General features: G+C 63.8%; 47 protein-coding genes and 2 pseudogenes (1 of these 49 running past the window's edge). 26 read left to right on the top strand and 23 right to left on the bottom strand.

Annotation, left to right across the window (positions count from 1 at the left end; all coding sequences use genetic code 11):
* Positions 1-407: the final stretch of an AMP-binding protein gene (locus MIC97_RS17135; RefSeq protein WP_239801225.1), read on the top strand. 1,405 nt of this gene lie to the left of the window's left edge; 407 of the gene's 1,812 nt are visible here — the last part of the coding sequence; its start codon lies off the left edge, out of view; its stop codon occupies positions 405-407.
* Between the two features lie 94 nt (positions 408-501).
* Positions 502-2,559: a phenylacetic acid degradation bifunctional protein PaaZ gene (gene paaZ, locus MIC97_RS17130; protein WP_239801224.1), complete on the top strand. Its 2,058-nt coding sequence runs from the start codon at positions 502-504 to the stop codon at positions 2,557-2,559.
* A gap of 131 nt (positions 2,560-2,690) precedes the next feature.
* On the opposite strand, the gene MIC97_RS17125 is transcribed toward paaZ, so the two are convergent.
* From MIC97_RS17125 to paaG, 3 genes are all read right to left on the bottom strand, one after another.
* The gene (locus tag MIC97_RS17125; protein ID WP_239800073.1) at positions 2,691-3,650 is read right to left on the bottom strand and encodes an IS481 family transposase; all 960 of its coding nucleotides are present in this window, start codon (positions 3,648-3,650) and stop codon (positions 2,691-2,693) included.
* A 57-nt stretch (positions 3,651-3,707) separates the two neighbouring features.
* Positions 3,708-4,304, bottom strand: coding sequence for a TetR/AcrR family transcriptional regulator (locus MIC97_RS17120; RefSeq protein ID WP_239801223.1), 597 nt, complete (start codon positions 4,302-4,304; stop codon positions 3,708-3,710).
* A gap of 111 nt (positions 4,305-4,415) precedes the next feature.
* Complete coding sequence (gene paaG / locus MIC97_RS17115) at positions 4,416-5,228, bottom strand: 2-(1,2-epoxy-1,2-dihydrophenyl)acetyl-CoA isomerase PaaG (RefSeq protein ID WP_239801222.1); 813 nt, start codon at positions 5,226-5,228, stop codon at positions 4,416-4,418.
* A 577-nt stretch (positions 5,229-5,805) separates the two neighbouring features.
* Here paaG and MIC97_RS17110 point away from each other — a divergent pair.
* The 6 genes from MIC97_RS17110 (at position 5,806) to MIC97_RS17085 (ending at position 10,362) form a co-directional block, all read left to right on the top strand.
* Positions 5,806-6,096 carry a sigma factor-like helix-turn-helix DNA-binding protein gene (locus MIC97_RS17110; protein WP_239801221.1) on the top strand — a complete coding sequence of 97 codons (291 nt, stop codon included), beginning with the start codon at positions 5,806-5,808 and terminating at the stop codon, positions 6,094-6,096.
* Positions 6,097-6,101: 5 nt separating this feature from the next.
* Positions 6,102-6,401, top strand: coding sequence for a FecR/PupR family sigma factor regulator (locus tag MIC97_RS17105; protein ID WP_239801220.1), 300 nt, complete (start codon positions 6,102-6,104; stop codon positions 6,399-6,401).
* Between the two features lie 141 nt (positions 6,402-6,542).
* Positions 6,543-7,241 (top strand): FecR domain-containing protein, encoded by a 699-nt coding sequence (locus MIC97_RS17100; protein ID WP_239801219.1) that lies wholly within the window; start codon positions 6,543-6,545, stop codon positions 7,239-7,241.
* Positions 7,242-7,462: 221 nt separating this feature from the next.
* Positions 7,463-7,990, top strand: coding sequence for an STN domain-containing protein (locus MIC97_RS17095; protein ID WP_239801218.1), 528 nt, complete (start codon positions 7,463-7,465; stop codon positions 7,988-7,990).
* Between the two features lie 21 nt (positions 7,991-8,011).
* A complete protein-coding gene (locus MIC97_RS17090) occupies positions 8,012-9,508 on the top strand; it encodes a TonB-dependent receptor (protein ID WP_239801217.1) in 1,497 nt (498 codons plus the stop codon).
* A complete protein-coding gene (locus MIC97_RS17085; protein ID WP_239801216.1) occupies positions 9,415-10,362 on the top strand; it encodes an outer membrane beta-barrel protein in 948 nt (315 codons plus the stop codon). The genes MIC97_RS17090 and MIC97_RS17085 overlap by 94 nt, the downstream gene beginning before the upstream one ends.
* Before the next feature lie 534 nt (positions 10,363-10,896).
* Here the strand turns inward: MIC97_RS17085 and MIC97_RS17080 are convergent.
* Positions 10,897-12,240: a sigma-54 dependent transcriptional regulator gene (locus MIC97_RS17080; RefSeq protein WP_239801215.1), complete on the bottom strand. Its 1,344-nt coding sequence runs from the start codon at positions 12,238-12,240 to the stop codon at positions 10,897-10,899.
* A complete protein-coding gene (locus MIC97_RS17075) occupies positions 12,237-14,021 on the bottom strand; it encodes an ATP-binding protein (RefSeq protein WP_239801214.1) in 1,785 nt (594 codons plus the stop codon). Before MIC97_RS17075 ends, MIC97_RS17080 begins: the two co-directional genes overlap by 4 nt.
* A gap of 358 nt (positions 14,022-14,379) precedes the next feature.
* Between MIC97_RS17075 and MIC97_RS17070 the strand changes: the two genes are divergently transcribed.
* The 4 genes from MIC97_RS17070 (at position 14,380) to MIC97_RS17055 (ending at position 21,748) form a co-directional block, all read left to right on the top strand.
* Complete coding sequence (locus tag MIC97_RS17070) at positions 14,380-15,735, top strand: MFS transporter (protein ID WP_239801213.1); 1,356 nt, start codon at positions 14,380-14,382, stop codon at positions 15,733-15,735.
* 547 nt (positions 15,736-16,282) lie between these two features.
* Positions 16,283-18,652, top strand: coding sequence for an AGE family epimerase/isomerase (locus tag MIC97_RS17065; RefSeq protein WP_239801212.1), 2,370 nt, complete (start codon positions 16,283-16,285; stop codon positions 18,650-18,652).
* A gap of 112 nt (positions 18,653-18,764) precedes the next feature.
* Positions 18,765-20,588 carry a GNVR domain-containing protein gene (locus MIC97_RS17060; protein WP_239801211.1) on the top strand — a complete coding sequence of 608 codons (1,824 nt, stop codon included), beginning with the start codon at positions 18,765-18,767 and terminating at the stop codon, positions 20,586-20,588.
* On the top strand, positions 20,585-21,748 hold the full coding sequence (locus tag MIC97_RS17055; protein WP_345773561.1) for a glycosyltransferase family 1 protein: 1,164 nt from the start codon (positions 20,585-20,587) through the stop codon (positions 21,746-21,748). Before MIC97_RS17060 ends, MIC97_RS17055 begins: the two co-directional genes overlap by 4 nt.
* Here the strand turns inward: MIC97_RS17055 and MIC97_RS25250 are convergent.
* On the bottom strand, positions 21,646-22,851 hold the full coding sequence (locus MIC97_RS25250) for a glycosyltransferase (RefSeq protein WP_239801210.1): 1,206 nt from the start codon (positions 22,849-22,851) through the stop codon (positions 21,646-21,648). The two genes, MIC97_RS17055 and MIC97_RS25250, sit on opposite strands and share 103 nt — an antisense overlap.
* Before the next feature lie 148 nt (positions 22,852-22,999).
* Here MIC97_RS25250 and MIC97_RS17045 point away from each other — a divergent pair, with 148 nt between their 5' ends.
* Entirely contained in the window at positions 23,000-24,112 is a 1,113-nt protein-coding gene (locus MIC97_RS17045) for a glycosyltransferase family 1 protein (protein ID WP_239801209.1), read from the top strand.
* A 175-nt stretch (positions 24,113-24,287) separates the two neighbouring features.
* Complete coding sequence (locus MIC97_RS17040) at positions 24,288-25,085, top strand: sugar transferase (RefSeq protein ID WP_239801208.1); 798 nt, start codon at positions 24,288-24,290, stop codon at positions 25,083-25,085.
* Here MIC97_RS17040 and MIC97_RS17035 read toward each other — a convergent pair.
* Entirely contained in the window at positions 25,039-25,431 is a 393-nt protein-coding gene (locus tag MIC97_RS17035; RefSeq protein ID WP_239801207.1) for a hypothetical protein, read from the bottom strand. The genes MIC97_RS17040 and MIC97_RS17035 overlap by 47 nt on opposite strands.
* A 173-nt stretch (positions 25,432-25,604) precedes the next feature.
* Here MIC97_RS17035 and MIC97_RS17030 point away from each other — a divergent pair, with 173 nt between their 5' ends.
* Positions 25,605-27,005 carry a hypothetical protein gene (locus MIC97_RS17030; RefSeq protein WP_239801206.1) on the top strand — a complete coding sequence of 467 codons (1,401 nt, stop codon included), beginning with the start codon at positions 25,605-25,607 and terminating at the stop codon, positions 27,003-27,005.
* Between the two features lie 21 nt (positions 27,006-27,026).
* Here the strand turns inward: MIC97_RS17030 and MIC97_RS17025 are convergent, their stop codons facing one another.
* Positions 27,027-28,451 carry a polysaccharide biosynthesis/export family protein gene (locus tag MIC97_RS17025; RefSeq protein WP_239801205.1) on the bottom strand — a complete coding sequence of 475 codons (1,425 nt, stop codon included), beginning with the start codon at positions 28,449-28,451 and terminating at the stop codon, positions 27,027-27,029.
* A 12-nt stretch (positions 28,452-28,463) separates the two neighbouring features.
* A complete protein-coding gene (locus tag MIC97_RS17020) occupies positions 28,464-29,342 on the bottom strand; it encodes a glycosyltransferase (RefSeq protein ID WP_239801204.1) in 879 nt (292 codons plus the stop codon).
* Positions 29,343-29,738: 396 nt separating this feature from the next.
* Here MIC97_RS17020 and MIC97_RS17015 point away from each other — a divergent pair, with 396 nt between their 5' ends.
* Positions 29,739-30,887 carry a glycosyltransferase gene (locus MIC97_RS17015; protein ID WP_239801464.1) on the top strand — a complete coding sequence of 383 codons (1,149 nt, stop codon included), beginning with the start codon at positions 29,739-29,741 and terminating at the stop codon, positions 30,885-30,887.
* Here the strand turns inward: MIC97_RS17015 and MIC97_RS17010 are convergent.
* From MIC97_RS17010 to MIC97_RS16985, 6 genes are all read right to left on the bottom strand, one after another.
* Positions 30,884-32,317 (bottom strand): DUF4214 domain-containing protein, encoded by a 1,434-nt coding sequence (locus MIC97_RS17010; RefSeq protein WP_239801203.1) that lies wholly within the window; start codon positions 32,315-32,317, stop codon positions 30,884-30,886. The genes MIC97_RS17015 and MIC97_RS17010 overlap by 4 nt on opposite strands.
* Positions 32,314-33,756, bottom strand: a complete 1,443-nt coding sequence (locus MIC97_RS17005; RefSeq protein WP_239801202.1) for an aminotransferase class I/II-fold pyridoxal phosphate-dependent enzyme — start codon at positions 33,754-33,756, stop codon at positions 32,314-32,316. The genes MIC97_RS17010 and MIC97_RS17005 overlap by 4 nt, the downstream gene beginning before the upstream one ends.
* Positions 33,753-34,790 carry a hypothetical protein gene (locus MIC97_RS17000; protein ID WP_239801201.1) on the bottom strand — a complete coding sequence of 346 codons (1,038 nt, stop codon included), beginning with the start codon at positions 34,788-34,790 and terminating at the stop codon, positions 33,753-33,755. The genes MIC97_RS17005 and MIC97_RS17000 overlap by 4 nt, the downstream gene beginning before the upstream one ends.
* A gap of 181 nt (positions 34,791-34,971) precedes the next feature.
* Entirely contained in the window at positions 34,972-35,904 is a 933-nt protein-coding gene (locus MIC97_RS16995) for an NAD(P)-dependent oxidoreductase (protein WP_239801200.1), read from the bottom strand.
* A 53-nt stretch (positions 35,905-35,957) separates the two neighbouring features.
* Positions 35,958-37,163, bottom strand: coding sequence for an AGE family epimerase/isomerase (locus tag MIC97_RS16990; protein ID WP_239801199.1), 1,206 nt, complete (start codon positions 37,161-37,163; stop codon positions 35,958-35,960).
* 2 nt (positions 37,164-37,165) lie between these two features.
* Entirely contained in the window at positions 37,166-38,431 is a 1,266-nt protein-coding gene (locus MIC97_RS16985) for an HAD-IIIA family hydrolase (RefSeq protein WP_239801198.1), read from the bottom strand.
* A gap of 262 nt (positions 38,432-38,693) precedes the next feature.
* Here MIC97_RS16985 and MIC97_RS16980 point away from each other — a divergent pair, with 262 nt between their 5' ends.
* Together MIC97_RS16980 and MIC97_RS16975 are read left to right on the top strand one after the other, a co-directional pair.
* A complete protein-coding gene (locus tag MIC97_RS16980; protein WP_239801197.1) occupies positions 38,694-40,172 on the top strand; it encodes an oligosaccharide flippase family protein in 1,479 nt (492 codons plus the stop codon).
* 402 nt (positions 40,173-40,574) lie between these two features.
* The gene (locus MIC97_RS16975) at positions 40,575-41,189 is read left to right on the top strand and encodes a response regulator transcription factor (protein ID WP_239801196.1); all 615 of its coding nucleotides are present in this window, start codon (positions 40,575-40,577) and stop codon (positions 41,187-41,189) included.
* A 26-nt stretch (positions 41,190-41,215) separates the two neighbouring features.
* Here MIC97_RS16975 and MIC97_RS16970 read toward each other — a convergent pair whose 3' ends face one another.
* The gene (locus tag MIC97_RS16970; RefSeq protein ID WP_239801195.1) at positions 41,216-41,941 is read right to left on the bottom strand and encodes a Crp/Fnr family transcriptional regulator; all 726 of its coding nucleotides are present in this window, start codon (positions 41,939-41,941) and stop codon (positions 41,216-41,218) included.
* Between the two features lie 586 nt (positions 41,942-42,527).
* On the opposite strand from MIC97_RS16970, the gene MIC97_RS16965 reads away from it, so the two are divergent.
* Complete coding sequence (locus MIC97_RS16965) at positions 42,528-43,346, top strand: response regulator transcription factor (RefSeq protein ID WP_239801194.1); 819 nt, start codon at positions 42,528-42,530, stop codon at positions 43,344-43,346.
* 341 nt (positions 43,347-43,687) lie between these two features.
* Here the strand turns inward: MIC97_RS16965 and MIC97_RS16960 are convergent, their stop codons facing one another.
* From MIC97_RS16960 to MIC97_RS16930, 7 genes are all read right to left on the bottom strand, one after another.
* Positions 43,688-44,182 carry a hypothetical protein gene (locus MIC97_RS16960; protein WP_239801193.1) on the bottom strand — a complete coding sequence of 165 codons (495 nt, stop codon included), beginning with the start codon at positions 44,180-44,182 and terminating at the stop codon, positions 43,688-43,690.
* Between the two features lie 70 nt (positions 44,183-44,252).
* The gene (locus MIC97_RS16955) at positions 44,253-45,593 is read right to left on the bottom strand and encodes an HlyD family type I secretion periplasmic adaptor subunit (protein ID WP_239801192.1); all 1,341 of its coding nucleotides are present in this window, start codon (positions 45,591-45,593) and stop codon (positions 44,253-44,255) included.
* Positions 45,590-47,527: a type I secretion system permease/ATPase gene (locus MIC97_RS16950; RefSeq protein ID WP_345773564.1), complete on the bottom strand. Its 1,938-nt coding sequence runs from the start codon at positions 47,525-47,527 to the stop codon at positions 45,590-45,592. Before MIC97_RS16950 ends, MIC97_RS16955 begins: the two co-directional genes overlap by 4 nt.
* A 323-nt stretch (positions 47,528-47,850) precedes the next feature.
* Positions 47,851-49,065, bottom strand: a complete 1,215-nt coding sequence (locus MIC97_RS16945) for a hypothetical protein (RefSeq protein WP_239801190.1) — start codon at positions 49,063-49,065, stop codon at positions 47,851-47,853.
* Positions 49,029-49,841, bottom strand: a complete 813-nt coding sequence (locus tag MIC97_RS16940; protein ID WP_239801189.1) for a hypothetical protein — start codon at positions 49,839-49,841, stop codon at positions 49,029-49,031. The genes MIC97_RS16945 and MIC97_RS16940 overlap by 37 nt, the downstream gene beginning before the upstream one ends.
* A gap of 244 nt (positions 49,842-50,085) precedes the next feature.
* Positions 50,086-51,843 carry a hypothetical protein gene (locus MIC97_RS16935; protein WP_239801487.1) on the bottom strand — a complete coding sequence of 586 codons (1,758 nt, stop codon included), beginning with the start codon at positions 51,841-51,843 and terminating at the stop codon, positions 50,086-50,088.
* Between the two features lie 489 nt (positions 51,844-52,332).
* Positions 52,333-52,473 (bottom strand): hypothetical protein, encoded by a 141-nt coding sequence (locus tag MIC97_RS16930; protein WP_239801188.1) that lies wholly within the window; start codon positions 52,471-52,473, stop codon positions 52,333-52,335.
* Between the two features lie 352 nt (positions 52,474-52,825).
* Between MIC97_RS16930 and MIC97_RS16925 the strand changes: the two genes are divergently transcribed.
* The 7 genes and pseudogenes from MIC97_RS16925 to MIC97_RS16895 all read left to right on the top strand — a co-directional run.
* Positions 52,826-53,053, top strand: coding sequence for a hypothetical protein (locus tag MIC97_RS16925; RefSeq protein ID WP_239801187.1), 228 nt, complete (start codon positions 52,826-52,828; stop codon positions 53,051-53,053).
* Between the two features lie 67 nt (positions 53,054-53,120).
* Positions 53,121-53,657, top strand: a pseudogene (locus MIC97_RS16920) (iron chelate uptake ABC transporter family permease subunit); the annotation flags it as partial.
* Positions 53,658-53,745: 88 nt separating this feature from the next.
* Entirely contained in the window at positions 53,746-54,198 is a 453-nt protein-coding gene (locus tag MIC97_RS16915; protein WP_239801463.1) for an iron ABC transporter permease, read from the top strand.
* Positions 54,195-55,013, top strand: a complete 819-nt coding sequence (locus MIC97_RS16910) for an ABC transporter ATP-binding protein (protein WP_239801459.1) — start codon at positions 54,195-54,197, stop codon at positions 55,011-55,013. Before MIC97_RS16915 ends, MIC97_RS16910 begins: the two co-directional genes overlap by 4 nt.
* The gene (locus tag MIC97_RS16905) at positions 55,010-55,735 is read left to right on the top strand and encodes a siderophore-interacting protein (RefSeq protein WP_239801186.1); all 726 of its coding nucleotides are present in this window, start codon (positions 55,010-55,012) and stop codon (positions 55,733-55,735) included. Before MIC97_RS16910 ends, MIC97_RS16905 begins: the two co-directional genes overlap by 4 nt.
* The gene (locus MIC97_RS16900; protein WP_239801185.1) at positions 55,686-56,162 is read left to right on the top strand and encodes a siderophore-interacting protein; all 477 of its coding nucleotides are present in this window, start codon (positions 55,686-55,688) and stop codon (positions 56,160-56,162) included. The genes MIC97_RS16905 and MIC97_RS16900 overlap by 50 nt, the downstream gene beginning before the upstream one ends.
* Positions 56,163-56,533: 371 nt before the next feature.
* Positions 56,534-57,671 (top strand): annotated as a pseudogene (locus tag MIC97_RS16895) (RecQ family ATP-dependent DNA helicase); the annotation flags it as partial.

Here is a 57,671-nt window from a genome sequence, read left to right as displayed (position 1 = left end):
TGATCACGGCAGGCGGCAAGAACCTCAGCCCTTCCGAGATCGAGAACACCGTCAAGGGCAGCCCCTACATCAAGGAATGCATCGTCATTGCCGAGGCGCGCAAGTTCGTCTCGGCCCTCATCCAGATCGATTACGAGACGGTAGGCAAATGGGCCGAGGAGGAGCGCATCGCCTACACCAATTTCAGGAATCTTTCGGAAAATCCAGGGGTACGCGAACTGGTGGAAAAGGAGATCGCTATCGCCAACGCCCAGCTTGCGCAGGTGGCTGGCATCAAGCGCTTCCATCTGCTGACCAAGGAACTGGATCATGACGACGACGAGGTAACGGCGACCATGAAGGTCCGCCGCTCCAACATCCAGAAGAAATACACGGCGGAGATCGAGGCGCTCTACGCCAGAGCCTGAGCGCTCATCTCCGCTGCCGCTCACGCTGGCCGCGCACGCTATGTGCGGTCGCGAACGCGTTTTCGCGCATATCAATCAGGTGAAGGATAAAGGCATGGAACTTTCAAGCGGGCAGGCCCGGAAGCTGCAGAGCTACATCGGTGGAAGCTGGCTGGAAGGCGCGGGCGAAGGCGTTGCCCTGCATGACGCCTCGACCGGCGAAGTGGTGGCGCTGGTGGATTCGACGGGTCTCGATTTCCGGGCGGTGCTCGATTACGGGCGCCGGCACGGAGAAACGCTGCGGCGCATGTCGTTCCATGAGCGGGCCCTCATGCTCAAGTCCCTTGGCCAGATGCTGATGGAGCGCAAGGAGGAATTCTATCCGCTGTCCTTTGCAACGGGTGCGACCCGCAATGACGGCTGGATCGATATCGAAGGCGGAATCGGCACGCTGCTGTCCTATGCCTCAAGGGGACGGCGCGAACTGCCGAACACCCATCTCCTGCTGGATGGTGATCCCGAACCCCTGTCACGCGATTCCAGCTTCAGCGCCCAGCATGTGCTGACGCCGCTAACCGGCGTCGCCATTCACATCAACGCTTTCAACTTCCCCTGCTGGGGAATGCTGGAAAAGCTCGCGCCAACGTTGCTGGCTGGCATGCCGGCCATCGTCAAGCCGGCCAGTCAGACGGCTTTCCTCACGGAGCTGATGGTGCGGCGCATCATCGAAAGCGGCCTTCTGCCGGAAGGTGCATTGCAGCTTATCTGCGGCTCCGTTGGCGATCTCCTCGATCATGTGGATGGTCAGGACGTCGTCACCTTCACTGGTTCTGCGGCGACCGGCCAGACATTGCGCCGGCATCCGGCCATCCTTGCCAATTCAGTGCGCTTCTCCATGGAAGCCGACAGTCTCAATGCCGCCGTGCTGGGGCCCGACGCTGGCCCCGACAGTGAGGAGTTCGACCTCTTCATCAGGGAAGTGGTGCGCGAGATGACGGTCAAGGCCGGGCAGAAATGCACGGCCATCCGCAGGGTCATGGCACCGCGCGCGCAATGTCCGGCGCTGATCGATGAGTTGCGTGAGCGCCTTGGGAAGACGACGCTGGGCAATCCGGCGGATGAGGGCGTGCGCATGGGGCCGCTGGCAAGCCTTGCGCAGCGCGAGGAGGTGCGGGAGCGCATCCGCGATCTGTCGCGTGCGGCTGAAGTCGTGTTCGGTGATCCGGATAATCCCCGGCTCGTCAGTGGCAATCCGCAGGCCGGAGCCTTCCTCAACCCTGTCCTGCTTTATTGCGATGCACCGCTTGCCGCTGATGTCGTGCATGATGTCGAGGCGTTCGGGCCGGTTGCCACCGTCATGCCCTATGACAGCGCTGCCGAAGCCGTGGATCTGGCGCGCCGCGGCAAGGGCAGTCTCGTTGCCTCGGTCTTCACCAATGATGCCAGTTTCGCCCGGGATATGGCACTCGGGCTCGCCCCCTTCCATGGCCGGGTGATGATCGGCAATCGGCTCAGCGCAAAAAGCTCGACCGGACACGGTTCGCCCTTGCCGGCGCTCGTGCATGGCGGTCCGGGCCGGGCCGGCGGTGGCGAAGAGCTGGGTGGCATGCGTTCGGTAAAACACTACATGCAGCGCACCGCCATTCAGGGTGCTCCCAGTCTGATCAGTGCCATCACCGGCAGGTGGCAGGAGGGAGCTGCTGCGGCCCATGGCGAGGAACACCCGTTCCGCAAATCGCTGGCCGAACTCAGACCTGGCGACCAGCTCATCACAGCAGCCCGCCAGATCACGCTGGAGGACATCGAGCACTTCGCGGCCTTCACCGGCGATACGTTCTATGCCCATATGGATGAGGACGCGGCGAAGGCAAACCCCTTCTTTGAAGGACGCGTGGCGCATGGCTACATGGTTGCGTCCTTCGCAGCAGGGCTGTTCGTCGATCCTGCTCCGGGTCCGGTTCTGGCCAATTACGGTCTCGACAATCTCCGCTTTCTGACGCCGGTCTATCCGGGCGATACCTTGCAGGTTCGCCTGACATGCAAGGACGTCAATCCTCGCGCCACCACGGATTACGGCGAGGTGCGCTGGGATTGTCAGGTCACCAACCAGAACGGCGCTGTCGTTGCCAGCTATGATGTGCTGACCATGGTGGCGAGAACCCGTTCGCAGTGATGATCAGGGGAGCGGGTGGCTCTGATCGGCCCACTCGCTCCCGGAAGCCCATGCAGAACGCAGCATCGCATAAATGCCGTCAAAACAAAAAGATGAAGCGCTTCGGTGCTTCGGAGAAAAGCAGAAATGATCTAGTTGTTCAGTCCCGGCATCTGGTGGATCGGATTGAGGATGAATCGATCCGGGTCTGATGTCCAGATCTTGCAGATGTATTCGTAGGGCGTGAGACCGCCGAGGGTCTTGAGCCTTCGTGCGAAGTTGTAGGCCGCCATGAAGTCGGCGAGGTGTGTATGCAACTGCTCGTGGCTGTCGTAATGGAAGCGCTTGACGGTGGCCTCCTTGATCGTGCGGTTCATCCGTTCGACTTGGCCATTGGTCCATGGATGGTTGGGTTTGGTCAGCCTGTGCTCGATCCCGTTGGCCTCGCAGATCATGTCAAAGCGCATCGGCCGGGAGTAGATGGTATTCCGGTTCCGAGGCTGCTCTGCGAACTGAATACCGTTGTCGGTGAGAATGGTATGGACCTGGTAGGGCACGGCTTCGAGCATATGCTGAAGGAATTCCCAGGCGGTCTTCCTGTCGGCCTTGTCGACGAGTTGGGTCACGGCGAACTTGCTCGTGCGGTCGATACCGACAAACAAATATAGTTTGCCTTCAGCGGTCTGAACCTCGGCGATGTCGATATGGAAGAACCCTATGGGGTAGCGCTTGAACTTCGACCGCTTAGGTTTGTCGCCCTCCACATCCGGCAAGCGCGAGATGCCATGCCGTTGCAGGCACCGGTGCAGTGCGGATCGTGTCAGGTGCGGGATCGAGGGCTGCAGGGCGTAAAGACAATCATCTAATGGTAGAAGCGTATGGCGCCTGAACGCCACAACCATCGCCTCCTCGGCTTCGGTGAGGACGGTGGACCGCGGCTCTGACGGCCCCGTCTTCATATCCTCTACCGTCGCGCGCTTGCGCCATTTCGCAACGGTCTTGGGGTTGATACCCAACTCCCTGCTCAGTTGCGCGAGCGAAGCTTGCGATCGCTGTATTGCTGCTCGGACAGCGTGCGTGGTCGTGGCGCTGCCGTGACGAATTTGTCCCATAGGGCTTCCCTCCATTCCAGAGAAAGGATCGCACCATTAAACCGTGGGATCAAACACCTAGCGAACGGCTTTGACGCCCTCCAGGATCAGCCGGGTTGCCAGATCCGCATATTCCTCCCGGTTCACCGGACCGCCGGGGCGAAACCACATATAGACCCAGTTCAGCATCCCAAAGAGCGACATGGTAACGGGCATGAGATAGGGCCGGTTCTCATCTATGCCGGGATTGATTTCTTTCAGCAGTCCGGAAAACCGGCGCACGATGCGGCGCTCGATCGCCCTGAGTTCGTTCATCTGCTCCGCCGAGAGCGTATCGGTGCCATTGATCTGCACCTTGTGCTCATGATCTGCGTCCTCGTAATTGTGGAGCGCCGCCCGGATCAGTAGGTTGAGCCTTGTCTCGGGCTGTTCTGCTGGCCGGTCGGCAGTTTCGATGGCTTCATCCAGCTCGGTCAGATGGGTGCGCACGATATCGAAGATCAGCGCATCCTTACCCGAATAATAATGATAGAGCAGCGCCTTTGAAACGCCGCTGTGACTGGCAATCATCGACATGGACGCCTTGTCCATGCCCTGCTTTGCAAAAACGGCGGCGGCACTTTTGAGTATAGCGCGCTGCTTGTCCTCGAAATCAGCCGCCCTTGTGCGTGCCATGATATTTTACTCTTCTTGTCCCCTCCGGCGGGGCGGCGGGTGCCCGGCCGTATTCAGCCGCCTATCCTGCGCCATCACCAAGGTCCGGCGCAAGATGCCACGGCATGAGCGCTATCTGCCTGTAAAGACGGGAGCGCGCTTTGCCAGAAATGCCGATACGCCTTCCGCATAATCGCGGCTGCGGCCTGCCTGCCTTTGTAAATCGCGCTCCACGTCGAGTTGTGCGTCGAGCGTGTTGGCGGAGGCGGCATGGATTGCGTTTTTGATGAGCCCGAGACCGACAGTCGGGCCGGCGGCCAGCCTCATAGCGACCGACCTGCTTTCCTCCGGCAGCCTGTCATCATCAACGACATGCCAGATCAGGCCCCATTGTGCGGCGGTTTCCGCGTCCAGCGGCTCTGCCAGCAGGGCCAGCGCTTTGGCGCGGGCCTCGCCGATGCGGTTCGGCAGCAGCCAGGTTCCCCCGGAGTCCGGAACAAGGCCCAGTCGCGAAAACGCCTGTATGAAGCGCGCGGAGCGCGCAGCTATCGTGATGTCGCAGGCAAGCGCGATATTGGCGCCGGCTCCTGCAGCCACGCCATTGACGGCGCAAACGACGGGCTTTTCCAACGCTCTGATCATCCGTACCAGCGGATTGTAGAAAGTTTCCAGAGAATGGCCGAGATCCGGGGCACCTTTGGTGGGATCGCGGTCGGACAGGTCCTGCCCGGTGCAGAACCCGCGCCCTGTGCCGGTGAGGAGTACAGCGCGTATTTCAGGATCGAGCCGCGCCTTCTCAAACCCTGCCCGCACGGCCAGATGAAGTTCCTCGTTGAATGCGTTCAGCTGTTCCGGCCGATTGAGGGTGAGTGTAAACACACCCTCCGACACATCAGAGAGCAGCACGGCAGCGCCCGCAGGAGTGTTTGCAGAATTATTCCCCATGATCCTACTTTTATATAAACCGGCCGGACAGTCAATAATTTTTGAACTATCTTGCCGCTTTGTCATGATGTCTGGCCCGCTTTGTATGGGTCTGTGCCATCATCATAGCGTTCGAAACATCACGCAGTTACGTGGTGTCGATCTCCGGCTGTCTTGTGTTGATGCGGAAAAAAACAGTGGAACGACTTTTCCGTCACCGGCAGCGGGATGCATCTCCGGATGCTGTATCGCGGCCATTTCTGTCGGCTCCCCGTTGCCGACGCCTCAAGGGTCCTGAGGCGAACTCGCGGTGATGATCCGGGCTTGGTTACGGCAGAGGATGGAGACATTGCCGGTGTCTCGGGGATAGCGGCGTGCCGTCATTGCCCTTCCGCGCGATTTTCATTATTTGATGACATTGGGTAGCCGTAAGCCATCTCCCGCCATCTCAAAGCACACAGTCTTTGAACGATGGGTCAGTATCTCCGGTTAGGGCGATCGTCGGCGACCGTTCGCGTGGCGAGGATGTGGTGCAGGAGGCCTTCCTGCGCTTTCGCTCATCCGCCGGCGAGCGGACGCTCGACGAGCCCCCGGCTATTTGCGCCGCATCGTGCGCAACCTTGCCATCGACTGGACGCGGCGTCTTTCCAGTGAGTGCCGGACCGTCGATGATAAGGCGGAATACGGCTCCATTGCTGCCGACCGGCCGTTGCCGGAAGATGCGCTGGTCTCGCGCGACGAGCTGCGCCTCGTCATGGAAGCCATGGCCGAGTTGCTTGAGCGGAACCGCATTGCCCTGATGATGCACCGCTTCGACGGTTTCAAGCTAAGGGACATAGCAGCGCCTCTCGGTATTTCCGGTCGCACTTGCCCACGCGCTGGTTTATGAGGGGCTTGAACATTGCCGGCGGCGGCTTGTGCGAGGTGGGTGAGTGGCGTCGTCTTCTGGCATTTCTGAAAATAGCCCATGTCATGCGTTCTATAGTTGAAGGCATGGAAACGCGGACAGCCGGCACCAACGTTGCCGCAAAGTCATCCGGAGACGTTGCGATTCACGAAGCCGAAAACCCGAACAGGCCAAAAGACGAAGCGCTGCGCTGGCTGATCGCCTTGCAGGAAGAGCCGGACGACGCGGCCCTTGCCGCGCGCTTCGAGGTCTGGCTGGCGCAGGACGAGGCCAATGCTCGTGCCTAGGCGGAGGCGAGCCATGTCTGGGGCGTGCTCGGCGCGGCGGAGCCTGCTCTCGAGTGCCGCCACGGCTCGCCGGAAGCCGCACGCGCGAAAGGCCGCCGGCCTGCAGTCCGCCGTCGCGGCCGGTTTGCCGCTGCTGCGGCGATGGGCATTGTCGCCCTGTTTGCGCTGGTGCTGCTGCAGCCAGCGCTCACGATCTGGATGATGGCTGATCATGCCACAGGCGTGGCGGGAACCCGCGCGATCCGGCTCGATGATGGCAGCGTGGCCTGGCTCGGCGCCGAAAGCGCCATTCAGGTCCCATTCGACGAGACCACCCGGCGCGTGACAATTCTGTCAGGCGAAGCCTACTTCGAGGTTCAGCGCGACGCCTGCCGTCCGTTCCGCGTCAGTGCCGACGGGGTCACAACCACCGTTCTCGGCACCGCCTTCGATGTGCGCTCCGATCCCGATGCCGTTTCGGTGGCCGTCGGTCATGGCAAGGTGGCGGTGGCATCTGCAAGAGCGCCCGGCATGGCTACGGATCCGCTGGAAGCCGGTGACTGGATCAGCATAGACCAGACCGGCCATGCAGAACGGGGCAGGTCCGATCCGGAACTGGCAGGGGGCCGGCGATCGGGCCTGCTGGTGGTGCAGGACCGGCCGGTGGATGAGATGGTGCGGGTGCTGGGCCGCTATCAGCGCGGGCGCATCATCATCATCGGCTCCGGTCTGGCTGCGCGGCGCGTTACCGGCATCTACGATCTCAGGGCGCCGGACGAGGCCTTGCTGGCTGTGGCCGAAACCCATGGCGCCACCTTACGCCTCATCAGTCCCTGGCTGACCGTGGTGTCAGGCTGGTAGCAGTCGTTGCTCCGGCCCCTATCTCCCTGAAGATCCTGAAATTTTTCTGCGCCAGAAAAAACCCGAGCATTTTTCTCTGAAAAAAAGCCGGGCTGCTTCGTCCTTTCACTGAAAGGGCACGGCTGGGATTTGCGTGTCCGGGAAACAGCAGGGCGATGGGGTGTGGAATGGTCGGGGAAAACTGTCACGGCGGAGCAAGGCGCAGGCTCGGCGCGGCGTTGTTGCTGAGTACGGCGCTGGTTTCGGTGCTGCCCGCCGGTCCGGTTCTGGCGCAGCAGGCCGCGACTGCACAGGAGCAGCGGAATTTCGACATTCCCGCCCAGCAGCTTTCGACCGCCCTTGTGCTTTATGGCCGTCAGGCCGGGTTGCAGGTCTCCGTCGATGCAGCGGCCGTGCGTGGCGTCGCGGCTCCCGAGGTTCGCGGCAGGCTGACATCCGGGGCCGCGCTGGAGCGCCTGCTTGAAGGCAGCGGTCTGGCCTATCGTCTCAATGGCCGGGCGGTGGTGATCGCCGGTCGCGGCACCCTTGCCGCGAACCCCACGGATGGCGCCGGGGCTGTCGTGCTGGAAACAATTGACGTCACTGGCGGAACGGGTGGTGCGGGCCTGCGCGGTTCCGCCTGGCAGCAGTCTCCTGACGAAATCTACGAAACGCCTGCCTCCGTCGCCAATATCGATGCCGGAACGATTACCAGTTACGGTCACAATCTCAACAATGCCGTCCGTTCTGTCGCGGGCGTGTATAGCTGAGAAAATGCAGCCCAGCCGGGCATGGCCGTCAACATTCGCGGGCTGGAAGGCATGGGCCGTGTCATCAGCACTATCTACGGCGTGCGCCAGAACTACCGTTTCATGGTCCATGGACCCGCCGGTTGCACCTATGTGGAGCCGTCGCTCATTTCCGGCATCGACATCACCAAGGGTGCCATCGCCACCGCCGGCGGCGCCGGCACGCTGGCTGGTGCCGTCAACTACCGTACGCTCACCGTCGACGATGTGCTTTTGCCGCATGAGAAGGCGGCCGCGCAGATCACGGCCACTTTCGGCGGCAACAAGAATGACGACATGTCGATCACCAAGGCCGGCGGCGGGCGCTTCGACCTTGCCGGAAACGAGAACAGCGGCGGCGTCTTCGGCGCGGTCAACCTCACCAGCATCGGCAATTACGAGGATGGTGATGGTACGCTGGTCAACAACAGCTGGCGCGACGTGAAGTCGGGCCTTCTGAAAGTTTCCCTCAGCCCGAACGACGAGCATCGCCTCGATCTCGGCGGGGTCTTCTACACCACCGACTTCGTCGCCAACTTCTACGGGCAGACGGTGACCAACAAGACCTTCACCGCCAAATACGCCTACACGCCCGACAGCAATCTCATCGACCTGCGGGTAAACGGCTATCTCAACCGCACGCAGTCCGAGTGGTCAGGTTCGCTGTCCTATGATGGCCGCGTGATGACCACAAACGCGCTCGGCTTCGACGTCACCAACACCTCGCATTGGGATTTCGACGGATACGGGCTCAAGCTCGACTATGGCCTCGAATATTATCGGAACGATTTTTCCGGCAACAGCACGGCCGACGCCAATCCGGACGGAGTGTCCGGCGTGGGCGGCGGGTTTGTGCAGGGGACTTTGTCGGCAGGCATGTTCGAACTCATTCCGGCCTTGCGTTATGACGTCTACACGATGGACAGTTCGGGCACGACAGGCAACGTGCCCGAAAACTACTGGACCATCTACGACAGCGTTCTGGGAACCAGCCGGGACACTGTCACGCGGCCAAGCAACTCATATTGGAACAATCCCGCCCGCTACACCATCACCGAAAGCCCTTTCGATGCACCGTGGCGTGGTGACTTCGATATCGACGAAGCGAAGTTCAAGCTGAGCCCCAAGGTCACGCTGGCCGCAAAGCCGCTCGAATGGCTGCAGGTCTACGGCACCTATGAGGAGAGCTTCCGGGCGCCAACGGTGAATGAAATGTTCTTCGGCGGCTCCCACGGCAGCGGCGTGAACGCCAGTTTCCTGCCCAATCCGGCCCTCAGGCCCGAAGAGGCGAAAGGCTGGGAATTCGGCGCCAATATTCTGCGGAATGGTATTTTCACGCCGGATGATGCGCTGCGCCTCAAGACGGCATGGTATCAGAAGGACATAAAGAACTTCATCATTTCGCATTGTTTCGGCAGCGGCTCGATGCGCTGGTTCGAGAATGCGCCGGGCACCAGCCGTCGGACAGGCTCAACCTCTTCGCCAACGTCACCAACCTGACCGATGTAAACTACATGCCGGCCATGTCGCAGGATGCCGCGCCGGGTCGGCGTATCTTTGGCGGCGCTACGGTGAAGTTTGGCGAAGGCTCTTTGTTCCCGCAGCAGGTATCCGAACTGTTCGGCGCTGTCCTGCCTGCCGGCATTCCTGAAGATCATTCCGTCGACTGGTCCGGTCTGCATCTCGGGCTTGGCGGCGGATATTCGTGGGCGCAGGCGGAGAATGACCGAATTCTGGCTCCAATCACCCGCCTTCCCAGTACCGGTTTGAATATCCCTTATGACACGAGAGGTTACAGCGGCCGGCTGCACACAGGTTACGATCACCAGTTCGACGGTGGACTCGTCCTTGGTGTCGGCGCCGGCGTCAATTTCGGCGACGTGCATCTCAACGATATGCGCGCGTGGTCCGGCAATGTTACCTCATCCGGGATCGACCGCAGATATTTCGTGGAAATCGATTCCCGGCTGAACTGGTCGGCGTCCGTCAATGGAAGAGCCGGATATGCGCTCGGACGCTATCTGCCCTTCGTGACAGCCGGTGTTGCCTGGGGAAGTTACAGCCATTCCATGACCTTCTCCAATGGCGCCAACATCCTCACTCCTCCGGCGCCTTCGGTCAGCCATCAGAATGAAAGTTATCTCGGGTGGACGATCGGCGCAGGTCTGGAACAGGCCATAACGGAAAAGCTGTCTCTGCGGGCCGAATATGCCTTCTCGGATTTCGGCTCCAAGAAGGATTTCACCTGGAAGCAGACCGCCCTGACGCCAGCCGGACCCTACGATGTCGACGGCGAATATGGCATCGACCTCAGGCAGCACGATTTCAAGGTCGGCCTGTCCTACAGGTTCTGATCTGCAGGAAGAAAGCCGTTCCCGTTGCATCCGGGCTTGCGGGGACGGCGGATACCGGACCTTTGAGGATCACCCTGCTTCGACAGATTTCCCGCGGTGATGGCGGATCTGTCAGATTGAGCCGGGGAGTGCAGATGGGAATGCGACCAGCAGCGGAACAGCCCTTTTGCGGTGAGGGAGCGCATCCTGAAGTGTGCCACGGAAGCGTTTCGTCCTAGCTGCCGTGCAGGTCTGCATAGTCTTCACGCTTGCCAGGGTGCTGCTGATGGATGGGGTTGGCATCAATGCCAATGCCGAATTTGTGCATTTCAGGTCTTTCTGAAAGCCGGATTGTCTCCGGTGCAGATCGTATCGCCGCCCCAACCGCGCTGGCAGCAGCATCCGGTCAAGAGGGAGCGGGCATCGGCGCTTGAGCCGTCCTGTAGTCTGCCGGTTGTCGGTGGCAGGAAATATCGAACCCGCTCATCCAGAACCTGGCGGGTAATCGATTGAAGCGCCGTGCCGCGTTATGAATTCGCGCCTGAAATGACGTGGCTATACATTCTGTTTGCGATAGGCGGCGGGGTTGATGCCGTGTCGGTTCAGTCGTGCATAGAGGCTGCGCCGCGGCAGATTCAACGCCACGGCGGCGGCGGACACGTCGCCGCCCAGCCGGGCCAGCGTATCGCGCAGCAGGCCTTCCTCGAACCTGTCCATCTGCGCCGAAAGCGCCATGTCGGCTATGCCGGCCTCCGCGGGCACGCGTCCGTCCTGCCGCAGGCCGAGCGTGAGCTGCACCGCGTAATTTTGCAATTCACGCACGTTTCCCGGCCAGTCGTGCCGCAGCAGCCAGTCCAGAACCGGCGCATCGAGCACCGGACGGGGGCGGTCGTGGAAGGAGGCGGCTTCGTCGAGGAAGATCGACAGCAGCACGCCCAGATCCTCGCGCCTTTCCCTGAGCGGCGGAATGCGCAGCCGCACCGTCTCCAGCCGGTAGAGCAGATCGGCGCGGAAGCGGCCTGTCGCCACCTCGGCACGCAGGTCGGCCTTGGTGGCGGCGATGATGCGCAGGTCCACCTCGCGCGGCGAGACCCCGCCATTGCCGTGCAGGACACGGTCCTGCACCACGCTGAGAAGCCGTGCCTGCAAGGCGGGCGCGAGGCTGTCGATCTCGTCGAGGAAAAGCGTGCCACGGTCGGCTTCGGCGATCTGGCCGCGATGGATGCGCGTGCCGAACAGCACTTCGTCGGCGATCTGTTCCGGCAGGGCGGCGCAATCGACGGTGACCAGCGGACGGTTGCTGCGCATGCTCCAGCGGTGGAGCTGGCGCGCCACAAGCGCCTTGCCGGTGCCGGTTTCGCCCTCGATCAGCACATCCACCTCCACCCGGGCGAGCTGGCGCATGGTGTCGCGCAGGCGCAGCATGGCGGGCGACTCGCCGATCAGCGGAAAGCCTTCGCTGACCTCGGCCACCGCCTGCCGCAGGCGCCGGTTCTCCAGCACCAGCCGCCGCGTTTCCATCGCCCGGCGCACCGAGGCGATGAGGTGATCGGTGGGGAAGGGCTTGGCGATGAAGTCGAACGCGCCCTGCTTCAGCGCCGTCACTGCCATGGCGATGTCGCCATGGCCGGTCATCAGAACCACCGGCAGTTCCGGATCGCGCGAAAGCACCACCCCCAGAAGCGCATGGCCATCGAAGCGCGGCATGCGCAGGTCGGTCACCACGACGGCCGGCAGCTCGTGCGGGGACTGGCCGGAAAACAGGCTTTCCAGCGCCGACTGGCCGTCGCCGAAACTCTCGATCTCCAGCCCGGCTATGGAGAAGCTGTCGGCCAGCGCGGTGCGGAACGGCAGGTCGTCGTCGACGAGAAGGATCCGCATCGCGGCGTCGGTGGTCATGCGCACCTCATGCTGATCACGAAGGCGGCGCCGCCCAGCGGTGACGGTGCGGGCTCCAGTCCGCCGCCCAGTTCGCGCATGATGTCGCGCGCAATGCCGAGCCCGAGCCCCAGCCCGCCGGAGCGTCCGGTCACGAAGGGGTCAAAGATCCGGTCGGCCAGCTCCGCCGCGATGCCGGGACCATTGTCGGCAACCGTCAGATTGAGCCTGTCGCCGTCGCGCGAGACCGTGACCTCGATGCGCGGATCGGGGCCATCGGCCAGCGCATCCAGTGCATTCTGCAGGACATTGACCACAACCTGCTCCAGCCGGATACGGTTGGCCAGCACGGCCGGCTGACCATGTTCGGCCAGAGAGGGGGGCAGCGACAGCTTGACGCCGAGCTTGCGGATGCGGTCGCCGACCAGAAGCTGAGCACCGGCCATCACCTCGTTCAGCGAAACAGACGTCACCTCGCCACCGCCTCCGCGCGCGAACTGGCGCATTTCCTGCGTGATCGCCCCGATGCGCGCCGTCAGCTCCACCGCGGAATCGAGGCCGGCGCCGACCCGGTCGAGCCGCCCGGCCTGAAGATGGTGGCGGGCGTTTTCCGCCAGCGTGCGGATGGTGGCGACCGGCTGGTTGATCTCGTGCACCAGCCCCGCCGTGATCGTTCCGAGCGAGGCGAGGCGATTGGCCTGCGCCAGCTCCTCGCGTGCATCGCGGTAGCGCCGGTCGGCCCGCTCGCGCTCGGCCATCTGCTCTTCCAGCGCCAGCGTGCGCTCGGCGACGGCCTCTTCAAGCGTGCGCCGGTAGGCGGCAGCGCGCGCCGCGCGGGTGAACCACCACCACACGGCCGTGCCCAGCGCCATCAGCCCGGCGAAGGCCGGCAGGGCCAGCACCCACGCCCGCTCGCGCGCGGCGGCAAGCCCCGGCGCGGCATCCAGCATCTGCAACAGCCGCAACCGGGTGCCGGGTATCGGCAGTTCGGCAACGATCAGCCTTTCGCCATCCGGCCCCCGCGCCTCGCCGGTTCCCGGCCAGTCGAGTTCGGCCACCTCCAGCGTCGCATCGGGATAGAGCCGGCTATCCGCGATCCTCGACCTTGCCTCATCCGACAGCGGTGAGAGAACCCGCATGACATCGGCGGCATCGGACGACGCCAGGATGATGCCCTCGGGATCGACCAGCAGCGCCCGCCCCGGATCGTTCGCCCACAATGCGGCCAGCGCCGCGAACTCGAACTTGACCACCACGATCCCCAGCGGGTCGGCAGCGCTTCCGATGCGCCGGGCGAAGAACAGGCCCGGCCGGCCGCTGATCGCGCCGGCGCCGTGATACTCCGCGTTTCCATTGGTCAGCGCGTCGGTGAAATAGGGCCTGAAGCTGAAATTCTCGCCGACGAAACTGTCCGGCTGGTCGTAATTGGAGGCGGAAACGACAAGCGCATCGGAATCGGTCACGTAGATCACCGGCGTGCCGGTCTCCCGCGACAACAGGGCGAGTTTCCTGTCGAGCCGCCGTGCCGCGCCCTGCGCTTCATTGGCGCCGTCTGTCGCCACCCCGGCCGTGAGCGCCTCGGTAACGTCCCCATATTCGCCCAGCGCCACCGGCAGCACGCGGAAGCGGGCGAACTCGCTCTCGAACAGGCGCAGATGCTGCCGGGCGATCCGGGCCGATTCCTCGTTCAATGCCGCAATGGCCTGATTTCGGGCAAGATCCGCCGCTACAGCCCACACGCCGGCGGCCAGCGCGGCGACAACGCCCGCCATGACAAGCCGGCGCCATATGAGCCCGCGCATTTCACTACTTTCCCGCATCAGTGCATAATATTGCACAAATGCCGGAATGGCTATGCAGATTTCTGCAAAAAATCATGCGAATCTGAATCGCTCATCCCCGAAAGCATAGCATTATCATGCGGTTGCCCTTTTCACAGGCTGCCGCTGGCCTCCTTGTGCGGCAAAGTGCATGAAAAGTGGTCATCGGCATGCCGGCCATCAGGCAGGCACGGTCGCAACAGCGCATGACCGGGTCCCGGCCTGTCAGCAGGCGCGCTCCGGCCCAGCGCCAGTACGGGCGCTGTACGGCCGGTTTCCGGCAAGATCCAACCCGCGCAGGCAGCCATGTCCGCCACGCACGGCACAAGGAGGAGAGAGAATGGTTTCATTACCCCATGATAGCACCGTTGCAGGTGTGGTGCCCGAACTGGCAAAGCCCTCGGGACTCGACCGTCGCAGCCGGCTGAAAGCCATCATCGGCGGTTCCACCGGCAATCTGGTCGAGTGGTTCGACTGGTATGTCTATGCCGCGTTCGCTCTATACTTCGCCCCGCATTTCTTCCCGGCCGGAGACCAGACCGCCCAGCTGCTGTCTTCGGCGGCAGTGTTCGCCGTCGGTTTCCTCATGCGCCCGATCGGCGCATGGATCATGGGCATCTACTCCGACCGCAAGGGCCGCAAGGCGGGGCTGGCGCTTTCGGTGACGCTGATGTGCGCGGGCTCGCTCATCATCGCGCTGACGCCGGACTACAACGCCATCGGCATTCTGGCGCCGATCCTTCTGGTGATCGCGCGGCTCATGCAGGGCCTGTCGGTCGGCGGCGAATATGGCGCCTCGGCGACCTACCTGTCGGAAATGGCGGGCAAGAGCCGTCGCGGCTTCTACTCCTCCTTCGCCTATGTCACGCTGATTTCCGGCCAGCTTCTGGCGCTGCTGGTGCTCATCGTGCTTCAGAACACCATGACCGATGAAGCGCTGAATTCCTGGGGCTGGCGCATTCCATTCTTCATCGGCGCCTGTCTTGCCGTGGTGGTGTTCTGGCTGCGCCGCGGCCTCGACGAAACCGAGAGCTTCAAGAACGCGCAGGCTCATATTGCCCAGACAAAGGACGCACCCAAATCCGGCTTCTGGGAACTGATCAGCAAGCACCCGAAGGAAACCGCGCTGGTCATGCTGCTGACCGCCGGCGGCACGCTCGCCTTCTATGCCTATTCGATCTACATGCAGAAGTTCCTCGTCAACACCTCCGGCTTTACCAAGGCCAAGGCGTCCGAAATCAGCGCCATCACGCTGTTCGTGTTCATGTGCCTTCAGCCGGTGGCGGGCGCGCTGTCGGACCGGATCGGACGCAAGCCGCTGATGATCTTCTTCGGCGTGTGCGGGGTGCTCTTCACCTACCCGATCTTCTCCACGCTGGAGGTGACGACCGACGCCTTCACCGCCGGCCTGCTCGCCATGGCCGCTCTGGTGATCGTGACCGGCTACACCTCGATCAACGCGGTGGTGAAGGCCGAGCTGTTCCCGGCCCACATCCGCGCGCTGGGCGTCGCCCTTCCTTATGCGCTGGCCAACACGATCTTCGGCGGCACGGCCGAGTTCGTCGCCCTGCAGTTCAAGAGCTCCGGCTGGGAACAGGGCTTCTACTGGTATGTGACCGCCATGATCGGCGTCTCATTGGTCGTCTATGTGTTCATGAGCGATACGGCCAAGAACAGCGCCATCAAGGAAGACTGACAGGCACAGAACTGAAGGTTTTTCCGCCAGATTCCCATCCGGGCGGAGACGCTGATCAGACACGATATACGCAGCGCAGGTTCTCGATCGTCCAATGAATGCCGGGCCATCTATGCACAGCATTCAAACTGATAGTCTGCGCTGCGGCATCATCACGTGCCCGACTGCTCATGACGGATGCTGCATGACAGCCGCGGCAATGAGTTTGCTCAAATGAAGAGCAGGGTTCCAGCATAACCGTTGGAACACGCACTTCAGTGCCTACACCCTCAGCCTATCTGCTGGCGTCGCCGACCTGATCCCGCCAGCCACTGACCTCTGCCTTACTGTGCGATAAGCCTTCCGTGGGAAGGCTAACACTTATAGCCAGTCGCTAATCCAGGTTAATCGGCTCATCCTCCGACATCGCCTATGGTCCGGCTCCTGGAACCCTGTTGCGCAAATCTGCAGGCAGGGTCGGGGCGGATGCTCGCGGGTGAAACGCGCAGGACGGGCGCGCGTTCACGCAAGCGGGACACAAGGCAGATGGATCACAGGGGAGCTGGCCATGGCCGAGCGCATTTCGTGCTTTGTGATGAGTGGCGGGGTAGGGTCGCGGCTGTGGCCGCTCTCCCGGGAAGACAATCCCAAGCAATTTCACGATCTGTCCGGCGACGGCTCGATGCTGATGAAGACGGTGCGACGGCTGCAGGCGCGCGAGGCAGGGCATACGCCCATCCACGTCATTGCCGCCGAACGCAACGCGGCCCGCATCCGCACCGAGCTTGCCGGCCTCGACTATAGCGGCGGCGGCGCCATCTTCGAGCCTGTCGGTCGCAACACCGCCGCGGCCGTGGCGATCGCGGCGCTGCACACCATCAACAGCCATGGCGACGGCATCGTGCTCATCGTGCCATCGGATCACGCCATTTCCACCGATCTCGATTTCTGGGAGAGCGTCGAAGCCGGCGTTCCGGCGGCTCAGGCGGGGCAGGTGGTGGTGTTTGGGATGAAACCCACACGTCCGGAAACCGGCTACGGCTATATCGAGGCAGGCGAGGTGTTTGCAGGCCAGGACCGGGCCGGAAACGCCTTCGACTGCCCGGGTGTTCGCCGCGTGGTGCGTTTCGTCGAAAAGCCGGATGCGGAAACGGCAGGCCGCTATGTGGCGACATCGGATTTTTTCTGGAACACCGGCATTTTCCTGTTCAGGGCAAGCGTCATCCGCGCCGCGTTCCTCACGCATCATCGTGAGATCTGGCTGCAAGCAGAACACGCGCTCGACATTGCCGCGCGTGATCTGTCGGGAACCTGGCTGCCGCTCGACGCCTATGCGCCCATCCCCTCCATATCGGTCGACTATGCGATCATGGAGCACCTGTGCAACATCGCCATGGTGCCGGCGCGCTTCCGCTGGAGCGATCTGGGTTCGTGGCAGTCGCTGCTGGAGGCCAGCCGCACCGACGAGCATGGCAATGTCGTGATCGGCGACGTCGTCGCCATAGATTGCGAGCGTTCCTATCTGCGCAGCAGTGGCAGGCTGCTGTCGGTCGTGGGGCTGAGGGATGTCGCGGTGGTGTCAACCGACGATGCCACCTTCGTGGCTCCTGTCGCCGAGAGCCAGAACGTCAGGCATGTCGTCGAGCAGCTTGAAAAATGGGGCCGGCTGGAGGTGAAGTTCACGCCCGCCCATGACCGCGTGGTGCTGCCCGGCGCATGGCGTGAGCGCGTCGCGCACTGGCTGTTCGAGGAAACGCTGCCGCGGTGGTCGAAGGCTGGCGTGGATGAACGCCATGGCGGTTTTCACGAGGCTTTCGCCTTCAATGGCACGCCGCTCGGCAAGCCGAAACGCATGCGCACCCTGGCGCGGCAGGTCTATGCCTATTCCGTCGCCAGGTTACGGGGATGGGACGGACCGGCTGACGAACTGATCTCGCATGGTATGGCCTTCATGGAGCGGGGGCGCACCGAACGCGGCGGCTGGGCGCGCACCCTCAATGTCGACGGTTCCATCGCGGATCCTTGCGAGGACGCCTACGACCACGCCTGCGTGCTTCTCGCCTTCGCCTGGGCCCATCGCGCCGGAAACAGGGATGCGCTGGCGCGCGGCGAGGAAGCCATGGCCTTCGTTGAGTCCTATCTGGAGGACGAGCGGCTGACCGGGTTCCTCGAAACCTGCGACGGCACCGACCTGCGGCGCTCCAACCCGCACATGCATATGCTGGAAGCGTTTCTCGCCTGGCACGAGGTCACCGGCGAGCGCAGCTATCTGCGCCGGGCAGCGCGCATCGTCGACCTGTTCCGCACGCATTTCTTCGATGCCGAAAGCTGGACCCTCGGCGAATATTTCGACAATGAATGGAAGCCGGCGCATGGCGGGCAGGGACTGTGGACCGAACCGGGCCACCATTTCGAGTGGGCCTCGCTTCTGGTCGATTTCGCGGCGCGCAGCAAGCAGAGCGACCTCATTCCCTATGCACGCAAGCTCTATGCTTCGGCGGTGGCCAACGGGCTGAACCGCGCCACCGGGCTGGCCTACGGAGCTGTTTCGCGCGAGGGGCTGCCGCTCGACCTGATCTCGCGAAGCTGGCCGCAGACCGAGGCGATCAAGGCGGCCATCGCGCTCGACCGCGCCGATGGGCCTGACCTGAAGCCGGAGATCGAAGCCCGTGTCGGGCGGCTGTTCCGCTGGCACATCGACCCGGCTCCGACCGGCTTCTGGATCGACCGCATAGACGAGCGCGGCAGGGCCGTGGCCAATGAAGTGCCGGCCAGCATCTTCTACCATCTCGTAACGGCGCTGATGCAGTATCTCGACAAGACCGAAGGCGTGCTCGTGCATCCGTTGCCGGTTTCCGGTCAAACCGGGACGACGAAAGCGGCCGACGAGAGCATCCGTGCCGGTTCCCGGGAGCCTGCACTTCGCGAGATTGCCTGATTTGATGTTCGGAAAAGGGTTCCTGCCTACCTCGATTGGCCGTGTTTTCGCAGCCGGGACGCGGCGCTAGGCTTGCAGGCGAAGGGCAGCTGAGATCAGGGGGCGCGGAGCCATGCTGGAGCGGCAATGGGCAGCGGCGACAGCCAGGGACTGGCGGGGCAGCGGCGGTTCCGCCGAGTTCGTCAACCTGTCGGACATCCTGTCTTTTTTCAGCAGGTACACCGTCTCGATCCTGCTGTGCGCACTGGTCGGTGTCGTGGGAGCCAGTCTCTATCTGGCGACGTCCGACCGGATTTTCACCGCCCGCACCCAGATCCTGATCGAGCCGAAACTGCCGCAGTTCATGCAGCAGCAGATGGTCGAGGTGCATTTGTCCCTCGATACGGCCCAGATCGAAAGCCAGCTCGCGCTGCTGCGCTCGCAGAAGATCGCCATGATGGTGATCGATGAACTCGACCTCGCGTACAATCCGGCTTTCGTGGACATGGGCGGGCTGCGTCTGGGGGAGAGGCTGGAAAAACTGCGTTCGCTGATAACCGGAACGCCTTACAGGCCCGATGCGGCAAGGGTCGACGAAGCACAGGATGAGGCTCTGACGCCGCAGCAGAAGGCGGCCGAAGTCTTTGCCGGCAATCTCGACGTGCAGCGGGTAGGCGTCTCCTATGCGATCGATATTCATTTCAAATCGCAGGATCCGGCGCTGGCCGCGCGTATCGCCAATGCCACGGCGGACGCCTTCGTCCGCGAGCAGATGGAGAACCGGGCGGCTTCCGCCCGCGAAGGTGTCGCGTGGCTGGAAAAACGCATCGACGAGGCGGGTGCCCAGATGAACAAGGCGACACAGGTCGCGCAGGAGTTCCGCGCCACCTACGACTATCGCGTGGACCGGCCGGACGAAGCGCCGACCGGCGACGCACGCGCCGATGCACCAACGCTGGAGCAACTTGAGGTCGCGGCCGAAACCTACCGCAAGATGTATGAGAGCCTTCTTGCCGCCTACACCAGCGCGGTGAACCAGCAACCCTTCCTCATCGCCAATTCGCGCGTCATCACCCCGGCGATGCAGCCGATGGTGCAGAGCCATCCACGCAAGCGGCTCACCCTGATCTTCGGGGCCTTTGCCGGCCTCATGTTGGGGGTCGGCGTTGCCTTCGTCCGCCACAGCCTGGACCGCACCCTGCGCACGCCGCGCCAGATCGGCGAAGAACTCGGGCTCGTCTGCACCGGCGAGCTGCCACATTCCGGTTTGCGCAAGGCCGCCGGACTCTGCGAGGAGGTGATACGCCATCCGCATTCCCCCTTCAGCATGGGCCTGAGGGGGGCGAGGGCCGTTATCAGTCTGGCCGATTCCGGCAAGCCGAGGCTCTGCATCGGCGTGACCGCCGCACTGCCCGGCCAGGTGAAAAGTGCTGTGGCCGGCAATCTTGCCGCACTTTACGCGGCATCGGGCGTGCCGACGCTGCTGATCGATCTGGATGCGCAATCGACGCTGACGAAGGCGTTGCAGGGCCCGCTCGCCGGCTTCGACCCGAAATGTCAGGCCGCCGCTGCGCATCCGGGCGCCGCGGCAGTTCGGACTGTTCCCTCCCCGGGTTTCGACTTCATGGCGAATGAGGAGCGCGGCGCGGGAAGCCTCGCGCTGCCTGCCAACATGCAGGATCTGCTCAGGACGCTCGATCGCTACAAGGTGATCGTCGTCGACCTGCCGGCTTATGAGCACGGTGCCGACGGGCTGCTGGTCTGCCCGCTTCTCGACGGCGTCATGGTGGTGGCAGAAAGCGGCAGCACGCCACTGGATTCGCTTGCCGATCTGGCCCGCACCCTGCGCATCGCCAACGCTCCCATATTGGGTGTTCTGCTGGCGCACAGGCGCCGCCTTGCCCGATTGCGCGTGCGCCGCCGGTCCAGCGGCCGGCCGGCCCTGCGGCCCGCATGATGGAAGGCGCGCGGCATTGGGCGATCAACGGCCGCTTCCTGGCGCAGCCCGTCACAGGCGTGCAGCGCTATGCGCGCGAGGTCGTAAAAGCGCTCGATGCCCGTATCGCGGCCGGCGATCCACTGGCCCGCGGCCTTGATGTGGAGTTGCTGGTGCCGCCGGTCATCGGGGATGAGCTGGCGCTCACGGCGATCCGCACCCGTTCCATCGGCCGCCTCGGCGGGCATGGCTGGGAGCAGGCCGAGCTTCCGGCGGGGGTCAGGAGCGGTCTCGTCAGCCTGTGCAACAGCGGCCCTCTTGCGACACGCAGGCAGATCCTGTGCATCCATGATGTCAACACGCGCGCCTGTCCGCAAAGTTATTCGCTGCCGTTTCGCCTGCTCTACCGCACGCTGATCCCGGCGCTTGCGGCAAGGGTCCGCCACGTCACCACGGTCTCCGGCTATTCGGCCGGGCAGCTGGTGCGCTATGGCCTGTGCGGGGCGGACAGGATCACCATCGCACCGGACGGCTACGAACATGCGCTGCGCTGGGTGCCGCGTCATTCGATCCGCACGCGTTCCACCGCCGGGGCCGGCACCATCGTGCTTCTGGGCAGCCGGGCTCCTCACAAGAACATCGATCTTGTCCTTGGAATGAGCGACCGCCTTGCGGAGGCGGGCCTGCGGATTGCGGTGGTCGGGCTTTCGGACGGCCGCGTCTTCGGCCGGACAAAGGAGCAGACCGGGGCGAATATCGGCTGGCTTGGCAGGATCGGCGACGATGAGCTTGCCGCGCTGCTCGGTGATTGCCTGTGCCTCGCCTTCCCCTCGCTCGTCGAAGGGTTCGGGCTGCCGATGCTTGAGGCGATGGCCCGGGGCTGCCCCGTGGTGGCATCGGACCGCGCCAGCCTTCCCGAAATCGGCGGCGATGCGGTGCTTTATGCGTCGCCGGACCGTGCCGACATCTGGTTCGATCGTTTCATGCAACTGGCCGGCGATGCGGGGCTGCGGCGCGCGCTGACCGAGCGAGGTCGCAGGCAGGCGGAGAAATTTCGTTGGGACGAAACGGCAAAACGCTATCTGGAACTGATGGCGGGGATGGATGGGCCGGCGCCAGCCAGTGCCGGGTCGCCGGCCAGACCTTCGCTCGTCTCGGCGACGACGCGATCGAAGCTGTAGGCGCGGGCATAATGCCGGGCCGCAGCCTGTGCCGCAGCAAGCGCTGCCGGATCGCCAAGGAGGGTCGCGACGGTCCGGCGCTCCAGCGGCAGGACGCAGTTTTCATAGCCGGGCAGCAGGCCTTTCAGGGCGCCGGGGGCGGCAAAGACCGGGCGTCCCGCCGAAAGCGCCTCGATGAGCTTGATCTTGGTGCCGGTTCCTTCGACGGGGCAGATCGCGGCGCGGGCCTGCGCATAAAGGGCGGCAAGATCATCGACGAAGCCGAGCAGCTCGACCCCGTTTTGCGCCGACAGCCGCCTGTCGCGGCACACACTGCCGGCAATGGCGATCTTCAGGGGCAGGTTCCAGCCGCCATAGGCGCTCAGGAAACCGCTGATGGCATCCCCGTTCCAGCGGTTGTTGGAGCCCACGAACACGAGATCGTAGACGGGCGGCACGTCGGTTGCCGCAGACGCGTTCCAGCTGCGCAACGACGGCGGCACGATGCGCACGCGCTCGCCTTCCAGAAGCGATTTCAGGAACTGCCCTTCGCTGTACGAGATCGACCAGATCTCGTCGGCCTGCCCGAGATAGAACAGTTCGCGCTTGAGGACGAGCATGGAGCGCGTGTCCGGCTGCCCGGACGGGTTGTCGCCGATCAGCTCCAGTGCGGCAAGGTCATGCGTGTCGACGATCATGCGCGGGCCGGGGCTCCCGTTGAGATGGGATATGCCCCAGGGATAGCTCACAAGCGCCAGCTTCAGGTCCGGATCGCGCTGGAGCCGGTCGAATTCCGGCGTCAGCATCGGCAACCATGTGCGCAGGGCGCGCGTCGCGGGCCAGCTACCCATATAGGCGATGAGGCCCTTGAGCTTCTGGATGAAGGCCAGTTTCCAGTTCCAGTCGTCGAGCACGAGGTCGACGCCGGGGAAACGGGCGCGGAAGGTCTCGATCCCTTTCGCGTTCCACGGCCACTGGTGATGGTTGCGATAGGAATAGACGGCCACGCGCCAGCCAAGGGCAAGCAGCATCTCGATGTCCTGACAGGCGCGCACATGGCAGCCGTCGGTCATGGTGCTGAAACAGCCTGCGAAGAAGAAGATAGCAAGATTCCGCTTCTCCACCTGTGCCTCCCGAGGCGTCGCGTTCCCGAGCATTGTGAGCGAAATCTCAATCCGAAATCATTGACGTGTCAAACGGATCGTGAGGCAATAGCCTACCGTTTCCGGATGATCCCGATATGGATGCCGGTAACCGCCGGGGGGCGATGCAATGGGTGAGGGTGGCAAGTCCGCAACGGTGTATGTCAACGGCCGTTTCCTGCGCGGCCCCATAACCGGGACCTCGCGGGTGGCCGAGGAGGTTCTGGCCTGCTGGGATGCGGCGATGCTGGCCGGCGACGAGCGCTTTGCGGGCATGTCGGTCGAGGTGCTGTGTCCGGCAAATGCGGTGCGCTCCCTGCCGCTGCGGGCGATCCCGATCCAGCGCCGGGATGTGCTTGGCGGCAAGTTCTGGGAGCCGGTCGATCTCGGCCTGATGGCGAGGAAGGGAACGCTGGTGAACTTCGCCAATGTGGCGCCGCTGTATCACCCGTGCATGCTGACATACCTGCACGATGCGCAGATGTTCCTCTATCCGCAATCCTATCCGCGAGGGGAGTTGCGCACCCACCGTCCGCTGATGCGGCTTGCCGGACGCCTGTCGCGCCGGGTGATCACGGTTTCGGAATTTTCCAGCCGCATGCTGCAACGCTTCGGCATCGCGCCAGCTTCGAAAATCGCCGTCATCCACAACGGGGCCGACCACATCCTGCGGGTCGGGACGGGTAATTCGGTGCTCGCAAGGTTCGGCCTGCAACCGCAAAACTATGTGCTGATGCTGGGCAGCGCATTTGCCTACAAGAATGTCGAGGTGATCTACCGCGCCTTCGCCCGGATGGGGGCAAGTACCCTCAGGCTGGCGGTGATTGCAAGGGCGGACCTGCGCAAGGCGGTCGGCGCGGTGCAGGACGTCGGCGACAAGCTCGTCGTCGTTTCGGATGTCAGCGACGCCGATCTGCGTGCGCTCTACCGCCATGCGCTGGTGTTCGTCCAGCCGGCCCGGACCGAGGGCTTCGCGATGACCCAGCTCGAGGCGCTCAATTCGGGCGCGCCCGTCATCACCTGCGCGCTGGGCAGTATGCCGGAAGTGCTGGGGGATGACGTGGCCTACGCCGATCCGGATGCGCCCGAGGAATGGGCGCGGGCGATCCAGCGCTTCGAAAGCGATCCGCGCTTTCGAAGCGCGATGGTGGCGCGCGGGCAGGCAATGGCCGCCCGCTACACCTGGCAAAGAACGGCCGATGCCTTGTGGCGCGAGGTCGTCCGGGTCGCCAAAGGGCGCTGAAGGCGGGGTGTCGCACACCCGGCCGGACAGCCAAGCCAGCATTTTGTCGTAACCCGCTCGCTGCCCGCTTCACCAGCTACCACTATTGAGCCGCTTGCGGGTAAACGGCTGTTTTCGACATGCTGCCTGAATAACAACAAGCAGGCACAGGCAGGCGGCAAGGGGCGTCTTTGGCATGTCGATCAGAGAGAGATCCTACGCCGGAAGCAGCGCGCTTCCGGGGCGAGGGCGGTCGTTCCTGGACCGCAGGCGCGTTTCGGCTTCAGCTTTTCAGCAGCATCGGCCGCTCGAGGCGCAGGGCGCGGCGGTTTCCATACCGGCCGTCGCGGCGGGTGGCTCCCTCCATCTGTGGCAGCGCCCGCTCGGCGGCAGGTCGAAGCGGGTTCTCGATGTGGCGGTTGCCGCCACGACGCTGATGCTGGCGCTGCCGCTGATGCTGGCGATTGCCCTGCTCATCAAGCTGACCTGCAAGGGACCTGTCGTGTTCTCCCACCCGCGGATCGGCTTCAACGGAAGCACGTTTCGATGCTACAAGTTCCGCACCATGGTGATCGATGCCGAGCAGCGCCTGCAGGCGCATCTGGCGTCCGATCCGCAGGCGGCGGAGGAATGGCGCAAGGCGCGCAAGCTGAAGCGCGATCCGCGCCTGACGGTGCTCGGCAACCTGTTGCGCAAATCGAGCCTCGATGAACTGCCGCAGCTGTTCAATATCCTGCGTGGCGACATGAGCTGTGTCGGACCGCGTCCGATCGTTGCCGAGGAACTGCACCGCTACGGCCCGTATGTGAAGGATTATCTGCATGCCAGACCCGGCCTCACCGGCCTGTGGCAGGTCACCGGGCGTAATCTGGTGGACTATACCGGGCGGGTGCTACTCGACGCGCACTATGTGCGCAACTGGTCGGTGCACACGGATTTGCTGATCCTCATCCGGACGGCCGGCGCAGTGATGAGGTTCGATCGGGCCTCCTGAGGCCGGATGCCCGGGGCGACGCTGGGTCAGGCTGGGGCGGGGCAGACTGGGGCGGTGCGGGCTGGAGCCGGTCGGGCTGGCCGGAAGCATGTTCAGGGGCGATTCCGGCATCTGCCCGGCGCCGGCCCGGCACGGTAAGGGCGAGGCCGATCAGGTAGCATCCCTGCAATGTCAGGATCAGGTAAAGGGTTCTGGAAAGGATAAGCTTGAGAGACCAATCCAGAAGGACGCCGGTCAGGATCGAAACCATGATCACGATGAGGGTGGCGACAAGGATGACAGGCGCCAGAAAACGCGTGCCGATGAAAAGCCCTGCTGCGCCTGCCGTGATGAGTGCGAGGGTCACACCGGTCTCCTTCCCGTTGCCTGTGCACCGCGACCCGCCTGCTGCGAAGAAGAACAGACTCGTTCCCTTCTGTGAAGTCGCTTTCGGTGCCGCGCGCATCGCGGGCCGGCGCCGCGTTGCGGCATGTGCGGGCTGAGCCGATGCAGCCCTCGGTCGCAGGGGTGATCGTCTGCGTGGCAATCATCGTTTTCGTGCGCCTCATGGGATGGTCGATGATCGTCGCCTTCATGGCCTCGCTTGCGTTCGGGGCCACGGCCATCGGAACGCTCTCCGCGCTTGGCGGATCCTCGCCGCAGATCTACACGGTCTTCGCCGCGCTGCTCCTGACGGCAGCCGTGGCGCGCAAGGGCATCTGGCGCGAACTGGCGGCGGTTTTCAGCCGTATCGGCGCAGCCTCCGTGATCGTGGTGCTGATGTTCCATGCGCTGATCGGCGCAATCCTGTTTCCAAGGCTGTTTGCGGGCCAGACCAGCGTGTTCATCGCATCGCGCAGCAGCCGGGGCGTTTACGAGACCGCGCTCGGTCCGTCCTCCGCAAATGTCACCCAGACCGCCTATTTCACGCTCGGCATTCTTGTGTTCGTGGCGCTTTGCCTGCTGTTGAGGCGCCGGGAAACGCTTGTCGACGTCAGGCGGGGATTCTTTCTCTGGTTCGGGCTGCATACGCTCATGGGCATGGTGGATCTTGCCGGCAAGATGGCGGGGGCGGGGGACGTGCTGGCGCCGATCCGCACCGCCAGCTATGCGATGCTCACCCTCACCATAGAGGGCGGCTTCTGGCGGATTGCGGGCTCCTATGCCGAGGCTTCGGCCTTCGGCGCTGTGTCGCTGGCCGGGCTGGCCTTCAGCTACACCTACTGGCGCAGGACAAATTCCCGTTTCGCGGCGGCAATCGCGGTGGCGCTGTTCCTGCTGCTTCTCCTGTCCACTTCGACCACGGCCTATGTCGGGCTGGCACTGCTTGGAATTCCCGTAGCGTTGTCCCTGCTTCGTTCGCTGGCATCGGCGAAGCCCGGCCTGCAGGATGTGATGCTGGTGGTGCTGATGGCGCAGCTGTGCCTCGTGATCATGGCCGTCAGCCTCTACAATGCGCAGTTCTTCGAGCCCCTAGTGCGGCTGATCGACCAGATGGTGACCCACAAGATGTCTTCGGCTTCCGGGCAGGAGCGCGCCTACTGGAACTACAAGAGCATGCAGGCCTTCTTCGATACGAACGGGCTTGGCATCGGCCTTGGAAGCTCGCGCGCGTCGAGCTGGCCGATCGCGGTGCTGTCACAGCTTGGCGTGGTCGGCGGCACCCTGATCGCCATGCTCTTGGCAGCTCTCCTGTGGCCGCCTGGCCGCCTGCGGCAGCCCGTCGATGCCGAGGCCGATGCGATCATGGCCAGCGCGCGGGCCAGCGCCCTGGCTGCGCTGCTGGCTGCTTCGCTCGCCGGCGGCCTCGCCGATCCGGGAATGGGATTTTTCGTGCCGCTGGCCGTGGTGATGGCCTGCTCTGCCAGAATATGGGCGCCGCCGCTGCCGCGCGGACACGCATTCGACGGGTCCGGTCCACAGCTTTCGGCGCACCGATGAATGGAAGCGTCAGGACATTTTCTATCGCGCTGTGGAGTCGGCGCCGGCGATGGTGGCGGAACCCATTTCCACTGACGCGGGGTTGAGAGTCGTTTCAGGTGCATCCGCCTGACTGCCGATCGCCTTCAGATATTCCGGCGGCATCGGAATCTCCACCTTCACCGTATCGCCCGGCAGCACCGGGCTCGCCATGGTTGCCGCGATTTCGAAGATGCTTCCATCCGCAGCCGGCCGGTAGATCGTATAGATCGGTTCGGCCTGTTCCATGCTGGCGCGGCGTGCCATCAGTCCGGGTGCTGCCAGTTCCGATTCGAAGATCAGGCGCGCGGTGGTTTCGGCCTTGCGGTCGAGCGCATCCAGCTCGATCTGCGTGTCGCGCAGCGCGTTGGTGATTTCGTTGCGGCGCGTGTCCTGCATTTCGATGATCTGGATTTCGGTGCGACTGATTTCCTGCCGGCTGCGCAGCAGGCTGGTTTCGGCGGCGAGCCGTTCGCTTTGTATCTGCGCCAGTGCGCGTTCGAGCGAGAGTTCGCGGGGAGCGGCAGCGAGCCCGCGCTCCACCAGAGAGGCTACGCTGCCCAGCTCCTTCTGCACAAGCTCCACCTGCTTGTCGAGAAACACGAGCTGCGCGCCGAGTGACGTCACTTCCTTTTCCAGAAAATCGCGGAGATTCCTCAGGGCACGCACCTGCGTCTCGATGCCTTCCCGGCGCGCCTTGAAGATCGATTCCTCCTGCCGCATCAGCAGGGCAACCTCGTCGTCGTCTTGGATCGCGACAAGTTGCGGCGGGAAGTCGATGGACGCTGCCTGCGCCAGCTCCGCCCCGAGCCGGGCCTTGCGCGCCAGCAGATTGATCCTGTTGAGCCCGATCAGCTTCGCTTCGCCCTGACCCTGTATGATCTCGCGCTCATAGCGATCCATGCGCTCCTCGCGCAGCCGTATTCCGCCGGCGATGCCAAGCGCCTGCATCACGGTGAGGCCGGGGCGATAGGCGAACTCGCCGGACTGCGTGACCTGCCCCAGAATGTAGAAGGGGCGATATTGCACAACCTCGACGGCGGTGTCGGGCTTGCGGCCGAGCCCCATATTGCGCACCAGACTGTCGCCTATGGCGCTGGCCAGTTCGGCGGTGGTGCGTCCGGCGGCGCCGACCTCGCCTGCCAGCGGCAGCGAGAGCGCCCCCGAGGAACTGACGATGAACACATCGTTGAGCGCCGTCCACTCAAAGACGGTGTCACGCGACGCCCGCCATTCGAAAACCTTGATGCGCACCCTGTCCTGCGCGCCGAGCCGGTATTCCTCGCCCTGTGCGGGGGCCACACCCAGCACGAGGGCGGCGGATGCGGCGCAGATCGACAGGATCATGCCGGGCCGCGCCACCGCTTTGCCTGAAGCACGCTGCGGACGTTTCAGATGGGGGCTTGAGGGAACTGAGGTGAAGCGCATATCCCGTTCTCATCACTGAATCTGGAGGATGTATTCAGGTTCGACGCGCCCTTTCAGCAGGTGGCCGAGAGCCATGAGATTGCCGCGCAGGCGTCCGCGCCGGTCGATATGGATTTCCGGCCGGACGCTGCGCACCATATTCGCGGCGATGTTGCGCGCCATCAGCTTCAGCGCGAAGCTGGCGGGCATCGTGCCCTTGCGCAGCAGGTAGACGGGATTCACGACCTGCGAATAACCGAAGCGCAATCCGCTCATCCGTCCGCCCCTGACCGCCATGTGCACGCTGCGGATGGCCGGGAGGCAGACAATCCTGCCGCGCCGCCCGAGCTGGGTGGTGAAGTCGATGTCCTCCTGCCAGCTATAGAGCGCCAGCCGCTCGTCGAAGCGCAGGTCGCCGATCATCGCGGTGCGGATCGTCATGTTGCCGCCTTGCGCGCCGATCTGGTCGGTCGCGTTGTCGCCGGTCTCGTCAATGACGTCCGCCGCGCGCAGCGCTGCCAGACCGTCAGCCCATGAAATTTCTCCGGTCGTCGCGCCATCCCTGATGATGTGGCCCATGACCACCGCCCAGTCGGGGTTTTGCTCAAGCGCCCGGCAGGCGCGCTCCAGATAGCGTGTTGCAGGGATCAGGTCGTCGTCGAGATAGGTGATGACGTCGAAGCGGCCAAGCGCCACTTCAAGACCGCGGTTGCGCTGCGCCGATATGCATTTGATGCCGAACACCTTGCTGACCGGAAAGCGTGTTTCTACGACGGGAACCTGCGTGTCATCGGTGGTCGAGATGATGACTTCATCGGGAATCTTCGTCTGTTCTCCCAGCCACACGAGAAGCCGGCCGAGAACCTCCCTGCGCCCATAGGTTGGAATGATCACAGCATGTGTGAGAGCCATCGTGCATTCCCCCTGCCGTTGCGGAGCGGCGTCTGCCGTGACGCGGTTGCCATCGATGATCCTAGTGGGCGGCAATGCAGGATGCAGCCTGCAAATAAGGTGTCGGTTGCGGCGATTGTAGCTCCATGGAGGTAGCGGCATTACGCCTTTGGGCTGTGTCCGGACCGCAGCGATCCTCCCTTCACGCCATTCGACCAGCTTGTTCCTTCACCTTGCTCCGTAAGAAACTCGGACCTCATGCCCTTCGGCAGAAAGGGCGGCCAAATGGGGTGGGTTCGCAACATGCATCAGGCACGCCAGAACGGCTGGGCGCACGGGGAGCGCCTCGATCCGGGGTTGCACGGAGCAGGGTTGGACGCAGCAGAATGGGGCAGGCTGGCCGACAGAGACCTGCCCATGCCGGCAGTGGACCGCAACGCGCGCATTGCCGTGGTTCACGACTGGTGCCCGAATTTTCGCGGCGGCGAGCGGGTGCTGGCGCGCATATGCAGCGTGTTTCCCAACGCGGAGGTGTTCACCCTGTTCGACTTCCTGCCGCGCGAGGTGAAGGAGGAGTATTTCCCCGACGTGGTCTTCCATACCTCGGTCGCCAACCGGCTGCCGCTGGTGCACAAATATCACCGGGCGCTGTTCTTCCTCTGCCCGTTCCTCATCGAGCAGTTCGACGTCACCGGCTATGATGCCGTCATCTCGTCCTCGGCCGCCTTCTCCAGAGGCGTGCTGACACGGCCCGACCAGCCGCATCTGTGCTATGTGCACAGTCCGATCCGCTATGCGTGGGACGAGCAGTTCTCCTATCTCCAGCAGGGCAGGTTCGGTTTCGGGCCGAAGGGACTGGCCTTCCGCTACCTGCTGCACAAGCTGCGCATGTGGGACATGCGCACTGCCCATGGACCGGACCTCATGCTCGCCAATTCGAGCTATGTGCGCTCGCGCATCAGGCGCATTTACGGGCGCGAGGCCATGGTGGTTCATCCGCCGGTGCCGACGGGCGAACTGTACTATGTGCCCGTCAAGGAAGACTATTACGTCACCGCGGCGTTCCATGCGCCCTACAAGCGGCTGGACGTCGTTGTCGAGGCGTTCACCCGTATGCCGTCGCGCCATCTCGTGGTGGTGGGCGACGAGGCGCAGTCGAAGCATCTGCGATCGCGGGCGGGTCCCAATATCAGCTTCACCGGCCATCTGCCGCGCAAGGACTATGTGGCCAATATCGCCCATGCCCGCGCGATGGTGTTCGCCGGTTGCGAGGATTTCGGCATCGCGCTCGCCGAAGCTCAATATTGCGGAACGCCGCTGATCGCGTTTGGAAGGGGCGGTGCCAGCGATATCGTGCGGCCGCTGGGGCAGGTGCGCGAGCCGACCGGGGTGCTGTTTGCCCGTCAGGATCCCCGGAGCCTTATCGACGCCGTCGGGCATTTCGAGGCCAATGAGGAGGCGATCGCGCCACTGGCCTGCCACCTCAATGCCGAGCGCTTTTCGGAAGCGCGGTTCGATCGCGAGATCCTGCAGGCCATGGCCTCGCTGCCGGCCATGCACGGTTAAGGGCGTTTATTTTCCTGCGCAAACAGCACCGCATGGGCCGAGCGGAATTCATCCGAGCGGATGATTTCCAGCGCCAGTTGCGCCGGCGTCAATTCGCGACGGTTGAGGCGGGCGAGATAGTCGGACAGGCCCCTTCCATCCGGCTCGCGGCCGAGCAGCAGCATGTAGATGCCCTTGATGTAGTTCGCATTCGTCATGCGTGAGACGGGATGCGCGCGCCGGAACTCGCTCGTTTCCAGAATCTCCGCCAGCGCTGCCGCTGCGCTTTGCCCGCGCTTCAGGGCGAAGGAAACGCGCCATTGCTCGGCTGGGGCCGGCAGGCGGTGCAGCGCAAGGCAATAGAGATAGGCTGCCTGATTGGCATGGTTGGCCACCGAGGTGTCGAGCGCGTTCCGGTCGCAGGTGGGGGCAGGGGAAAGCGCGGTTGCCGCAGGTTCGGCATTGCCTCCCGCCGCGATGAAGCCTCTCGCTGTGCTGTAAGCCAGCTTGACGCCGTCGGGCGTCCATCTGCCTTCATCCGTCTTGCGCAGGCGCACCAGCCCCATGGTGGCCTCGAAGCTCGGCGCCCAATAGGGCTCGTCCAGCAATTCATAGATGTGGGCGGCCTCGATGCGGTATTCGGCCCGCAGTTCGCGAAACTGGCGCATCATCTCCAGCAACCCGTCAGCCTGATCCTGTTCGCCCTTTTCGCCGGAGCGGTTGAACTCGGTGATCCAGACTGGCTTGCCGAGGGTGCTGAGATAGTCGAGCGGACGCTTCAGGTCGTCGCCATAGTGGTGCCAGACCGAAATGTCCCAGTCGACGCCATCCGCCTTCATGCGGTCGAAGGCTCCTGTGTGGCCCCAGCCCGCGGTGCCCATCGCTTTCCGGATGGTGGGGTCGACCGCCTCGGTGCCGTCAGAAAGGCCGCGCAGCACGGCGCTCACCTTTTTCCATCGCGGAGTGAAATAGTGCGAGGGATCGTCGCCTCCGGCGGTGCCCCATGAACAGTCATATTGCGTGCCGTCGTCGCGCATCTCGCAGGCGCTGATCAGGGCATGGATTTCCATCTCGTTGCCGAGCTCCCACACGCGGATGTCATCCCTGAAGCGGGAAACGAGCGTTTCCGCCATGGCGTAGGACTTGGCATAGAGATCGCCGGCCGTCTCGGTGTCGAGGTCGAGATCGGGCGTGATCACCGGCAATATGTCGATGCCGCGCGCCTTCGCCTCTTTAACCAGAGTCGTCAGCCCGGCCATGTGATCGAGGCTGGAAACGTTCACCCGGTAGGACGTCATGCCGAGATCGCGCACATAGTCGAGCTGCAGCTCGAAGGGGATGTCGGGATAGGCCGTGAAAGGATGACCGTTGACGCCCCATCGAAGCTCTTCGCTCCATGCGGCGGTAACGCTGAGCAGACCGGCCAGAGCCATGCAGAGCCGGGCGATCATTCCGCCTCGCTCCAGCCTCCGTTGCCGGTGAGCACGCCAGCGAAGATTTCGGCGATGCGGGTGATCGTCTGCGTGTCCACCTTGCGCGATGTCGGCAGGTTGATGCCGCACGCCGAAAGCCGTTCGCTGTGCGGGCATTTGCGGGCATAGCGTCGGTAGGCCGGCATTGAGGACAGGCCGTGAAAGAAGGGCCGCAGGTCGATATTGGCCTGCCTGCATGCCTCGATGAGTTGTGGCCGCGCCTGAGCCGGCACCAGCGCGCAGGAAAACCACGTCACCGGCTCATATCTGGCCGGCATGGGTGGCGGGAAGGCGATACCCGGCAGGTGCCTGAGCGCGGCCTCATAGCCCTCATGCACCCTACGGCGCATTGCAAGAAAATCGTCCATGCGCTCCAGCTGGGCGCAGCCGATGGATGCCTGCAGATTGGTCATACGGAAATTGTAGCCCGCTTCCTCGTGCCAGTAGCGGCGTTCCGGCCGCATGCCATGGTCGCGCAGCATGCGCATGCGCCGCGCGAGGTCGGCATTGCCGGTGACGCAGATGCCGCCTTCGCCGGTGGTGACGATCTTGTTGGCGAAGAAGGAGAAGCTCGCCACGTCCGAGAATGAGCCGACCGGCTGGCCGTCATAGGCCGCGCCATGGGCCTCGGCGCAATCCTCTACGACGAACAGCCCGTGCCGCAGCGCCAGGTCGCGGATCTCGGTCATCGGCGCCGGTCGGCCGAACACATGCACCGGCATCACTGCGCGCGTGCGCGGCGTGATGGCGCGCTCGATGGCCTCAGGCGTGATGCACCATGTCAGCGGATCGACATCGACCAGAACCGGCGTGGCTCCCAGGTGGATGACCACATTGGCCGAGGCGGCGAAGGTCAGGTCCGGCACGATCACCTCGTCGCCGGGGCCGATCCCGAGCGCCGCCAGCGCAAGGTGCAGCGAAACCGTTCCGTTGGATGTGGCGACGCCGTGGCTCATGCCGGTGCGCGCGGCGAAGGACGATTCAAACCGGGTGATGTACTCGCCGGTCGAGGAAATCCATGTCGAGAGAAACGCGTCCATGAGGTTGCGCAGCTCCGCATGGGACAAGTCGGGCGCGGCCACCGGCAGGAAGGTTGCATCGGAGCGTTTTTCGATGCCGACGATGCGCCGCCGCTCATCCAGCACCGGCGCAACGGGCGAATCCGTATCGTCGAGGCTGCCGGGCCTGAGGATCTCGCCAAGGCTGGCATGGCCGAGATGGACGCCATCGCGCAGGGCCTGCCTCAGGTCCTGAAGCGTCAGGCGGCCGATGGCCTCGCCGTCGCCATTGGTCACGAAGACAAGCCCGTAGCCGTTGTCGAGCGCGCGTTCGATGGCCGTCCAGAGGCTGTCCGAGGTGCGGCAGACGAAGCCGGCCGTTCCGGCTTCCGTTTCGATGCCGGCGACATGGAGGTTCATGACACCCTTGCCGCCGATGTAAGATAATTCGAGGTCAGGTCGGGGTTGTAGAGAACCACCGATGTGCCGTCGTGCTCCATCCGGAACGGAACGAAGGTGAGGCTGGACAGCGCCGAAAGCACGGAAGCGCGCGCTTCAGGCGGCACGAACATCAGCAGGAAGCCGCCGCCGCCGGCGCCCAGCAGCTTGCCGCCCAGCGCGCCTGCCTTGCGGGCGGCTTCGTAGCAACCGTCGATTGTCGGGTTGGAGACGGAGGCGTCCAGCTTGCGCTTCTCCATCCATGCGTGGTGCAGCAGCCGTCCGAACTCGGTGAGCGGGCAGTTGGGATTGGTCAGGATCCGCTCGCCTTCGGCCACCATGTCGTACATGGCGCGTAGTTCGCGCGTACGGTCGTCGAAGCGGGCGACCTTCTTCTTCTCGATGGCGTCGGCGGAGCGGGTGAAGCCGGTGAAGAACATCATCAGCGAATCTTCCAGCAGCGCGCGTCGCGCCGGCGTGATGTTGACCGGGCGCACCCGATGGTCGCCGCCGGGGCTGAAGTCGATGCGGTTGAGCCCGCCATGGGCGGCCGCGATCTGGTCCTGGCAGCCAACGGTTTCCTTCAGCAGCTCCTGCTCCACGAAGATCGCCTCGCGGGCCAGCACATGCTTGGGGCTCAGCCGGCCGAGATTGCCGAAATAGGCGTGCAGCAGGGAGACGGTGAAGGCGGAACTGGAGCCGAGACCCGTCTGCGAGGGCAGGTCGGCATTGTAGATCACCTCATAGCCGCTGTCGTCGGCAGCACCATAGTGCTTGAGCACTTCGCGCACCACCGGATGGCAGATTTCGTTCATGCAGCGCACTTCTTCCAGCATGCCCCATGCGACCCGGTAGTTGAAGTCGAACACGGCCGGCAGGCGCCGCAGCTGCACGTAGATGTACTTGTTGATGGTGGTGGAGAGCACGGCTCCCGGCTCGGGCCGGTTGAACCATGTCGGATGATCGGTCCCGCCGCCGAAGAAGGACACCCGCAAGGGACTTCTGACGATGATCATGGATATGCCCCCAATGCCAGAGATTCAGCAATCGGTCCGGCAGGCGATGGCCGTCGGGCCGCAACCAGTATTTCCAGAGGTGTTCTGCTGCGCAAACCGGGCGTTCGGCGGTCGGGCTACCCTTTTCGGGGGAGCATCCGGCCTTCGGGCGTATGCGCCGCACCTTCTTGCGGAATGGCGCCTACACATTCGCGTAGCGCGAGTTGCGGATCATCCTGTAGCCGCGGATGAGTTCCCCGATGCCGTCGTCGAGGCTCCAGTCCGGCATCCAGCCGGTGCGCTCCAGCTTCTCGTTGGAAACGATGTAGTCGCGCTTGTCCGGGTCCTCGCCGATGGGAGCTTCCAGATAGGCGAATTGCGGCACATGCGCCCTTATGCGCTCGCACAGCTCCAGCTTGGAGAGGTTGGCGCTGGACAGGCCCAGATTGTAGGGCTGGCCGCGCATGGCGTCGAAATTGGCCAGCGCGTGCTCGAACCCCTTCACCACGTCGCGCACATGGATGTAGTTGCGCTTGAAATGGCCCTCGAAGATGACGACGGCGCGGTCGGTCACGGCCCGCCATGTGAAGTCGTTGACCAGGAGGTCGATGCGCATGCGCGGCGACATGCCGAACACCGTCGCCAGCCGCAGCGTGACGCCTCGCGCGTTTTCCAGCACGGCCGCCTCGGCCTCCACCTTGGTGGTTCCGTAGAGCGAGATCGGGTTGAGCGGCGTCTCCTCGGTGCAGAAAATGCCCTGTTCGCCAATGCCATAGCCGGAATTGGTGGTTGGGTAGACGATCATCTGCGCCGGCGAGGTACGTTTCGTCAGCGCCACCACTGCATCCCGGTTGAGCGTCGTGGCGGTAATCGGGTCCTGCTTGCACAGCGGGGCGCCGACAAGAGCCGCAAGCGGGATGACGGCATCGGCCCTCGGCACCAGATCGTCCAGAAGGCGCTCGTCGCGTGCATCGCCGCGAACCGGCGCGAAGCCCGCATAGCGGCAGCAGGGCGCAAGCTCCGTGGTGCCGCGCTCGAAAGTATCCAGCACGGTGACGCCGTGGCCGTGTTCAAGCAGCGTGGGAACCAGAACCGAGCCGATATAGCCCGCCCCGCCAGTGACCAGTATGTGCATCGTCATCCCCGATAAAGCGTTAGAAGGAAAAAGCTTCCGGCCGGTGCTGTCCTTCATCCGGCAAAGGCGTCGTCCACCTGCGGCGCGATCCTGAGCATTTCCGCGAAGGCGATCATCAGGTGGTAGAGGGTGGAGGCGGGCACATGGTCCGTTACCGGCCGCCGCTCCGCGTCGATCCTGTCCATCCACGTTCCGGGCAGTCCCTGATCGAGGAAATGGTCGAACAGGACGCGCGTGCTGCTGGCGAATACGGGGCGCGGATCGATGCCGAACAGTTCGAACATGGCCACTGCCGCCTGAATGCGCTCGGTGTTGGGCCATACGCGCGAGCCGGCGTCGATGACGACGCCGTCGTCGCGCACGGCGCTCAGCGTCAGCCAGTCGTCATGCTCGACGCCGTGGGTTTCGGCGAACCATGTCAGCCCTTCCACGAAGGGCCGCATGTCGCGGCCGGTGAGGTGCTGGTAGCGCGCCAGTATCCAGGCCCATTCGAACTGGTGACCGGGCTCGATGGCACGTCCCCCGGCAATACGAAGCCGGTTCCAGCGCTCGTCGAACTGCTCGCCGAGCGTCGAGGTGCGCGGGTCGAAGAAGCGCGTTGCGAAGAGATCGACGATCTCGTCGGCAAGGCGGCGGAAGCGCTCGCCGCCACCGGCTTCGAGATTGACCAGCGCGGCCTCCAGCAGATGCATGTGCGGGTTCTGGAGCCGTGCGCCAGAGGCAGGCTTTTCCACCAGAAAGCCCTGACCGCCGGGGTGGCGCATATGCGCTTCGATGAAGTCGAGCGTGCTCAGCGCCCACAAGCGGGCGGCATCGTCCCCGGAAGCGCGTCCGTACCAGCCGAAGGCGTAGAGGGTGAAGGCGAGGTCGTAGAGGTCGGGCGTCGCATCCTTCACGCGCCCGTCGGGGGTGAGCAGCCGCGCCCAGCCGCCGTCCGGCCCGAGCCATGCGTTGCGGGTAAGGAACTCGTAGCCGAACCGCGCGCAGTCGAGCGCGTCTTTCTGGCCAAGCAGGGCCGCATGGCTGAAGACATAGATCTGCCGGCCGATGACGCGGGTGCGCTTGAAATCGACCGGCCGCGCCGACCCGTCGAAGGCCATCTGCTCGACATAGCCGCCCCGCGTCCAGTCGACCCCGTTTGCAGCCCACAGCGGAATGGCGCAATCGAGCATCCACCGACTGGCCCGTTGAATGGCGGTGTCAGCCTGCCATCCGTGATCGATGCTGACTTTCTGGCGCGCGGCTGTGAGGTAGGGCATGGTCAACCTGCCTGCATGGCTGGAGTTTCAGTGAAAATCGGGTTCGGCGGCGGGCCAGCGACCTGCCGCACGGCGGCCAGCGCCTGCCGCACGGTGGCGAGCAGATTGCCGCCGTCGAACAGCATGCCCGGTATGCCCGCCCGGTTCGCAGCCTCGATGTCGCTGTCGCGGTCGCCTGTGAGAAAGCTGCCCCGGTCGCGTATGCGCCATTCGCGCCGCGCTTTGAGCAGCATGCCCGGATTGGGCTTGCGGTCGGGATGCGAGGGGTGCCTGTACCGGCGGATCGTTGCATCCGGATGGAAGGGGCAATGGTAGAAGGCGTCGATATGGGCGCCGATATCGGCAAGCTCGGTCTGCATCCGCGCATGGAAGGCATGCACGTCCGCCTCGTGGTAGAAACCATGGGCGACGCCGGCCTGATTGGTGACCACGAACACCAGATAGCCCGCCTCGTTGAGGGTGAGCACCGCTTCGCGCGCGCCGTCGATCCACTGGAGCTGTTCGGGCCGGTGGGTGTAGCCGCGATCGGTGTTGAGCACGCCGTCACGGTCGAGGAAGGCGGCGGGCCGCGCCAGCCTGAAAGGCAGTTCGCGCCGGGCCTGCGCCAGCGTTTCCGGCAGGCCGATATCGAGGAAATAGCCGTCGAAGACCCGGCCATCGACGGCCCCTTGCCGCACAAGCTCGGGAAAGACGTCCTGCTCGATCGAGCAGGGGCCGGCAATATGGTCGAGAACCGCGCGGTTGAGCAGGTAGAGCCCGCCATTGATGAGACCCGGTCCTGTTGCGGCTTTCTTCTCGGTGAAGGCGGTGATGCGTCGGCCATGGAGCTCGACCGAACCGTAGCGGCCCATGTCCTCCATGCTGCGCAGGGCAATCCGCGCCAGCCTGTCGCGCGGCGGGGCGACCGCCAGTGCGCGCAGGTTGATGTCGAACCAGGAATCGCCGTTCGCCAGCAGGAACCACGGATCGAGCATGCCGGCGGCATGGCGAAGCGCGCCGCCGGTTCCGGCGGGTTCCGGTTCGCGGATGACGCGGATCACCGCGCCCCTGATCTGCCGGCCATGATAGAGGCGTTGGACGCTGTCGCCCAGATGGCCGGCCAGCAGCACGATGTCTGTAAAGCCATGGCGCGCCGCCTCCTCGATGAGCAGGTCCAGCAACAGCATGTCGGGGGCGATCGGAAGCAACGGCTTCGGCGTGGTTGCCGTCAGTTTGCCGAGACGCGTTCCCTTGCCCCCGACGAGGAAGACTGCCTGCCTGACAGCCATGCCACGTACCCCCCGTGGTTTGCCGGCAGCTTGTTGCGCGGTCGGCCTGCTGATCTGTGCAATCAGCTTCCGCGCCTCTGCGTGAACCATCAACGCGACAATAAGGGGTAGGCCCCCTCGCCAAGCTGTTGACTTGCTACCTCGGCTGATCGCTTGCCATCGCGCCGGTGCTGGCAGCATGCTGGCCCCGCTCCGGATAGCCCGGTCAACAGGTTCGATCGGGCGCGTTCCGGCATGACGACAGCGACGGGGGAAAGCCGCAATGGTGCTGAAGCAGCAGGCGAGGCTGGGCGCCTATTGGCTGGTGGGCTCGCAGGTGGTCAACATGGTGACGGCCTTCCTGCTCGCCGTCTTCCTCGCCCGCATCCTAGAAATCTACCAGTTCGGACTGATGACGCTTTCGACGGTCGTCTTCTTCATTGGCACGCTGGTGACGACGGCGGCCTTCCGCGAGACGCTGATCGTGCGGCAGGACCTTGGCCGGGACACAATATCGGCGCTGTTCTGGATGAGCCTCGGCCTGTCCGTCGTCGTCGCCGGCGGCTGTGCGCTGGCCGCCGCACCCGTCGCCCGTATTCTCGGGACGCCCGAGTTCGAAACGCTGATGTGGGTCGTTGCCGGCTCCATACTCGCCAACGGCATCGGCGGCATTCCGGGCGCGATCCGCGTGGTCAGGCGCGACTTCGCCCGCATAGGTATGCAGACGGGCGTGCTCTCGCTGGCGCTCGCTCCGGTTACCGTGGCCATGGCGCTCCAGGGCTATGGCGCTCTGAGCGCTGTGATGACGGCCTTTATCTATCATTGCATCACCTGTGTCCTGAACTGGTACTGCGCCGGCTGGACGCCGCTGTGGCGGGTGTCGCCGCGCGCCATCGGAGCCGCGCGCTCGACCCTGCTGGTCATGTGCGGGCAGCAGGGGCTCGATGTCGCCAATTCGCAGATCGACCGGGGCATCATCGGTTCGCTTCTGGGGCCGCACGCGCTCGGCCTCTATTCGATCGGCCGGCGGCTGAACGATCTCATGATGGACGCCATCATCGGACCCTCGGTCAGCGTCACCATGCCGCTGATCGCCTCCATTCAGGGCAATGTCGAACGGCTGCGTTCCGCCTATGTGCAGACGCTGTCACTGGCCATGATCATGGCCGTTCCCATGAATCTGGGCCTGCTGGCGGTGGGCGACCTCGCCATCCGCGTGCTGTTCGGCGAAAAATGGCTCGATGCGGCACCGGTGATGTATGCCTTCGTGTTCATGGGAATTCTGGGGGCGATCAGCGGCGTGCAGCGATCCGTGGTTCAGGGTGGCGGGCGGCCCGACATGTGGTTCCGCATACAGGTGGTGCATACCACCGCCAACATGGCGGCGATCGTGGCGGCTGCGTCCTTCGGCATTTTCACCATTGCCTGCGCCATGCTGCTGAGGGCGGTGCTGCTCAGCCCTCTGGCTTTCATCGCGGCGGGAAAGATGACGGGGGTCGGCAGGAGCCAGCATCTCGCCATCATGCGCGCTCCGGGCGAAGCCGGCCTCGCCATGCTGGTGGCTGTTCTGTTGGTTCGCGCAATGCTGCCCGCCGGCTTCGCACCGGTGCTGTCGCTGGCGATACTGGTGACGCTCGGCGCGGCGGTCTATGCGGGATCGCTGGCCCTGATCGCCAGAAGCGAGTTCGTGCATGCCCTGTCGCTGGTCATGCCGAAAAGCCTGACCATGAAGCTGCATTCGCTTCGCGGTGGGACATCCTGAGAGGACGATCGGAGCGGTTTCCCGGCTTCGCGGCGTTTCATCCATAAGGATGGGCGCACCACGCCGCGGCCTCCCAAAGACTCAGGTCCGACGACCTGACGGGCGCGCGCCTCTCTCCTGAATGATTGGCACTGCCGCCTATTGCTGCGTCGCAGCACTTTGCATCTGCGGTTATCGTCTGAGGCCGGCGGATTTCGGTTCGTCGTGCTGCGGGGTCTTGTCGAGCGGGGCAGGGGAGGGACTGTGTTGAGCGATCCGATCCATACGGGTGCGGGACCCGCTGCTGCCGGCCAGCCGGGCGAGGCTGCCCCGGCGCGCAGGGTCATGCTCATGGTCGCTATGCCGGGTCTCGTCTCGACAAGCCTGATCAGGGCGGTCGAGCTGGAGCTCCCATGGATCGTCGTGGAGCAGCGCCCCGACATCTCTGCAGCCTGTGAGCGCTTTGATGAACCGCTGGCGCTGATCCTGTGTGAAGCGCATGTTCTGCCTGCGGTCGAGGCAATTTCATCTGAAATACTGCGCATTCATCCGCTCGCGAGCGCCGCCGTGATCGAGCAGGGTGATCGTGAACCGTCGTTTCGCCTGAAGGATGTGCTGGGTTCGCGGCTGGTGCGGGGCGTATTGCCCATGAGCCTGAAGCTCGATGTCTGGCTCTCGGTCGTCCGCCTGCTTCTGCATGGAGGGGAATATTTCCCGGCCCGGATGCTTTTCAGCCAGATTGCGGGGGAAGCGGCATCATCCCCGGTTCCGGGCATGATCAGTCCGCCCTATCCCATTGCTGATGACGATGATCTGGCGACGCTGACGGCGCGGGAACTTCAGATTCTCGAGATGGTCGCGCGCGGCCTGCAAAACAGGACGATTGCGGCCGAATTTTCCCTGTCCGAACACACGGTCAAGGTCCATCTCCACAACATCATCGGCAAGCTTGGGGTCCGCAACCGCTCTGAAGCTGCGGCCTGCTTCCGCAAGGGTATGAATTTGCGGGCAGACGGGATGTTCCGTATCCGGAGATAACCACCCCGGCTCACGGGTACGGAACTTCAGTGCACGGGCGCCTGATCGAGATAGGCAATCTCGAAGCCGGTTATATCAGCAGCGCGCTTGATATCCTGAAATTCCACCACGCCATCGCGAAACACGACGATCCTCGCTTCACGCAGCTGACGCAGCACCCGGTTGATGTGGATCGCGGTCATGCCAAGCGCATCGGCCAGAATGGACTGGGAAATAGGGCACGGATAGGTGCAGCCGTCGCCGATGCCGACCAGCTTGAGGCGCTCGCCGAGTTCCAGCAGAAAATGCGCCGTTCGCTCGAAAGCGTCGCGCCGTCCAATACTGACCAGATGCTCCACCACCATGGCCTCGTCGCGGGACGCCGCCCACATCAGCCCCACCGCAAGCCTCGGCGTGCGACGGAATACATCCAGCATTCGCTGCCTGTCGAGCCGCGCCACCTCGACATCGGTAATGGTAAGAAAGCTATGGTCCGAACTGCGGAGCAGCAGGCTGCGAAGCCCGAGGAAATCACCGGCTATCTGTATGTCGATGATTTGCCGGCTGCCGTCACGCAGCTGCTTGTAGGAACATGCCCAGCCTTCGCGCAATATATAGGCTGAATGCGGATACTGCCCCTCGTATACGACTTCCCTGCCAGCCTCTATCAGCGAGCGCTGCCTCTGCAACTCCCGCAGCATGATCAGGTCTTCGGGCCCCAGCCCTTTGAATGCCTGCAATTTTCGGGTAAGAGCATCGCGCGTTTCATCCATCCGATCCCCCTTCTTGTTGTCTTTCCTCCTAAATTTCGAACTGCAAGAGGTTGCTTCTGAACGGCGGTTTTCATCCGATGGTACTCTGAAAGGCTACCAAAGGTTGTCTCAGGTTAACTTAAATCAATAAATAAAAAAGTCCCTCGTTTGTGGGAGCTGCGTCCTACTTCTTTATCGGAGCAGTTTTGTTTCGATCCAATGCCGTAAAACTGGCCAGTAGTACTGCAGCGCAACATACATGTTCCGCAGGAGGAAACCTCTTCGTGCCAGGGGAACGCCATTGGAGTGGGAAATGGCGTGCATGCAGATCGTGCAGGAATTTCATATCCCGGCGCCCGGTTGGTTCGGCTGCTCCTTCTGTTCCTGAGACGGATAATCTCGCTCCCCCATAAGATGTACTCCCGGATTTAGCTTGATTAACGTTCAGTTAATCTGGGTTAATTTTATGGTCCAAGAAAAACGCTAAGGTTGCATTCGGCTTCGGGGGGGATTGCCCGGCCATGATGTCACCACGGCTGGGGTTTCAACGTCGCGACTACCACTCAGAGCCGATGTCAGAACCTAAAGTTCAAAGGGGATTAAACCTATGAGTACGGGTATCGCTTTCAATTTCACAAAAGCATCGATCTCTGAAACGCCAGTCAATTCTCCCATTTCTCTCTATCGCATACATGACCCCGGCACCGAGCCCCCCGGAGGAGTAGAGGACACGGGCCAGCCTGATCGAACGCTCGTCATCATCGACAATCGTGCCCTTGAGCGGGAATGCTTTGCCCAGAGCCTCATTGCGCGGGGCGTGGGACTGGAGGTGCTGGCTGTCGGCAGGATCGAGGAGTACACGGCCCGGCGCGACGAGGTTCCCCCTGTTTGCGCAATTCTGCTCAATCTTGGGGGAAGACGTGTCGGCGATGCGCAGGTGGAGGATGAAATCCGGCGCCTTTCTGCCGAATTTGGAAAGATTCCTCTGATTGTTCTGGCCGATACGGATGAGTTGCCGCAAATTCTGCAGGCTCTCGAATATGGCGTCAGGGGCTTTATTCCAACCTCGGTTGGCATAGGTGTCTGCATAGAGGCAATCGGGCTGGCCATGGCAGGCGGCGTCTTCGTTCCCGCCAGCAGTGTGATTGCCATGCGGCGGCTGGTGGAATCCCGGCCGGAAACGCAGCCGCTGTCGGGTATGTTCACGCTGCGCCAGGCCGAGGTGGTGGAGGCGCTGCGCCGGGGCAAGGCCAACAAGATCATTGCCTACGAACTCAACCTGCGGGAAAGCACCGTCAAGGTCCACATCCGCAACATCATGCGCAAGCTCAAGGCGACCAATCGCACCGAAGTTGCCTTCAAGATCAATCACATGTTTCCCGGTTATGCGCAGGCAGGCGGATCGCACGCGACGCATCCGCGCTAGAAACCGCATCAGTCGCCTCCGGGTAATTCCACGACAGGCGATTTTGAGTGGCTGTGCGGGCGGTTGAAAAAGCAGCCTGCTCGCAATTGAGGCAGCGACCAGATTTTGGGGTATATGATAGTGCCCCTGAGCTGTTTCGCCGGACGTTTCAGCAGCGGATTGCGACGCGCAGTCGCGAATGCAGTCAGGAACTGCCCATCCGCTTTGTCCGTGGCGCCTCCGCCCGGAACATCACCAATGCCGGGATGGCTTTGCCGTTGGAAGTGAACATTCCAACGGCATCCGCAGCAGCCGGGACGGCGTTCCCGACCGGAACGTTCCGGCCGGCTCCGTCAGCCTTTTCAGAGCGGAAAACGGTGGCGGCGGGCCAGGGCCCAGATGTCGCGGTTGGTTTGCGCAAGCCTGCCGATCGAGCGGGTGATGTTGGCGATCTCGTCGGCGTCGATGGCGTCCATCTTGCCGTATCTGAGCTGGTCTGCGGTTTCGGAAACCCGCATCAGCAGGGTGGAGACGTTGTCGCCCGTGTCGTCGAACGAATAGATGCAGTGATTGTATTTGTTGCGCAGCTTGGCTTCGGCCATCATCTTGCGGGTGACGTCGAGCACGTCCTTGCGAACGGGCGGCGGCGTGCGCGCCATCTTGGCCAGCCGCTCGACCAGATCGACGCGCGCGCGCGTGGTGTTGAGCGTCAGGAAGATGATGGTGGCCGTTTCCTTATCCACTCCGGCGAGCCCGGCGATCAGGTGGATGAGAAGGCTTTCGGTGTTGGTCCAGGTGTAGTTGAGCTGACCCAGAAGGGTCAGCACATCCCTGAAAGGCGGCGCCGGTCGGTTCATCGCGAGGCTGCCTGCTTGCCCAAGACCGCAGCGATCCTATCATCCGGACCGCCCGGCGTCTATTTATCGTCTAATCTTCCCGGAAGGCACGGTTCATGCTGTCGCGGATCGGTTTCGACAGATAGTCGAAGAAGGTGCGTTCCGCCGTCTGGATCAGCACTTCGGCCGGCATTCCGGGCGTCGGCAGGAAGCCATGCACCCGCGCCAGCTCGCTGGACGACAGGCGCACGCGGGCCAGATAGATCTCGCGCACTTCCTGCACCGATTGCTCGCGCAGCGCATCGGCCGAGACGTAATAGACCGTTCCGGTCAGCACCGGCGTCGTGCGCTGGTTCAGCGCCGTCAGCCGCACCGTCGCCTCCTGTCCGGTGCGGATGGCATCGATCTTGGTGCGCGGTATCTGCGCCTCGATGATCAGCGGAACATCGGACGGCAGGATTTCCGCAATGCTCTTGCCGCTTTCGATGACGCCGCCCGCCGTATGGTAGTAGAGCCGGACCACGGTTCCGCTGACCGGCGCGTTGATGGTCGCCCGTCGCAGCACGTTCGTGGCCGCGCGTGACTGCTCGCGCACCGAGTCGAGCTCGGCCTCGACGCTCTGCATTTCGTCGAGCGCCGCCTGCCGGTATGCGGCGAGCGTCTGGTTCTTCTGCTGGCGGTAGCGCGCCATCTGGGATCGCGTCTCGTCGATTTCCGCCGCCAGCCGTCCGCTCTGGCCGTCCGCTTCGGCCATGACGCGCTGGATCGCCGAAATCTCGGGCTTGCGCAGCAGTCCCTGCTCATAGAGCTTGCGCTTGCCGGCATATTCCTCCCTGAGGAAGCCGATCTGCTGCGACAGCGCCGCATGTTGCGCCTCATAGCCGCCGACACGGAATTCGAGGGCGGCGATGTTGTTGTTCAGAAGCTCGATCTCGCCGGTGAACTTGCGCTGCGAGGCCTCGAAATTGAGCCGCTGGCTGGCCAGGATTTCCGCAATCTCGGGATCGATGGCGTTGCTGGTCAGCTCAGCCGGAAAGGCGATGCTTTTCTGCCCCTCGGATTGCGCGGTAAGCCGCGCGACGATGGCATCGAGCCGCGCACGGCGCAGGAAAAGCTGGCGCTCGTTGGCCAGCGCCGAGGTCTCGTCCAGTTGCACCAGCGGTTGCCCCTCCTTCACATGGTCGCCCTCGGAAACGAGGATTTCCCTGATAACGCCCCCTTCCAGATGCTGCACGATCTTGTTCTGGCCGGTGGCCACGAAGCTGCCCTGCGCGATGACGGCAGCGGCAAGCGGCGCGAAGGTGGCCCACAGGCCGAAGCCGCCAAAGCACGCCACGAGCAGCACGACGCCGGCGATGCTTTGCTTCCTGATGGAACGGGGAACCCCGGCATACCAGGTGAGATCCTGGAGTTTGGCGATATCCGTACTCATGCTGCACCTGCTCTGGTCATATTGGCCGGCGCTGCATTGGGCTGCATCGCGCCCGGCCGGGGAAGATGCTCGCCGAACGGACTGTCGGGCAAATGGCCGGCGGTATGGGCCGCAAGCGCGCGCAACACCTCGTCGCGCCGGCCGAACATGGAGATGGTGCCGTTGGTCATCAGCAGGATCTTGTCGACATGGCGCAGCAGCGCCGGTCGCTGGGTGATGACGATCACCGTGATGCGGTTTTCCTTGGCGTGGCGCAGCGCGCGTGCAAGTGCGGCATCGCCGGCCGCATCGAGATTGGAATTCGGCTCGTCGAGCACGATCATGCGCGGATCGCCGAAGAAGGCACGGGCAAGGGCAATGCGCTGCTTCTGCCCGCCCGACAGGGGCGAGCCGTCGGCCGCCACCTGCGTTTCATAACCCTGCGGGAAGGTGGCGATCATCTCGTGCACGTCGGCAAGCACGGCGGCCCGGTAGATTTCGGCGTCGTCCACATCGTCGCGCATGCGCGCTATGTTGGCCTTGATCGAGCCTGGGAAGAGCTGCACGTCCTGCGGCAGATAGCCGATATTGTCGCCGAACTGGCGCTGGTCCCAGTTGCGCAGATCCATGAGGTCGAGGCGAACGGCGCCCGATGTCGGCAGGATGGAGCCGACCAGCATCTTGCCGAGCGTTGTCTTGCCCGCGCCCGAATTGCCGATCACGGCAAGCGAGTCGCCCGGCTGAAGCGAAAAATTGATGCCGTTCAGCACCACGCGCTTGGTGCCCATCGGCACATAGAGCACGCGCTCCACGTCGAGCCGGCCTTCCGGATTGGGCAGCACCAGCCGTTCGAGGTTGAGCGGCGAGGAACGCAGCAGCGCGCTGATGCGGCTGTAGGCGCCGCGCGACAGGATGAACTGGTTCCAGCCTTCGATCGAGCCTTCGATCGGAGCGAGAGCGCGGCCGGCGATGATGGAGGCGGCAATCACCATGCCGCCGGTGATCTCGCCCTCGATGGCCAGGAATGCGCCCCAGCCCAGCAGCGCCACCTGCGTCAGCAGGCGGATGGCGCGCGAGGTGGCGGCCGAGACGATGTTGCGGTCCTGCGCCTTCACCTGCGCCTTCAGCGATCCGGCCGTATCCTGCCCCCAGATCTTCACCGCCTCGGGGATCATCGCCAGCGCGTTGATGATCTGCGAATTGCGGGCCATGGAATCGAGATGCAGGTTGGCGCGGCTCTGGTAGACATTGGCCTCGCCGAACGGAGCGGCGGTCATGCGCTGGTTGACGAAGGCGACGATCAGCAAAAGCACGCCGGACAGGATGATGATGCTGCCCAGATGCGGATGCACCAGATAGACGGCCAGTATGAACAGCGGTGCGAAAGGAATGTCGAGGAAGGACAGCAAGGTTCCGGATACGAGGAAGGAGCGCAATTGCTGGAGATCGCCAAGCGTCTGGTATTCGCGCCCCGACCCATGCAGCGAGGCGCGGGCGGCAGCGCTCAGGATCGGCGCGCCGAGCTGTGCGGCAACCTCGACGGCGGTGCGCATGAGGATGAAGCGGCGGATGGCGTCGAAGGTGGCCTGCAACAGCACGGCCCCGACGATGACGATGGTGAGCATGACCAGCGTGTCGGTCGAGCGGCTGGTCAGCACCCGGTCCGAGATCTGGAAGAGATAGACGGGAATGGCCAGCACCAGAATGTTGCTGACATTGGTGAACAGGAACACCATCAGGAGGTTCCTGCGCACCGCGCCCAACCCGGCGCTGAGGCTTTTCGACAGGTCCACTGGCCCGAGGCGGCGGTGGAAGGTTCCGCTTTTGCTCTCCCTGCCACCTGTGCCCCGGTCATCGGCAACGGCATAGCGACCGGGTGCGGGCGGCGGCTGTCCGGCGCTCTGAACCTTCGGCTGCGGCCGCGCCTCTATCGGGCCGCTGGCGCCTTCCAGCATGACCGTGGCGCCCGGTCTGGCCGGTTCGGGTCCGCAATCCTGCGATTGTCGCATCGTGGTCTCCGGGGCGGGATCGTCGCGCATCCTTTCGGACGCGGCCTCACGATCCGCCTGCTCGTTCGTGCGCCGGTGCTCTGACACGGCATCCTCGAGGGAGAGTTCGATCTCCCTTTCGAGCGCCGCCAGCACCCGTATCAGCGACTCGGGGTCGGGCTCGCGAAATGTCGTGTTGCCTGGTGCGGCCACAGGTGCCGCATTTGCCTGAAACCTCTCCATGAAGACGCTCCCGCCCCCTCCCGTCCGCACTGGTCGTATGGCTCGTATCAACTCAGCATGGTCTGCATCAGATCGGCGGACCCGATGTCCGGTACCCCGCCGTCATGGGCCGTTGCGCCATCACCGGTGTCGGGCGCCAGCAGGTCGTCGCTCAGGAACACCACGGCCTCGCTGACCAGCGCATTGGTGTCCTGCGTGTAAAGTCCGCTGTCGTGCGAGATCAGCTCGGCCTGGATGAGCAATTCGTCCGAATACACACTGCCGCCGGCATAGACCGTGGAATCGACGCCGCCGTCGACGATGTGGGCATGGTTGACGAGTGCGTTGGTGCCGGTCGAGATGGTCCAGTCGGCATCGGCATATGCGCCTGCCTGATCCATGGCCAGCGCCACCTGATCGGCATCGCCGAGGATGTTGGTCTGGCTGATGTAGTTAAGGTCGACCACATTGCCGGAAACATAGAGCACCTTCAGCCCGCCCACGCCGCTGAAGGCTTCGTGCCGGAGCAGATCGGCCGGCGCGTCGGCGGGGCCGGAGGCGAGCTTGTCCGCGGCCTCCCGGAAGGACGGCGGAAGCCCCCCGAAGCTCATCGTCCCGAACTGGGTGATCGACGCCTGGTTCCACAACAGATTGCCGCCCGTCGACAGCGACGCTTCACCCGCAGTCTGGAAGTCGCCGACCGTGCCGACGAGATCGTCGTCGAGCAGGATGTTTGTCTGGCTGATGATGTTGCCGTGATAGACGCTGCCGCCGACGATGATGAAATCATAATAATTGCCGAGCTCAGCCACGGACGCGATGTTGACGGCCGTGTTGTCGCCGAGCGTGATGGTGGTGCCGCCGCCGCAGGCCGCCATGACCGTGACGTCGTTGTCCTGCACGAAGCTGATCTGCCTGATCCAGTTGGCGATCACCAGATCGCCGTCGATCCGCGCAACCTGCCAGTAGGCGGGAAAGCCGGACCCTTCGTCGGCCTGCCCGCCATAGGCCGGGTTGGCGATGGTCTCGATCGTCGCGACATTGAAGGCCTGCGTCGGCGTATCCGTCAGCCGCTGCCAGCCACCCAGCGCATCTGAAACCGCATCGCAATCGCTCCAGACATTCGTCTGGCTGATGGCGTTGACATGCATATAGTCGCCGACCGCGGCAACCACCGGGGCGCCATGCCAGTTGTTGACCAGCACCGCCTCGTTCACCAGAAGATTGCCTCCCGCCTCCAGCCCGATCATCGGAGTGAGCGAATGGTCGACGCCGGTGGGCACCGGCGCATCGTCCTGCGTCTGCGCGGATGGGTCTTCTGCGGGGGCCGGAATTTCACCGGCAGAAAATCTTCCAGAACCGGTGCTTCGTTGAGGCTTTCTCCGTTGACATGGATGCCGGCGGTGGCCGCACCCTGCGCCACGAACAGGCTGCCGCCTTCAGGCGCGGCGTCGGGCAATGCATCGGCGGCAGCCGCCACATGCTGGATGAAGTCGCCAGCACCAGCTTGCGAGTGCAGGCCGTCCATGTCGGCGACTGGCTGGAGCTGCGCAGCGTCTTCCATCAGCTTCGCCAATGCTGCGACGGGGTCGCCTGCCGATTGCATCGCAAGCCCGTGATTGCCGATCGACAGATAGTCGTTGTCGACAAGCTGTGCTTCCTGCCGCAGATAGACCGCCAGAGAGCCGATCGGCTCATATTCGGGGATCACCCTCTCACCCGCTGCTGGCACGTCATGCTGGCGGGCGGGACCGGCCACGCCGGCCATGTTGCCCGGCGGGATATGCACGGGGATTTGATGGGTGGGCACCGAAGTGGTCACGCTCGCCGGCACGATGTCGAAGGACGGCGGCGAATAGGTCACCTTCGGCGCGAACTGCCCCAGCGTGTAGGGACTGGTCATGGCGAGCTTTATGTCGGGCAGTTCCCCCGCTTCAGGCGGCGCTTCGCGCTGGGCGGTGAACTTCGCATAGTCCAGCCGCAGCCGCACGTCCTCGACTGTCTGGGAAAACACTCCGATGAAATGGGCGATGATCTCGGTGGTCGAGTCCATATGCATGGTGCACTACCTCGCTGGCTTGCCAGCAGAACCGTTCGTCAGGGCCGCCCGCCCCTTGCAATGCCCCGGCCTGCCGCTCTGGCGAGCGGCGCAGGGCTTCATTCCAGATCTGCTTCCCCCGTCTCCCGTAATTGCCCGCTGCGAGCATGAAGGGAAAAGTGCGGAGCTGTGCACGGGGACCATGCACAGCTCCAGAACCCGGCGCTCTTGGGGGGCGAGAGCGCCGGACCCGTGGACGGCATTTTTATCCGTCATCTTCCCCGACCAGCGTGCTGATCAGGTCGCCGCCGACCACAGTCATGTCAACCGTATTGCCAAGGACGTTGGCGCCCATGACGATCTGCTGGTTGAAGGCACTCGTATCGACGAGCGCGCTGGCAGAGGCCTGCGAGGAGCCGGTGACGTAGCCGTCATCGCCGTTGTTGGAGCCCCACACGCCGCCTGCGCCGCCTGCACCGCCGGCACCCGTGGTGGCTATGCCACCCATGCCGCCGAAGCCGCCGTTGCCGCCGGATACTTCTCCTGCCCAGGCCGCGCCACCGTCACCGCCGGCTGCCAGAGCCCATCCGCCGAGGCCCGCACCGCCGTCGCCGCCTGCGCCGCCGAGACCACCGCCAAGGCCGAGGCCGATGCCCTGACCCGCGCCGAAGCCGAGGCCGCCGCCGCCATCGGCGTCGCCGCCGGTGCCGCCTGCGCCACCCATGCCGCCCATGCCGCCGGTGCCGGAGCCGCCGAAGCCGCCGAAGCCGTCACCGCCGAGGCCGCCATTGCCGACGCCGCCAGCGCCGCCGGTGCCACCGGTGCCGCCAGTGCCACCCGCTGCTGCCGCCGCTGCCGCATCAGCCGCCGCCGCACCCATCAATCCGGGCGCCGCCGCCGCTGCTGCATCGGCTGCCGCCGCACCCGCGCCGCCATCGCCGGCCATGCCGCCGCTGCCGCCAGTCCCGCCGGCACCCGATCCGCCGGGGCCGCCGCTGCCCGATCCTCCGGCACCGCCATAGGCAGAACCTCCGGCGCCGCCGCCACCACCTGCGCCGCCGTCACCGCCAGTACCGCCGCTGCCACCGGCACCAATGCCGGCGCCAAGGCCGCCGAGGCCGAGCCCGAGGCCGGTGCCTGCCGCACCGTCGCCTCCGGCCGCGCCATTGCCGTCGCCGGCGCTGGCGCTGGTGTGGCCGCCGAAGCCGCCGAAGGCGTCGGAACCATATGCCGAGCCGCGTCCGCCGGAGCCGCCATCGGCATTGGCATCGCCTCCACCGGTGCCGCCGCCACCACCGGCATCAATGCCGTCACCGGTCTTGGCGAAGCCGCCCGTGGCGCTGCCCTGCTGCTGGAAGTTGCTATTGTTGTGAACCTGCGGGTCGCTCAGCGTGTCGTTGTCGACCAGATCGTTGACCTGATTGAAGACGAAGGCATTGTTGCCGGACCCGTTCAGCGAGCCGTTGAGGATGTCCTCGAAGGACACGTCGTCGCCGGGATCATAGGAGATCACGCCGTCGCGATTGATGAAGAGCTGATCCACACTGGCGCCGCCATAGAGATCGACGTCGGCGAAATCGTTGTCGCTGGGAATGATGCCGTCAAGGCCGACATTCACGGATGTCGACACCGAGGTCGCAACGTTCGTGGCGACATTGGTGGCGTTGGTGGCGACATTCTCCGCCACATTGCTGGCCGCATTCTCGGCCGCATTGGCCGCTGCATTGCTGGCTGCGTTGTTGGCCGCATTGCCGGCCTGGTTCGATGCGCCGTTTTGAGCGGCGTTCCCGGCAGCATTGGCGGCGTTGTTGGCCGCATTGTTACCGGCATTGTTGCTGGCCTCGTTGTTGGCCGTATTCTGCGCGGACTGTTCCTGGTCCTGGTTCTGCCAGGATTCCTGGTCCTGATGCTGGTCCTGCCCCTGATCCTGATGCTGGTCCTGATCCTGGCTCTGGTCCTGATTGCCGAGCGGCCAGCCAGGAAGATAAAGGCCAAACCCGCCAAGCCCGTTATTGTTACCCATGATCGTGTCCTCGATTAAAGAACCGTGCGACACGATCACCCGTCATCTGTCAGGCGATATGGTGCCGGCACGGTTCCACTGGTTCGACGACCGAAACGGCCGTCGTCTGCTGTGTGCATCCCCCCACGAAGATGGACAATGCACTGCTGTTTTGGGCACTGCTTGTTGGCCGGGAGCTTTCTTTCCGGAGACGCGGGACCCCCCCTTGATCAAGAACCCTCGTTCCCATTCCGGAAATTCTGGCTTGTCCGGCGTCTGGACTGTCGCGCCGGGAACTTCCATTGAACAGTTGCACCTGCGTCGTAATCCCATGCGCAATAAGGCAATGGGCGCGCATTCCCTCATCCGGGAGGATGGGATTAGAGACGGGGGCTACGTCCCTTTGGCTACGCGTATCGGATAGTATCCGGGCTGTTTCAGCTCTGGTTGTATGGGTGGCCATGACTCTGCCGAACAAACTGAAAACAGTTTTTTCGATGCATTCCGAGCCTAAACGAGATTCTCCGCCGTGGCCGCGGCGGAGAGCACGCGGGCGAGCGCCGCCGCTTCGAGGCACGGCCGCATCTTCACGAAGGCGGCCATCAATCGCTTGAGGTCGAGCTTTTCCACGCCAGCCTTGCCGGAAAACACACAATGATCCGGCAGACCTAACGGAGCCGGCAAACTGGCGCAACGGCGAGTGACCGCGTGGTTTCAGGGCCTTGCATAAATCCTGTTCCTGAAACTCAGGTTTAATGCTTGATTTGTTGGGTTCATGGCACACACCGCTGCCCTTCAGTGTTTTTGCGTGCCGCGCGCAGTCTGTTCCATTTTTCACCCCCAGTTGCCGAACAGCAACAAAATGACGGTTCAAAGTGCTGAAAGTCGACATCACGCTGTCCGCCGGAGAACGCCCGAATGAGCGATGGCCATGGCACATGACCTTGCGGGAAACAGGATGTGATGTTGCTGAAGCTGGAGCATAGATCGCGGGATGGGCTTCATGATTCATTCAAGACGTCAAATCCGCCACGAAGCCATTTTCGCCGGTTTCAGCAGGCGGGCCGCAAACGAAACGAGCGCTGCCCGGGCAAAATTGGCCATTGCAGAAGGCGATGGCTCTATGGTTAGGGTTGCAGCCGTCCACATCCGGGTTGCGTCCGAAGGTTCGCTCATGTTCCTGCCCGGAGTAAAACAGGCAGCAGGCAGCGCCCGGAAGGTTGTTCCATGATCCGCATTCCCGTGTCTCTTTCCTGCGTGCCGGCCACATCCTGCGCGCCGGTGGCCGGGGGTATCCGATGACCGCATCAGGCGCGCTGGACCCCGTCAGCACCGACGGCGGCAGGCAGGTGCTGGAAGTTCATGCCCGCCTCATGCGGCGACGCGGGTTTCTGGTGGCACTCATGGCGGTCATGACCCTTCTGGCGATCATGCTCGACATGACCACCGGCCCTTCGGGCATGGGACTGAGCGAGCTCTGGAAAGTCGTCACCGGGCATCCCGACACCACCCGTGCCATGGAGGTGATCTTCTGGAACGTGCGGCTGCCCATCGCCATGATGGCGGTGCTGGTGGGGGCGGCGTTGTCTCTGGCCGGCGCTGAGATGCAGACTGTTCTCGACAATCCGCTGGCCAGTCCTTTCACATTGGGTGTTTCCTCCGCCGCATCGCTGGGCGCGTCGCTTGCCATCATTCTCGGCCTCGGGCTTCCCTTCGTTCCGCCGCACATGATCATCGCCGGCAATGCCTTCGTCTTCGCGCTCGGCTCGGTGTTGCTGCTCCAGTATCTGGCGCGCGGTGGCGGGGGCATCGAGACGCTCGTGCTGTTCGGCATCGCGCTGGTCTTCACCTTCAATGCGCTGGTGGCACTGGTGCAGTTCATGGCTTCGGCCGACGCACCTCCAGCAGCTTGTGTTCTGGAGCATGGGCAATCTCGGCGCGGCCAGCTGGGAAACGGTGGCGGTGCTGGGCATCGTCACGGTGCTGCTGTTCCCGTTTTCGCTCGCATCGTCGTGGAAAATGACGGCGCTTCGGCTTGGCGAAGAGCGCGCGGCAAGCTTCGGAATCGACGTTGGCCGCCTGCGGTTCTTCTCTCTGCTGCGCGTCAGCCTGCTTGCCGCCACCGCTGTCGCCTTTGTCGGAACCGTCGGTTTCATCGGCCTTGTCGGTCCCCATATCGCCCGCCTGATGGTGGGCGAGGACCACCGCTTCCTTTTGCCGGCAAGCCTGTGCAGCGGGGCGCTGGTGATGTCGCTCGCCTCCGTCGCATCAAAGACGCTGGTGCCGGGCATGCTGCTGCCGGTCGGCATCGTCACATCGCTGGTCGGTCTGCCGATCTTCTTCGTCCTGATCCATCGGAGGCGCAGGCGCCCATGAGCGATAAGTCCCTGCACATCAGCGGGCTGACGGTGAGCTACGGCCGCCGAGCGATCATCCGCGACCTGCACGTCTCGCCCATACAGGCAGGCGGGATCACCGCGCTGGTCGGACCCAACGGCGCCGGCAAGTCAACGCTGCTGCGAGCTATCGCCGGCCTTTTGCCGGCCTCCGGCAAGGTGTGGCTGAACGGGCATAACCTGCTTGCCATGTCGCGCCAGCAGCGTGCCGCTTATGTCGGCTTCATGCCGCAGTCGCTGCCGGCCGGAGTGGGGCTGAGTGTTCTGGAAACCATCGTCACGGCCCTCAAGGTGGCCTCGCCGACGGGAAATGAAAAGCTGCTGCGTCGCAGGGCGGTTGCGGTTCTGGAACGGCTGAACGCTGTTCATCTCGCGCTTGAGCCGCTTGATCGCCTTTCCGGCGGACAAAGACAGATGGCGGGGCTCGCACAGGCGCTGGCACCTGATCCTGAACTGCTGCTGCTCGACGAACCGACCAGTGCGCTGGATTTGCGGCACCAGTTCCACATCATGCGCACGGTGCGGGAACTGACCCGCTCGGGGCGCTCCGCCGTCATCGTGCTGCACGATCTGGCGCTGGCGGCCGAGTGGGCCGATACGGTGGTGGTGATGAGCGGCGGCGGCCTTTACGTGGAGGGCAGACCCACGGATGCCGTTACACCCGTTATGCTGCGGGATGTCTATGGGGTTGTCGCCGATGTCGTGGCGCTTCCCAGCGGCTCGCTGCGCATCGACATCAGGGATCTGACGGATAATGGCGCTGCGGCGCGACAGGCAGCCGGAGACGCAGCATGAACAGGCATTTTCCACTGGTGGCCGAGGCAACGGTCGCGATCGCCGATGCCGCCCGCCACATTCCCGACATCGCCGGGCATCTGGAAAGCCATGGTGCGCGCGCATCATCGCAGGGAGAAGCGACGGTTCTGGATTTCGATTTCTGCCGTGGCGTGCTGTCGCCGCAGGAAGGATCGCTGCATCTGCGCGCCGAAGCGGCAGACAGAAGCCTGCTTCAGGAAATCAAGATGGAACTGGCCGAGCATGTCGTGGAATTCACCGGCGTTTCGGCGAGCGACATCGTCTGGACCGGGGACGAAAGCGAAAGCGGTGCGCCACCCAATTTCCGGCTGATGCGGGTGGTCAGCACCAGGCGCATCACGCCGCACATGCAGCGCATTCGCCTGGCAGGTGAAAATCTGCTCCGGTTTTCGGGGCTCGGCAACATCCACTGCAAGCTGCTGGTGCCTCCGGCAGGTGTGGAGCCTGAGTGGCCGGCTCTCGATGCGCAGGGCAGCTTCCGCTGGCCCGGTGGCCCGGGCAAGCCGTCGGTGCGAAAATACACGATCCGTTCCGTGGATGCGCAAGCGGGAACGCTGGACATAGATCTGGTCGTGCACGGCGACGAAGGGCCGGGCTCGGCGTGGGCGATCGCCGCCAAGCCGGGCGATCTGATCGGAATGGTCGGTCCGGGTGGCCGGGGATATCCGGCAGGCCGACTGGCATTTGCTGGCAGGCGATGAAACCGCATTGCCTGCCATCGCGCGTGCCCTTGAAAACCTGTCGCCCGACAGCCGCGGCGTGGCCCTGATCGAAGTGGCGGACCGCGCCGAGGAACAGGATATCGTTCTGCCGCAACGCTTCGAACTGAAATGGCTGCACCGGAACGGCGCGGCCGCGGGAACGACCACGCTGCTTGCGGATGCGGTGCGGTCAGTCGAAGTGCCTGCTGGTGAAGAGCGGGTGTTCGTCTGGGCCGGTTGCGAATTTTCCGCCTTCAGGGACATACGCTCCCATGTGCGCAATGTGCTCAAGCTTGGAAAGGAACAGCACCTCGTCACCTCCTATTGGCGGCGCGGTATCAGCGAGGATGGTGCCAGCCGTCTGGACGCCGTCTCGACTGTGGTCACGAAGATCGGAAAACGTCTCGGCCTGGCGGTGGGAGACTGAGGTTCCTGCCTGAAAGTCTGCATCGATTGCACAGGCTCTCCTACATGCCGTAGCGGGCATGGCTTCCAGAACATCATGCGGGAGCATATGGCAGCCATGGTCGGTCGTTGGAAACAGCGTTTTGATTTCCCCGGTTGTTCCGGCAGCATGGTTATCCATGCTGCCACCCAGCCACGCGGCTGAACACATGATTGCCGGACGGCTGCCTTTCCCGAGTTCCACAGCCATAGGCTCCCCTGTCCCGACCACGGGGCGGGGCAGGGTGCCGCACCTGTGCCTGGCAGACGTCCGTCCGGCCACGCATTGTGCTACTGCAGGCTGAACCGATATGCATGAACGATCCCATCCGTTAATTTCCGGCACAGAAGAACATGGCTGCCTCCTCCCTCGAAATTCTCAAATCCGTCTACGGCTATGACGCGTTCCGGGGTCCGCAAGCACGGATCGTGGAGCATGTTATTGCGGGCAACAACGCCTTCGTGCTGATGCCGACAGGCGGCGGCAAGTCGCTGTGCTATCAGATTCCGGCGATCGCCCGTCCGGGTCTGGGGCTTGTCGTTTCGCCGCTGCTGGCGCTGATGGCCGATCAGGTGGCCGCACTCCGACAGGCCGGTGTCCGGGCAGCCGCGCTCAATTCCGATCTCGGACCGGATGAGAGGCGCGAGCTGTGGCAGTCCGTCAGCACCGGCGGGCTCGACCTTCTGTATGTCGCGCCCGAAACGCTGCTGCGGCCGGACGTTCTTGACCGCTCGACGGGGTGAAGCTGTCGCTGATTGCCATTGATGAGGCCCATTGCCTCTCGCAATGGGGGCATGATTTCCGCCCCTCCTATCGCCAGCTCGATGCGGTCGTGCAGCGCTTTGCCGACACGCCGCGCATGGCGCTGACAGCGACGGCCGATGAGCCGACGCGTGCCGAAATCCTGACGCACCTGAACATTGCCGGGACAGACGCCTTCATTGCCGGTTTCGACCGGCCCAACATCCGCTACGCCATCGAGGAAAAGGACAATCCGCGCGCCCAGCTTAAGGATTTTCTTCTTCGTCGCCACGAGGGCGAGAGCGGCATCGTCTACTGTCTGTCGAAGCGCAGGACCGAGGAAACCGCCGCATGGCTGCGGGACCAGGGCTATGATGCGCTGGCCTATCATGCCGGCATGGACAAGGCCGCGCGCGAGGCCAACCAGACGCGTTTCCAGCATGGCGAAGCGGTGGTTATGGTGGCCACCATCGCCTTCGGCATGGGCATCGACAAGCCGGACGTGCGCTTCGTGGCCCATATCGATCTGCCATCCAGCATAGAAGCCTATTATCAGGAAACCGGTCGCGCCGGGCGCGACGGTCTGCCGTCGGACACGCTCATGCTCTACGGCCATGACGATATCGCCCTGCGCAGCCGTTTCATCGAGGAATCCGATGCGCCCGAGCAGCGCAAGCGCATGGAACGCCAGAAGCTCGATGCGCTGCTGGGCCTGGCCGAAAACGGCAGGCTGCCGGCGGCAGGTGCTGC

This window comes from Aquamicrobium sp. NLF2-7 (genome assembly GCF_022359935.1).
GTDB lineage: Bacteria > Pseudomonadota > Alphaproteobacteria > Rhizobiales > Rhizobiaceae > Mesorhizobium > Mesorhizobium lusatiense.
Note: the sequence above shows the minus strand (reverse complement) of the source record. Positions and strands in the feature narration are given on the sequence as shown.

What these genes read in the sequence shown, in the direction of transcription:
- MIC97_RS17080 (WP_239801215.1), bottom strand. Translation starts at nt 12,240, where the DNA reads ATGACCACCGACGCCGCGATGCGGATCCTTCTCGTCGACGACGACCTG.
- MIC97_RS16915 (WP_239801463.1), top strand. Translation starts at nt 53,746, where the DNA reads ATGGGCAATCTCGGCGCGGCCAGCTGGGAAACGGTGGCGGTGCTGGGC.
- MIC97_RS16925 (WP_239801187.1), top strand. Translation starts at nt 52,826, where the DNA reads ATGATTCATTCAAGACGTCAAATCCGCCACGAAGCCATTTTCGCCGGT.
- MIC97_RS17055 (WP_345773561.1), top strand. Translation starts at nt 20,585, where the DNA reads ATGATGGAAGGCGCGCGGCATTGGGCGATCAACGGCCGCTTCCTGGCG.
- MIC97_RS16955 (WP_239801192.1), bottom strand. Translation starts at nt 45,593, where the DNA reads ATGAGTACGGATATCGCCAAACTCCAGGATCTCACCTGGTATGCCGGG.
- MIC97_RS16905 (WP_239801186.1), top strand. Translation starts at nt 55,010, where the DNA reads ATGAACAGGCATTTTCCACTGGTGGCCGAGGCAACGGTCGCGATCGCC.
- MIC97_RS16985 (WP_239801198.1), bottom strand. Translation starts at nt 38,431, where the DNA reads ATGGCTGTCAGGCAGGCAGTCTTCCTCGTCGGGGGCAAGGGAACGCGT.
- MIC97_RS16965 (WP_239801194.1), top strand. Translation starts at nt 42,528, where the DNA reads ATGAGTACGGGTATCGCTTTCAATTTCACAAAAGCATCGATCTCTGAA.
- MIC97_RS17125 (WP_239800073.1), bottom strand. Translation starts at nt 3,650, where the DNA reads ATGGGACAAATTCGTCACGGCAGCGCCACGACCACGCACGCTGTCCGA.
- MIC97_RS17025 (WP_239801205.1), bottom strand. Translation starts at nt 28,451, where the DNA reads ATGCGCTTCACCTCAGTTCCCTCAAGCCCCCATCTGAAACGTCCGCAG.
- MIC97_RS17020 (WP_239801204.1), bottom strand. Translation starts at nt 29,342, where the DNA reads ATGGCTCTCACACATGCTGTGATCATTCCAACCTATGGGCGCAGGGAG.
- MIC97_RS17060 (WP_239801211.1), top strand. Translation starts at nt 18,765, where the DNA reads ATGCTGGAGCGGCAATGGGCAGCGGCGACAGCCAGGGACTGGCGGGGC.
- MIC97_RS16990 (WP_239801199.1), bottom strand. Translation starts at nt 37,163, where the DNA reads ATGCCCTACCTCACAGCCGCGCGCCAGAAAGTCAGCATCGATCACGGA.
- paaG (WP_239801222.1), bottom strand. Translation starts at nt 5,228, where the DNA reads ATGGGGAATAATTCTGCAAACACTCCTGCGGGCGCTGCCGTGCTGCTC.
- MIC97_RS17005 (WP_239801202.1), bottom strand. Translation starts at nt 33,756, where the DNA reads ATGAACCTCCATGTCGCCGGCATCGAAACGGAAGCCGGAACGGCCGGC.
- MIC97_RS16935 (WP_239801487.1), bottom strand. Translation starts at nt 51,843, where the DNA reads ATGGGTAACAATAACGGGCTTGGCGGGTTTGGCCTTTATCTTCCTGGC.
- MIC97_RS16980 (WP_239801197.1), top strand. Translation starts at nt 38,694, where the DNA reads ATGGTGCTGAAGCAGCAGGCGAGGCTGGGCGCCTATTGGCTGGTGGGC.
- MIC97_RS17015 (WP_239801464.1), top strand. Translation starts at nt 29,739, where the DNA reads ATGCCGGCAGTGGACCGCAACGCGCGCATTGCCGTGGTTCACGACTGG.
- MIC97_RS16960 (WP_239801193.1), bottom strand. Translation starts at nt 44,182, where the DNA reads ATGAACCGACCGGCGCCGCCTTTCAGGGATGTGCTGACCCTTCTGGGT.
- MIC97_RS16970 (WP_239801195.1), bottom strand. Translation starts at nt 41,941, where the DNA reads ATGGATGAAACGCGCGATGCTCTTACCCGAAAATTGCAGGCATTCAAA.
- MIC97_RS17065 (WP_239801212.1), top strand. Translation starts at nt 16,283, where the DNA reads ATGGCCGAGCGCATTTCGTGCTTTGTGATGAGTGGCGGGGTAGGGTCG.
- MIC97_RS16940 (WP_239801189.1), bottom strand. Translation starts at nt 49,841, where the DNA reads ATGCATATGGACTCGACCACCGAGATCATCGCCCATTTCATCGGAGTG.
- MIC97_RS16910 (WP_239801459.1), top strand. Translation starts at nt 54,195, where the DNA reads ATGAGCGATAAGTCCCTGCACATCAGCGGGCTGACGGTGAGCTACGGC.
- MIC97_RS17070 (WP_239801213.1), top strand. Translation starts at nt 14,380, where the DNA reads ATGGTTTCATTACCCCATGATAGCACCGTTGCAGGTGTGGTGCCCGAA.
- paaZ (WP_239801224.1), top strand. Translation starts at nt 502, where the DNA reads ATGGAACTTTCAAGCGGGCAGGCCCGGAAGCTGCAGAGCTACATCGGT.
- MIC97_RS17045 (WP_239801209.1), top strand. Translation starts at nt 23,000, where the DNA reads ATGGGTGAGGGTGGCAAGTCCGCAACGGTGTATGTCAACGGCCGTTTC.
- MIC97_RS17075 (WP_239801214.1), bottom strand. Translation starts at nt 14,021, where the DNA reads ATGCGCGGGCTCATATGGCGCCGGCTTGTCATGGCGGGCGTTGTCGCC.
- MIC97_RS17100 (WP_239801219.1), top strand. Translation starts at nt 6,543, where the DNA reads ATGGGCATTGTCGCCCTGTTTGCGCTGGTGCTGCTGCAGCCAGCGCTC.
- MIC97_RS17090 (WP_239801217.1), top strand. Translation starts at nt 8,012, where the DNA reads ATGGCCGTCAACATTCGCGGGCTGGAAGGCATGGGCCGTGTCATCAGC.
- MIC97_RS17000 (WP_239801201.1), bottom strand. Translation starts at nt 34,790, where the DNA reads ATGATCATCGTCAGAAGTCCCTTGCGGGTGTCCTTCTTCGGCGGCGGG.
- MIC97_RS17040 (WP_239801208.1), top strand. Translation starts at nt 24,288, where the DNA reads ATGTCGATCAGAGAGAGATCCTACGCCGGAAGCAGCGCGCTTCCGGGG.
- MIC97_RS16995 (WP_239801200.1), bottom strand. Translation starts at nt 35,904, where the DNA reads ATGCACATACTGGTCACTGGCGGGGCGGGCTATATCGGCTCGGTTCTG.
- MIC97_RS17010 (WP_239801203.1), bottom strand. Translation starts at nt 32,317, where the DNA reads ATGATCGCCCGGCTCTGCATGGCTCTGGCCGGTCTGCTCAGCGTTACC.
- MIC97_RS17120 (WP_239801223.1), bottom strand. Translation starts at nt 4,304, where the DNA reads ATGGCACGCACAAGGGCGGCTGATTTCGAGGACAAGCAGCGCGCTATA.
- MIC97_RS16950 (WP_345773564.1), bottom strand. Translation starts at nt 47,527, where the DNA reads ATGCTGGAAGGCGCCAGCGGCCCGATAGAGGCGCGGCCGCAGCCGAAG.